Origin of the sequence: Halocola ammonii (genome assembly GCF_049334165.1) — a bacterium.
In the GTDB taxonomy this organism is placed as follows: Bacteria; Bacteroidota; Bacteroidia; order Flavobacteriales_D; family Sanyastnellaceae; genus JBEGHD01.
Window position 1 is genome coordinate 230,522 of record NZ_JBEGHD010000002.1, and the last position, 57,401, is coordinate 287,922.

A 57,401-nucleotide genomic window follows, 5' to 3' on the forward strand; every position below is an offset into this window, starting at 1 on the left:
ATGTTCCCTTCAACCTTGTAGATGTTGTCGATCTCTTCTTTTGTTTTGTAGATCTCCAAAGCTTTTTGATAGTAATCGAGACTCGACTTCAATTCGCCTCTCCTAAATTTTAGTCTGGCGATGGCTGAGTAAACTTGAGGTAAGTAGTGATGGTTTTTATGCTCTCTAAAGTACTTGACTGCGGGGAGCAGTTCTTCGTAAGCTCTTTGAAATTGACCAGTGAGGATGTAATTCTCACCACTCATATAATTAGCAACTGCCGTCAACATCGGATCGTTTTCGGCCAGGGGTTTTAGCTTTTCTACTTCTACCAAAGACTGGTAGGGCAAAGATTCATGGTAAAGTCGTTGAGCCTCTTTTAAAATTGTGTGGTATCCCGGATGTGCGAGCGAATCTACTTTTTGCCCGAATGAAGAAGAAATGAATACCAGCTGCATCGAGATAATTGTAAGAATTACGAATGAGGCAGGAAGTTTTTTTGTCAAAGGTGAAATCATGAATGACCAGGCTATTGAGTTTATTATTGGAGTTGTCCCCTCTTGTCAAATTTACAAACCCTACTAAAAGAAGTGCTCCGAGAGCGGTTTGATTGTGGGGTGTCACCCATTTGTCACCCTTTTTTATGCGTACTTTTGGATCTCGATCGAAAAAAGAGCGCCAGAATATCTGGGTAGGAAAACCAACCTCATTTGGCGACTTTTGCCCGCATGGATTGGGTTTACCTCGTCATGTTTCTCTTTGGAATGGGTGCTTTCATTTTGAGCACGGTGAGCGGTGGAGGAGGAGCGCTCGTTTTGGTGCCTTCCCTGAGTTTTTACTTCAAAACAGATGTTGTGGCACCGCTCATCCACCTAGCAAATTTTATCGGTCGGCCTTCACGGAGTTTACTTTTTTGGCAACACATCCGGTGGGATGTTGTGAAAGCTTATCTTCCTTCAGCACTTATTGGTGGATTTCTCGGAGCCTGGCTTTTTGCATCCATGAAAATGGAATGGCTACAGATAATCATTGCCTTATTTTTGATCAGCACGGCTTTTCAGTTCCGGTGGGGTAAGAAAAAGCCTTCATTTGAAATGAGGCGATGTTACTTCGCTCCATTGGGATTTTCCGTTTGCTTCTTGAGTTCTATTGTTGGAGCTACCGGACCGGTTCTCAATCCGTTTTACTTAAACTTTGGAGTAACAAAAGAATCTTTGATTGCTACAAAATCGGTGAATTCCTTCTTCGTGGCGATTGTTCAGATTTCGACTTACGCCTATTTCGATGCGATTTTCGGAGTGTTTTGGGGCTATGGGATAGCCCTTGGATTGGGTGCAACAGCAGGAAACCTGATCGGGAAGCGCTTGCTCAGAAAAGTTTCCGACAAGCGCTTCCGACAGTTTGTTATAATTATGATGGTGATCAGCGGTGTGGTAATGCTAGTAAAGCAATTGAGTTAGCGCGGCTTGAAAAAAACAATTTGCTATGGGCAACGAGCAACTTGAGAAAATTCAAAATCCCAAAAAACAAATTCCAAAGGGGGGACAACGGTCGAGCAACCTGAATCTCATTTAACTAATCCCAAAGCTGCAAGTAATTTCCACCTACGCTAAGGCTTTCTACTCCGCAAAAGCTTCGTATAACACAGTCGGTGGTCACGAAGAATTCGTAATCCGCAATTGTTCATTCGTAATTCACACTACTTACTGAGCAGTTCCTTCACTTTGGAGGCGACTACTTTTCCATCTGCCTTTCCGGCAAATTGCTTTGAAGCCACACCCATCACTTTGCCCATGTCGGCAGGAGATTGAGCTCCGGTTTGCTCGATGATCTTTTGGATTTCTTTTTCCAACTCCTCGTCTGACATCTGTTCTGGGAGGTAAGTTTCAATCACATCTGCCTGGTCCATTTCTTCTTTCATCAACTCCTCGCGACCTTGCTCTTTGTAGATCGCGGCCGATTCCATTCTTTGCTTGTGGAGTTTGCTCAAAATCTTGATACCGGTTTCATCATCAACTTCTCCGGAGCTTCCTTCTTTAGTGGCTTCCATGAGTAGTTTCGATTTGATGTCGCGCAATGCAGAAAGACGCTCGCGGTCCTTGGCTTTCATTGCTTCTTTGATGTCGTTGTTGATTTTATCTGTCAGTGACATAGTGTTCTGATTTTTGTCCAAAGCTACCAAATTGACTCAAAATTCGATGACTAAAGATTGAAAAGAACTGTAAACAAAAAACCCCGGAAACTAATCCGGGGCATTCTGTTTTCACCTTAAAGAGAAATCCGATTAAGCATTTCTCCCCAGTACCAAAACCTATGTTATGAATTTAATCTAGCGGGCAGTTGGTTCCAAAAAAGCCAATAAAAGTGAGAAGGTCTGAGGTGCTCACTTCGCTGTCGTTGTCTAGATCAAAATCTCCGCAATTTGATTGGCAGCCATATTCCGAAATGAAGATCAAAAGATCCTGGGTGTCTCGAACTAAATCGTTGTTGTAATCTCCAACACAACCCAATGATTCACCTGTTTCAATAATTTCCAGTGAGAACTGACCGCGCTGGAAGTTGGCACCATCAACGCGCAGCAAATAAGTTTCTCCCGGTATTAATCCCGAATAATTACCAATTTCGTCCTGGTTGACCTGGCTTGAGTTGCTGCAGGCAATGAATTCTTCTGAGGTACAGCCCTGATAGAAAAGCGCCTGTCTCAACCTGAAGAAGTTGGTGTAGTTGTTCAGGAGAAGTGTTTGAATTTCAACTTCACCGGTTTCGGGAGCTACAAAAGAATACCAGACTGATTGCCCTGGGTTTATGGCGCAAGGGGTGGTGAAGTCTCCATTGTTTGTTGCGCACAAATTGTCATCAACAATCAACTGATCTAAAGCTACTGGGATGGCATCTTCGCATTCATCATTTACCTTGCAACAAGGTGCTGTAAAGGCTTCTTCAAAGGTTTCGAAACAATCGCCTTCCGTGAAGTAAGTGATCGCATCAACCGTTCCTCCGTTCGCCAGTTGGTAGTTGAGAACCACCGATTGCGGACTTTCTTCGATGTCAAAAAACTCGTTGTTAATCACGAGGTAGCCAATTCCTGGAGCGTTCTTGTGATGTACAATGAGCTCCTGACTGTACCAATCGTTTTCATCACAAGCAGAAGCTTCTCCCTGAACAATCTCCTCTATTTCGCAAGCTGCTTCGTAGAGAGTGATGGAAACCTCTCCCAGGTCTCCAGATGAGCCAACCCGAAAGTAAACGTCCTGACCGTAATTTACTTCTAAAGGCTGTACAGTGAAGAATTCGCTCGAACTCTCATCTCCTTCATCTACACATGCCACCTGATTGAAGTTTGAGCAGCTACCTGTAAAGACGGTGAGATTGACATCGGCCACCGTGTACTGGGCAATGGCAATAGTTATTGCTTTTACTGGCATGGTAAATTTGTACCAAACACTCGCCTCGTCATCGCCTGAGCAGCTGCCGGTAGGTTCCGATACGGCAGTGGCACAAGTGAGATCAGTGACTAACGAAGTGCTTGATTCGAAGACTAACTCAGTTGGGGCTGAGCAAAAATCATTAGGAAGAGAGCAAGGGTTGTTGAACTCGTATGCTCCACGATCGGCTTCTCCATTTTGCGAACGCTGATCTTTCTTCAGGTCCTTGTTGCCAAGTACAGCATCTTGATCTACGAAGTCAATTGAAGCGCTATTTCCCTGAAGTTGATAATTACCATTATTAAAATCAACGAACTGAGGATTGGCATCAATGTTTCCCGTTCCGTTCCAGCCACCTTCCACAGTGCAAAATAGCATGTCTGAGTCGCCCGCTCCTCCCATGTGTTCATCGTTATTCCAAAGAATTGAGTTGGTGACAAGAATATCAGACTCGTGAAAGAGAGCTGTATTGTTGTGGTTTACGATTGTTAGGTTGGTTAGCGTAATGGTTGAAGATTCGGTTAAATAAACAGCATCGGCTTTTTCTGTTCCAAGATTTTCATCGAACAGGGAATTGCTTACTGTTAACTCGCTCTCTCCCGTGTGGATGGCGCCCCCTTCGGCTGCTGTATTGGATTTAAAAATACAGCGGTCTATCCATGCTTCGGGTTTGAGGTTGGCCACTGGTAAGGCATAGATGGCACCTCCCTGATCGGATGCCTCGTTTTGTTCAAAGTTGCAGTCCACAATCTTCAAGTCTCCATTGCCAGCCAGATAGATCGCAGCTCCATTCTCGGCCTGGTTGCCGTAAAACTCGCAGTTGGAGATGTAGCCTTCGCCAAAGGTAGCTGTGAGTCCACCTCCGCGCTTTTCGAAGTTTGAAGAGCCGTTGGCATTTCCGGCAATAACTCTAAATCCATCAAGCCTTGTATCATTATGCGAACCTCCCTGAAATTCAACCACGTGATAAGAGTTGTCTGAAATATTGAATGGAAGTCCGATTGCGCCTGAGAGAGTGGTTGTATTGTTTTCGAAGTCTCTTGCTACAATCGATGTCTCGGTTCCATCAAAACCTCCATAAACTTCTACGCCAGGCTGAATGACGAAAGACAGATTTCGGTTTGGATTAAATGGTGTGTCATCGGGTAGGTAAGTTCCTTCGGCTACCCACACTTCGCTATAGTGGCAGGCGTTGTTGAGAGCCTGGAAGAGGCTAGTGTAGGCGTCTTCCCAGCTTTTTCCGTCATTGTTTCCAGTGGCGTCCATATCCACATAAATTCGTGAAGGAGTGTCTCCCTGAACCTCGTAGCACCCAAGATCCATAATGTCGTTTACCGTTCTTGGGTTGCCGGCCAGGTCTTCTTCGTTTAGCTCAATTCCAAAGCTGTAGTTCACCCCGGGAGAGCAAACTGTGAGCTGATAGTTTCCAGCGTTTTCATTTACAAATTCGGCTGGTGTGTCAAGGTTTCCAAAACCGGAACCCGTATGATCTTGCTGAAGAATGCAGTGAATAGCCGTACAACTTACATTAAGCGCCTTGTGAGGGCCGGAGGTGTTGCCGTCAAAAATAGAGTTGAATACATCCGAGTTTCTGACTATGCTCGTGTTACAGGTATTGTCCACGAAAGTGCAGTTCACTACATCACTATTAATAATCCCAGTTACATTGTTTCCGTTTTGATTGTCGAACTCATTATCATCAAATAGACATCCAAAGAAATTACACGAATTGGCCATCCGCCAGGCAAAGCAAGAAGTTACTCTACAATTTTGTATAGTCGAGTTTCTGAAAAATGCGTTAAAAGGATTTGCTGCCGAGCAGTTGATAAAATCTGTTCCTGTAATTGTGACGTTGGGCAGACTATTTTGAATAGATTCTGCCGTAACATTATTGAATTCACAATTGCTAACTAGTACTGTAGAGGAGTTAGTTCCTGCACAGCCAACAAAAAGCGAAATTTCGTCATAAGTTAAATTGAAGAAATTACAGTTTTCGAAGGTGATGTCTGCCTCTGTGTTTTCAGTGATCCACATAAATGCATCATCACAGAAGCCGGCATAGTCATTCATGTTGTTGAAAGTGATGCCATCAATAGTGATCGTATTGTTGAAAGCAATTCTCACAGCCAGGCTACCCCCGTCAAAAACTGTAGGATGGTCCTCAGGTGATCTTTGGCTTAAGAAAGTTTCATTCCCTGAAAAGCCTCCGTAGTAGGTGAGGTTTTCATAAGTATTATAAAATGCGACACCGTAGACTCCTTCTGCAATCCAAATTTGATCATTGTCTTCCAGGACAGCCGAAGGAGGTAGATCCTGATATGCCTCCTCCCAGCTCGAGCCATCGGGGTTATTTGCATCAGAATCTGCATCCACGTAAATGATATCTCCCCGTACATTTGTGAAGAGGAACAGGGAGAGCGTAAAGAGTAGTAGAGATTTTTTCATGGTGAAAAGTATTTTTTGGTGAAAAAGAATGTTGATCCAAATCTCCAATAAACTACTCTTCAGTGCGTCATCCTTATGGGTGATATTGGCGCCAAAAACAGCGCTAAACGGGCAAAATACATCTTATGGGTGACAAGGAGGTAGGAAGGATTTAGCGCTTATGATTCGTCTGGCTAGCTCGTGATAAGGTTGAGAGAACTTGCTTTCAAAGTAGCTTCCGTCCGGTTTTTTACATCCAACTTGTCGTAGATTCTGTGGATGTGTGTTTTGACTGTATTCACGGAAACAAACATCTCGTCAGCAATTTGTTTGTTGGACTTTCCCGTGGCGATCATTGAAAGTACTTCCAGTTCTCGCTGAGTAAGTGGGTTTACAAGGTGCTCGTTTACCTCTTCTGCTGAAAGGTCCATTGCCATTTGTGGTAACGGCACATCAGCCAGGTTGGCGAGCTTTTGCTGGAGCAAATCCATTTCACCGGCTTTCTTTCTCAGCTCGGCCTGGTGCTTCTCTCGTCTTCTTTTCGATCGCACGTTTAAGAGAACGATTAGTAGAATTAGAATCACTACGACTCCAGAGATTGCAATGACAATGGCGAACAAGCGACTGCGGTCTGCTTCACTTTTGGTTAACGCTTTTTCCTTTTCCAGTACTCCGGATCGAATTTTTTCCTGTTCGTACTTATAGGCCAATTCGGTAAGAGCACGATGCTCCTTTTGGTTCGTGGCCGTATCACTCCAGGCTTTGAAGTCTTTTAGCGCGTAGTAAGCCTCTTTATAATTTCCCGACTGCTCTCCGCACATTGCCCTCGTATCTGCCCTGAGCTTTCGAATAGCGCTTGTTGCCAGAGCCCCTTCGCCACAGGGTTTGTTAAGGTAGATTGAGGCGGAGTCACAATTTCCCATGCTCGCGTTGATGTGTCCGAGAGAGCTGTAGAGTTGGCACAATCGCCTTGGGTCGTTTGTCTGCAGGAGCAGTTCCTCACTTTGTTTTCCGAGTTTTAATGCACGATCCATGTTACCTTCCAAAGAATTGACCAGGCAAAGGTTGAGCAGTGCGAGTCCTTCTGTAAGTGGATCATTTAGCTCTTTGGCAAGTTGAGAACTTAAGTTGCTGTACTTCTTCACACTATCCGGTTCATCAATTTCGTAGTAGAGCGCACTGAGGTTGAGGTATGTGTTCATCACTCCTTCCTGATCTCCGGCAACTTGCTTGCTCTGCAGACTTTCACGATACGATTCTATGGCCATGCTGTAGAACCCCATTCTTCTATAAACTACCGCCAGGTTGTTCTGAACCTTGCTGATACCGAGCTTGTCTCCTGCTTCTTCATATTGCGGCAAAGCCTGAAGAAAATAGTGCATACTGGAATCGTACTTTCTGACATACTGGTAGTCGGCTCCCAGATTTAAAAACATGTTGCCTCTTCGTTGAGGGTTTTTATCGAGAAGTCGCACTGCTTTCAGGTAGTAGGGTTTTCCTTTTTCCGGTTGGCCGGAATAGCCGTGACTCAGCGCCACAGATTTCAGGGCGTCTGCGTGAAGCTCTGCCTGGCCATTTGATTCAGCAATTTGCAGAGCTGCCTCGGAGTAGACCAGAGAATGCTGGGGATCGGACAATAGAAACTGCTTGCTGGCTTCAATCAGGCAACCAACCCTGGAAGAATCTGCCTTGAGAGAATTACACTTAGTCAACAACGTGTCGTTTTGCCCAACCGCTGAGTGAGTCAGGAACAAAACAAGCAGGGAAGACAACAGACAGCCAGAATTAATTTTGAACAGCATAAAAGGTTAAGGTGAGTGTTGATCATAAAACTATCAAAAAACCCATTAGGTCTTGTGAATCAGTTGACAATCGTAACAAAAAAGAAACCCCGAACTCGCAGAGTTCAGGGTTCCATAACAACAGTTTAAGTAGTAAGAAGGGGGATAAAAACTAATCTACATTGTCGTGCAAAAAGGAGTTATTCTCCCTTATTTGAGTTTTTTTTTCTCCATTCTCGTCCGTCTCTTCCGAGATCGTGTAGCGCGAAACGTTCGACTCTGAAGAGTGCTTCACATTGTCGAGCTTTACGTTTCTTCTTTTGTAGGCAGGCTCGCTCTCCAAATCAGACAATCCTGAAGGAGTTTTCAATTTATGCGTGAACTCTCTGATTCGCTGTTCGCGAGATTTGTTCTTCGCCTGAAACTCTTCTCGAGAAGGACGGTCCTCAACATGCCTGTTCGATTCGGTTGAGGTTGACTTTGGCTCGTCTTCCTCATCTACATCAGTGATGTTGATTTTGCTCTTTGACTCTTTGTCGTCATGAGAGGAGTGAAACTTAAAGGTTACCTCTTCGTCCATGTTGTTCAATGAGTCATCGTTGAGGTCGTAAATCTTCTTTCCAGACTTTTCTTCTGCGTCTTCAGAAGCACGCTCATTCCGTTGTGAACTTGCTTCTTCTTGATCAGACACTGAATAATCTGTGGACTCATTCACCTCCGGTTCATCATCGTGAAATAGTTGAGATTGCTCTTCTTTTCTCGGCTCTTCTTTCTTTGGCTCTTCAGTTGATTTTCTTTGAATGATGAACGGCTCAGACTCATCGACCTCGTCCGGCTTTTCCTCCTCATTTTTAATTTGAGTAGGCTGGGTTGGGTTAGAGATTTTGCCGGTAATTTCTCTCGGCTCGTCCTTGTCCAGGTTGAATCTGCGAATCTTGTTTTCATCTTCTTCGTCTGTCGGGATTCCCGAGTCAATTTCCGAAGACTTAAAACCTGTAGCAATTACAGTGACGCAAAGTGAGTCTTCCAGAGATTCGTCTGCTCCGTAGCCCCAGATTACTTCAGCAGACATTCCTGCTTGTTCCTGAATGTAATCAGTGATTTCGGTGATTTCATCCATCAGCACTTCTTCAGATCCATAAGTGATGTTGAGGAGAACAAACTTGGCACCTTCAATCACATTGTCATTGAGAAGTGGCGATTCGAGTGCAGTGGTTACAGCTTTCATAGCTCTGCCGTCACCGTTGGCGTGACCGCTACCCATGATTGCTACTCCGCTTTCGCGCATCACCGTGTTTACGTCATTCATATCCACGTTCACCTCTCCGGTGAGTGTGATCACTTCGGCAATTCCTTTGGCTGCAGTACAGAGCACTTCATCGGCATGGGCAAATGCTTTTTTGAGAGACAGGTTACCGTAAAGTTCGCGCAGCTTGTCATTTTTTATGACGAGCAGGGTGTCCACAGCATCGCGCATTTCACGAAGACCTTCATCGGCTTGTGTTGATCTCTTCTTGCCTTCGAAAGCAAAAGGCACAGTGACAATTCCCACAGTTAGAATGCCCATTTCTTTGGCTGCTCTGGCAATAATTGGAGCGGCTCCGGTTCCAGTGCCTCCACCCATTCCTGCAGTTATGAAAGCCATGGTCGTGTTTTTCTCGAGAATCTCTTTTACATCATCGAGATTTTCGACAGCGGCATTGCGCCCAACCTGTGGCAGAGAACCTGCTCCGCGTCCTTCTGTTAGCGTGGCACCGAGTTGAATTTTGGTAGGAACAGAACTCTTGTCGAGTGCCTGAGCATCGGTGTTGCAGACAACGAAGTCTACGCCCTGAATGCCTTGTTCATACATGTAGTTCACCGCGTTGCTTCCGCCTCCACCAACGCCAATCACTTTAATGATAGATGACTGATCCTTGGGAAGGTCGAATCTCATGAAGCCTGACTGATTGTTTTCTTCCATAACCTTACTTTTTATGCTGTGAATGAGTGCTTTCTCTGTATTTGTTGTTGTCTAATGGATCGACACTAAGAAATTGATAAAATCTTTTTGTTCGCTGGCTTTCACCAAAAAGCGTCCACGATCCATTGTTTATATTTCAAATTATTCTTCTTCGTTTTCAAACCAATCACGAATCTTGTGCAGGAATGATGCTGCTCCTTTATTCGCTTTGTCTTTCTCTGGCTTGGTGTCGATAAGCTCAGCCGGTGGCGTGTGCTCGTAGCCTTTGATCACAAGACCAACACCCGTTGCGAATGTCGGGCTCAGCATGTCTTCGAGGTCTGTGTTGGCGAGGTGTTCGTTAGGGTAGCCAATGCGAGTGTCCATGCCCGTCACGTATTCAAAGAGCTGTTGGATGTGGCGAAGTTTTGATCCGCCACCAGTCACAACGATTCCACCGATCAATTGCTTCTCAAAACCGGAGTTGCGAATTTCGTAGTAGATGTGCTCAATGATTTCCGACATTCTCGCTTCGATGATACTCGAGAGGTTTTTGAGCGAAATTTCTTTTGGCTCTCGCCCTCGCAATCCTGGAATGCATACTACCTCGTTGTCTTTGTTTTCCGATTTTACGGCTGAACCAAACTTGAGCTTGAGCAATTCTGCCTGGCTCTTCATAATGGTGCAGCCATTTTTGATGTCGTCAGTGATGGCGTTACCTCCAAAAGGAATCACTGCTGTGTGGCGGATTATTCCATCCTGGAAAATGGCGATGTCGGTAGTTCCACCACCAATGTCCACCAGTGCTACACCCGCTTCTTTTTCTTCAGCACTGAGCACGGCTTCGGAAGAGGCAAGTGGTTCGAGGATCAACTGCTCAACCTTGAGGCCGGCTTTTGAAACGCATTTGAAAATATTTTTTGCAGCTGCAATCTGTCCGGTAATGATGTGGAAGTTCGCTTCGAGGCGAATACCAGACATTCCTATTGGGTCTTTAATTCCCTGTTCGTTGTCGACAGTAAATTCCTGTGGCAAAACGTGAATAATTTCTTCACCTGGCAACATCACGAGCTTGTACATGTCATCGATGAGCGCGTCCACATCGTGCTGTCCGATTTCATCATCAAGACTGTTACGAGTGCGGATGCCGCGGTGCTGCAAACTTTTGATGTGCTGCCCGGCAATGCCTACGTTCACCACATTGATTTCAACATTGGCAGTCTTTTCAGCTTGCTCAATTGCAGATTCAATGGAAGCCACGGTCTTCTCGATATTGGAAACAACTCCACGCGTCACTCCAACAGAGTCACTCTTCCCCATTCCGAGAATTTCGATTTTGCCATGTTCGGTTTTGCGGCCTACAAGGCAAGCAATTTTTGTGGTACCGATGTCGAGGCCAACTACGATGTCTGATGATTCCATATTCATTCGTTTTTATTGCTCAGTTTCGATCAGTAGTACTTTTGACAGACTACCTGGTCGCGATATTTTAGATTGATCGTTTTGTATTTATTTAGGTCCACGGCATGCACAGTTTCCTTGTAAAATGCCATGAGCTTTTTCAGTTTCTTGTCAATATTCTGGCTGTCGCCAAAAATGATTCGATGATTTCCAACACGAGGCAATAGCTCAATTTCCCTGTCGCTGTTCACGTAGATTGACTCGATTTGGGCCTTCCAAAAAGGGTCAGCTTCAAGTGCTTTCACCACATCAAAAAGATCGTCCATCAAATACTTCGAAGCTTTGATCTCGTCTTTTTGAATTTCTCTCACCGAAATGTTTGCAGCCGATTCCATAATGTTGCCATAGAGCACTGGAACCCTGGCAGTGTATTTCTTAGAGAGCGGCATGGCTCTACCTTCGTTGTCGAGGTAAAAGCTGCTTCCGTCTTTGTTGAGCAGTCGGGCGATAGGCGTGCGCTGAAAAACTTCAACTGTTAGTCGTCCATCCACCGACTTCACTACGTTTACTTCTTTCACTGCAGGAATCTTTTTCACCTCCTGCCGAATGCGAGTCACGTTCAGGTCGCTCACCGGAGTTCCCACGATGCTGTCTCCAAGGTTGTAAATGGCTGTTTTTACTGCATCGTCATCGATGAAATAAAAATCGTTTTCACGCTCGATGTCCACTTCAAATTTCCAGCAAGTAGTAGCCGCGCGCTCCTTGTCAGCAAAGCTCAAGAGCGTGATGAGGCCTCCAAGCACCAAAACCCAAATCGATATGTGAAGCGCTTTTTTCATTTTTCTATCCGGCAACTTTGTCGTTTTCTTCCAAGAGCATGTTTTTGATCGGTAGCACGAGGCGATCTATGTCCCCGGCTCCCAGTGTTAACAGCACTTCGGGCGCACGTTGCTTTAATTCATCCAATAACTCAATTTTTTGAACGCACTTTTTTGGTGTGTTTTGAATTTTATCCATAAGCCATTGTGAATCCACGCCTTCGATGGGCTCTTCCCTGGCAGGGTAGATGTCCAAAAGGATGATTTCATCCAGCTTTTCGAGTGCTCTGGCAAAGCCATCGGCAAAGTCTCTGGTGCGGCTGAAGAGGTGTGGCTGAAACACGCCAGTGATGCGCTTTTCAGGGTGCATTTCTCTCACCGAACCAATACAGGCTTCGAGCTCTCTGGGGTGATGTGCGTAGTCGTCTATGAAAACGAGATTGTCAGTTTTGATCTGATACTCGAATCTTCTTCTGGCGCCTTTGAAAGTGGCAATGGCTTCTTTTATTTTTTCTTCGTCAATTCCTTCGTAGTGGGCTACAGCAATTGCCGCCACTGCATTTTCTACGTTGTGTCTTCCGGGCAAACCGACTTCCAGATTTGTCCATTCTATTGATGGTCCAGAGAGGTCAAAGCGATAATTGCCGTTGGTTACTCGAATGTTTTTGGCAGAGTAGTCGGCATCCTGAATAATTGAGTAGTTGTCGATGGAAACGTTTTTCAGTTCTGGCTGAGGAAGTGCTTTTTTGAGGAAGAGCTTTCCGCCACTGACGATTTTCTTGGCAAAATCGAAGAAAGAGTCCACCATGGATTTTTCTTCTCCGTAAATATCGAGGTGGTCGGCATCCATGGAGGTAATCACTGCTACGTTTGGCGAAAGCGTGAGAAACGAACGATCGTACTCATCGGCTTCGACAATGATTTTAGTCGGATTTTCCGAATAGATTAGATTGCTGTTGTAGTTCGCAGCGATCCCTCCGAGGAATGCACCACACCCATGTCCAGATGAATGAAAAATATGTGCTAGCATCGAGGTGACGGTGGTTTTACCGTGTGTTCCACCTACAGCTATCGTGTAATTTTTTTCGGTGATGAGTCCCAGTACCGTAGATCGTTTTTTCAACTCAAATCCATTGTCTCGTAAGTAATTGAGCTGAATGTTCTTTTGAGGAATGGCAGGAGTGTAGACAATCATTGTTTTGCCCATGTCTGCGTTAGTCACCCATTCCGGAATGGCGCTGGTGCTGTCTTCAAAGTTTACCTCAATTCCTTCTGAAATGAGTTCAGAAACCAGTGGACTTTCTGTGCGATCGTAACCGGCAACACGAGCACCGCGAAGGTGAAAATAGCGGGCCAGGGCGCTCATGCCGATGCCGCCAATTCCGAGAAAGTAGAATATGTCCACTTCTTTCAGTTTCACTTTTCGATCAGTTTTAAAATTTCGTCAGCTATGCGATCAGCGGCATTTGCTTTTCCGTGTTTCAAAATGTTTTCGCTCAGCACTTTTTTGCGCGAGTCGTCTCCTGCAATTTTTAGGATTTCATCTCCGAGAGTGTTTGGAGCGTCAATGTCTTTAACCATCTCAGCAGCGTCAGTGTCGACCAGGGCTTTTGCGTTTTTTGTTTGGTGGTCTTCTGCCACGTTGGGCGAAGGCACCAGAATTGTCGGTTTTCCCACCAGGCTCAATTCGGAAATGCTGATGGCTCCGGCACGAGAAACGATGGTGTCAGCTGCGGCATAGGCCAAATCCATTTCTGTTATAAAAGCCATGGGTTTGACCACCTTTTCCAGTCCGTGTTCGGCAACTGCCTTTTCAGCTCTTTCGATAAATAGTTTTCCTGTTTGCCACAGCACCTGAACGCCTGATTCAGCGAGCTTTTTTAGGCTGTTTTCAATTCCCAAATTGATCGATCTCGCTCCGAGGCTTCCGCCAATTACCAGTACAATGGGCTTACTGTTATCAAAACCAAAATGCTGAACGGCTTTACCACCCTTGCCTTTCAGGTCCACTACTTTCTGACGAACGGGATTTCCGGTGATGACAATTTTTGACTTCGGAAACCAGCGTTCCATGCCTTCGTAGGCCACGCAGATTTTATCCACCTTGCCTGCCAGCAGTTTGTTGGTGATTCCCGGGAAAGAGTTTTGCTCCTGAATGAGCGATTTTACTTTTCTGCCTGCAGCCACTCTCAAAAGCGGTCCGCTGGCGTAGCCTCCAACTCCGATGGCGACATCAGGTTTGAATTTCTTGACGATCTTTCTGGCTTTTAGCAAGCTCGAAATCACCTTGAAAGGAAAGCTCAGGTTTTTGGCTGTCAGCCTTCTTTGAAGTCCGCTAATCCATAAGCCTTCAATTTCGTAGCCGGCCTGAGGTACTTTTTCCATTTCCATGCGACCCTGGGCACCGACAAAAAGGATCTCACAACCAGGTACTTTTTCTTTTAAAGTGTCGGCAATGGCAATGGCCGGAAAAATATGGCCACCGGTTCCTCCACCGCTAATGATGAATCTAGGCGACTGCATATTCCTCCTCCTCGGTTTTATCGGTGTTTTTCTTCACCGGATTCTTCTGTTTGTTGCCTGTGCTTTTTTCGTCAAACTCTTCGGGGTTGTAAACCATTCTGCTTGCGCTCAAAACCATGCCTATGGCCAGGCAGGTGAAAACGATCGAGGTTCCTCCCATACTGACTAGCGGTAGTGGCTGCCCGGTAGTGGGGAAGAGGTTCACTGCTACGGCCATGTTGATCATCGCCTGGATGACGAGCATCAGACTGAGCCCGAGTACCATCAATCCTCCAAAATGTTTTGGGCAGCGTGTGGCTGTTTTTATCGATCTAAACAACAAGATGAGGTAGAGCAAAATGAGGCCGAGTCCGCCAAAAACAGATCCGTACTCCTCGATAACGAAAGCGAAAATCATGTCTGAGTAGGGGTGAGGCAAAAAGTTTCTCGAAGAGCCCGATCCCGGTCCGTTGGGGAAAACTCCGCCTTCGTGAATTGCCACTTGTGCGTATTCCACCTGATAGTTTCCTTCGGCATCCTTATCCATGAAACTCTCAATCCGATTCACCCAGGTTCCAAAACGATCGAAAACATCCGGAGCGGTTTTACCGATGAGGTAAATTACTCCAATCCCTGCGATGGCCAGTCCGATAATGGCAAAAATGTATTTCCCTGGAACACCTCCAATAAACATCATCAGCAGACAGATAGCTCCCAGCATTGCTGCAGTTGAAAAGTCGGCAGGGAGAATAAGTCCGCAGATAATTACTACTGGAGCAAGAACGGGAATTACACCATCTTTAAAACTGTGAAGCAGTGTTCGCTTTACAGTAAGCATCCTGGCTACATAGAGAATTAGAGCGATCTTGGCGAAGTCGGAAGTTTGGAAAGTCATGTTCAACAACGGCAGTTCAATCCAGCGCTTCGCATTGTTGATGTCTGCTCCGAAGAGCAGCGTAAAGAGCAAGAGCAGGCCAGCGATCCAGATCATAAAGATCGACAGCTTGTTGAAATATTTCACATTGACTTTGTGAACCAGAAACATGACGCTCAGCCCGGCAGCGATCATCAACGAGTGCTTGAAGAGAAACTTAAAAGTGTTTCCTCCAGCCTGTACTGCCAGGGTGCTAATGGAGCTGTACACCGCCAGGATCGAAAACAATGACAAGATTATTGTCACTGCCCAAATCACGCGGTCTCCTTTTATGGCTTTTTTGAGGTCAGTCATCTGATTCCTTTCTTCTTTTACAGTCTTCTCACCGCAGATTTAAATTTGCGTCCGCGGTCTTCATAATTTTCAAAAAGGTCGAAGCTAGCGCAAGCTGGTGAAAGCAAAACGGTGTCGCCATCGTAGCCCAGTTCGTAGGCTGCTTTCACTGCGTCCTCTGCAGACTGCACGTCCACAATGGTGTCGATGCGGCCATCGAATGCTTTGTGTAGTTTTTCGTTGTCTTTTCCGAGGCAGATCAACGCCTTTACTTTTTCGTCAACCAGCTCGTAAAGCTCGGTGTAGTCGTTTCCTTTGTCCACACCCCCGGCAATCCAGATTACCTTGTCTTCAAGGCTCTCGAGGGCATACCAGGTTGAGTTGATGTTTGTGGCTTTAGAGTCGTTGATAAACTTAATGCCGTGCACTTTGGCGACATACTCTAGTCTGTGTTCCACATTTTCGAAATGTGTGAGACTGTCGCGCACTACTTCCTTTCGGAGGTCGAGAATTCTACCGGCTACTCCTGCGGCCATCGAATTGATGAGATTGTGCTTTCCCTGTAGAGCTAAATCGTGAATAGACATGGTTAATGTTTCTTTTATGTTGATGATCAAATTGTTGTTTTCTACTCTTGCGCCCTGCCATTCGGCATCGGCTGTTTTTCTATTTAGTCCGAAGCTGTATTTCTGAGCTTCGATTTTGTGCTTTTTAAGTCCTTCGGCAATCACCGGGTCGTCTTCCCAGTAGATGAAAGCGTCTTGAGGTCGCTGGTTTCGGGTAATGCGAAACTTGCTGTCTCTGTAGCGCTCCATGCTGTTGCCATAGCGATCCAGGTGGTCGGGAGTGATGTTCAGCAGAATGGCGATGTCGGCCCTGAAGTCGATCATTCCATCAAGTTGAAAGCTGCTGAGCTCGAGCACGTAGTAGTCGAAGTTTTCTTCTTCTACCTGTAGCGCGAAACTCTTGCCCACGTTTCCGGCCAGTCCCACGTTCAATCCGCCTTTCTTCAGCATGAAGTAGACGAGGTGAGTGGTGGTGGTTTTGCCGTTGCTGCCCGTGATGCAGATCAGTTTTGCATCTGTGTAGCGAGCGGCAAATTCGATTTCCGAAATCACCGGAATTCCTTTTTCTCTCAGGCTCACAATCAGTGGAGCTTCATCGGGAATCCCGGGGCTCTTTACTACTTCTGTAGCTTCGAAAATCTCTTCTTCGCTATGGGTGCCTTCTTCCCACCGGATCTCATTATTTGAAAGAACTTCTTTGTATTTCTCCTTGATGGTTCCGCGATCGCTCACGAAAACATCAAATCCTTTTTTCTTTGCCAGTACCGCTGCTCCCACACCGCTTTCTCCCGCTCCCAAAATCACCAGCTTTTCCATTTTCTGCTATCTGATTTTGAGCGTTACAATGGTTAGCACAGCGAGCATTACTCCCACAATCCAAAAGCGCGAAACGATTTTAGATTCGTGGTATCCCAGTTTCTGGTAGTGGTGGTGCAGCGGAGCCATCTGAAAGATTCTTCTCCCTTCACCAAATCTTTTCTTGGTGTATTTGAAGTAGCTCACCTGGAGCATCACACTCACATTTTCAATCAGGAATATTCCGCAGAGGATGGGAATCAAAAGCTCCTTGCGAATGGCTATGGCAAACACTGCGATGATTCCACCGAGCGCGAGACTACCAGTATCTCCCATAAAAACCTGGGCTGGAAATGAATTGTACCACAAAAAGCCGATGCACGCTCCGACAAAAGCACTGATGAAAATCACCAGCTCGCCCGAACTCGGGATGTACATGATGTTGAGGTAATCGGCAAAAATGTAGTTACCCGAAACGTAGGCCAGTATCGCCAGTGTCACTCCGATGATGGCCGAAGTTCCAGTTGCCAGTCCGTCCAGGCCATCGGTCATGTTGGCTCCGTTGCTCACCGCGGTCACGATGAAAATCACAAACGGAATGAAAATAAGCCACGCGTAATCTTTTGCTCCTTCGCCCATCCAGCTGATCAACCAGGCGTAATCGAACTCGTTGTTTTTTACAAAAGGAATGGTCGTTTTGGTGCTGTTTTCAATCGTTACCCAATTCTCGCTTTCGGTAGGTGAATCATCCTGATTGGCTGTCACCTCTGAGAAAGAGGTTGCAGGTGTGTCAGCAATTTTTTGCTTCATTGTTACATCCGGACTGAAGTAGAGCATCGACCCGATGATGATTCCAACTCCTACCTGACCGATCACCTTGAACTTGCCAGCAAGCCCTGCCTTATTCTTTTTGAATACCTTGATGTAGTCGTCAATGAAGCCGATGCTACCGAGCCAAACTGTGGCCACTAGCATGGTTTGCACGTAGATGTTTGTGAGATCAGCAAAAAGTAGAGCTGGAATGAAAATGCTCGCCAGGATGATGATTCCACCCATGGTTGGTGTTCCGGCTTTTTGTGTTTGACCTTCGAGTCCGAGATCGCGAACCGATTCGCCAACTTGCTTGTAGCGAAGCCAGTTGATCAGCCTTTTGCCAAACAAAAGAGAAATGATCAGCGAAGTGATGATGGCTGCAGCCGCCCTGAAGGAAATGTACTGAAACAGTCCTGCTCCGGGGAAGTCATAGGCATTGTCGAGATATTCAAAAAGGTGATACAGCATTACTTCTCCAGGGTTTTGAGGGTTTCGTTCACTATTTTGAGGTCGTCAAAATCTTTTTTCACTCCGTTGATTTCCTGATACTTTTCGTGTCCTTTTCCGGCAATCAGAATGATGTCGCCATTTGTTGCCATTGTGCATGCCAACTTGATTGCTTCTCTGCGATCAGTTAGCGAGAGTGTCTTTTTCATCTGCACCGGATCCAGACCGGTTTTCATGTCGTCAATAATTGCCTGTGGATCTTCCGTTCTCGGGTTGTCCGAAGTGAGGATCACCTGATCTGAGTAGTGGGCGGCAAGTTCTGCCATCACCGGGCGTTTGGCTGTGTCGCGATCTCCGCCACATCCCACAATCGTGATCACTTTTTCGTTTCCGGTGCGAATGTTTTGAATGGTTTTCAGCACATTCTTTAGTGCATCGGGTGTGTGTGCGTAGTCGACAATAGCCGTTACGTTGTTTGGCGTTTTGACGTACTGGAATCTTCCGTCCACAGCTTTGAGCGTGCTGATTTTTGTGAGCACTTCCATTTGATCGGCTTCCAGCTCCATAGCCACTCCGTAAACTGCCAGCAGGTTGTAGGCGTTGAAATCACCAATCAATCTGCTGTAAAGGTCTTTGCCTCCAAGTGTCATGTGGAGTCCGCTAAACTGATTTTCGATCAGCTTTGCGCGGTAGTCGGCCATCGATTTTAGTCCGAAAGTTCTTTTGAGTGCTTTGGTGTTTTGCAGCATCACTTCGCCTCGCGAGTCGTCCACGTTTACCAGCGCGAAAGCATCTTCCGGCAGGTTGTCGAAAAGAAGTTTTTTTGCTCTGATATACTCTTTGAAAGTCTTGTGGTAATCGAGGTGCTCGTGTGTGATGTTGGTGAAAACTCCGCCACTGAATTTCGCTCCTGTCACACGGTGTTGCACCAATGCGTGCGAACTCACTTCCATGAAGCAGTATTCGCAACCTGCTTCCGTCATTTCGGCCAGTAGCTGATTGAAACTGATCGCATCAGGAGTAGTGTGCGTTGCAGGAATTTCTTTGTCGTTGATCCAGTTGCTTACCGTGGAAATCAAACCGCAGCTGTAGCCCAACTCTCTGAAAAGATTGAAGAGTAGAGTGGTGGTCGTTGTTTTCCCGTTGGTTCCGGTGATTCCAACCAGCTTGAGGTTTTCCGAAGGGTGATCGTAAAAGTTAGCTGCGATGTAGCCCAGAGACTCACGCGAATCTTTCACCTTTACGAAAGTCACTTGTTCGGGAAGTTCTGCAGGTAGCTCTTCGCAAACTACAGCCACTGCACCTTGCTCGACAGCTTTCTGGATAAATTGGTGACCATCGGCTTTTTCTCCGCGAATTGCCACAAACAAACCACCTTTTTCTACAGCTCTTGAGTCGAACGTGATAGCGCTCACCTCGCGGTCAGTAGATCCGGTAACATCTGTGATGCGTGCTTTGTACAGTATGTCCTTTAGCACTTTCATGAGAGTTCGATGGTTATTGTTTTATAATTTGAAGCTCTTGCGCCTGGAATGATCGATTGCTTTTTGACCGTTCCACTGCCTATTACCTTTACTTCGAGTCCTTTCGATTCGAGCAGAAACAAAGCGTCCTGCAAGCCCATGCCTTTCACATTTGGCACGAGGTTTTGCGGAATTGTCCTGTCGGTGATTTCAACCTTGTCTTCTTTGGTCGAGGTGGTCACCCAATCGGATTTTGCTTTTACTTCTGTAGGGATTTCCAGCGTTGCAAAGACACTGGCCAGCTCTTTCTGGCTACCACTTTTTGAAACCGGAATTCTGCTGTAGTCGGTCGAATCCGGCATTTCCTCGGCCAGGTCGAAGCGCGTTGCGTAAATTTTGTCTGCGAGATCTTTGAAGACCGGAGCGGAAATCGAGCTTCCGTAGTAGATCCCCAAATTAGGTTCGCTCACCATCACGATGCACGAATAGCGAGGATTGTCAGTTGGGAAGTACCCTACAAAAGAAGCGCGGTAGCGAGTGTCGAGATACTGGCCACCAGCATTGATTTTTGCAGTTCCTGTTTTTCCGGCAACGGTATAGCGATTGTTGTTGAAAGCGTTTTCAGCAGTTCCGCTTTCCACCACTCCTTCCAGCATTTTCTGGCATTTTTCTACCGTCTCATCTGAGCAAATCGATTCCTGAAGAACTACGGGCTTTACTTCTTTGATCTTACCTCCACTTTCGCGCATGGCCTGCACAAACAGCGGCTTCACCAATTTTCCATCGTTGGCAATGGCGTTGTAGTAAGCCAGTGTTTGCAGTGGTGTTTGCTGAAGTTCATAACCGATGGACATCTGCGTGAGACTGATTCCCGACCAGTTGCCTTCCCCGGCTTTGCTGTAAATTTTTGGAGTGGTTTCTCCTTTAATGCTAATACCGAGTGGGTTGTGAACGCCCATCCTGAAAAGCTTGTCCAGAAATTTCTGTTGATTAGCTCCGTATGCTTTTGAGATCAACTTGGCCGTTCCCACGTTTGAAGAAAGTTCGAAAGCTTCTTCAACAGTGATTTTGCCGTTTCCGCCTTTGTCGTAATTCGAGTCTTTCATCGGGATTCCGTGGAAGTAGGTAATTCCTTTTCCGGTTTCCACGCTGTCGGTGAGTTCGATGAGTCCATCGTCAAGCGCTGCCATGAGCGACATGAGCTTAAAGGTTGATCCCGGCTCGTTGCTCTGGGCGATGGCCAGGTTGAAAACTTCGTTGTAAGCTCCGGTTTCATCGTCTTTGGTGAGGTTCGAGATGGCTTTGATGTAGCCAGTTTCTACTTCCATCAAAACAACCGTTCCCCATTTTGCATCGTGTTTTTTGAGCTGTCGTTCGAGGGCGTGTGTAGCAACATCCTGCAGGTGAACATCGATAGAGGAGATGATGTCCATTCCCTCTTTGGGTTCCACGATGTAGTCGTCAGACATCGGTCTCCAGATTCCTCCCGCAATTTTTTCTTCAAGACGCTGGCCTTTCACTCCAGAGAGTTCGCGGTCGTAGGCGAGTTCAATTCCCACACTCCCTGCATCGCGGTTGATTCCGATTGTTCTTGAAGCGAGCTTGCCAAAAGGCTTTGTGCGCACTTCTTCTTTTTCGATGATGAAACCACTTTCGAAACGTCCCTGACGGATGAATGGAAAGTTGCGAAGCTCATTGAGTTTGTGGTAGTCGAGGTTTCGCTTGATCAGCTTGTAGCGATGACCTTCGGTGTAAGCCTGCTCGAAAAAGCGTTTGTACTCGCGTTTTGATTTGTCGCCAAAAACTTGCGAAAACCGCAGAGCCATCGAGTCGAGGTTGGCTTTGAAAAACTCTTCGTCAATGGCTTCAGATTGAGTGTCCCAGTAAACATCGTATTCGGGAACCGATGTGGCGAGCAGGCTGCCGTCCGCAGAAAAAATCTGACCGCGAGACGGGTTGATGTCCTTAACCACGTAGGTGAAGTTTTTGGCTTTCTTCTCCCACTTTTCGTCCTTGATGAATTGAATGCTAAAGATCTTGCCCATGATGGCTAGACCCAGCACACACAGCAGGCTGTAGATGATCCAGGATCGGGTTGCTATGTCTTTTTCGTTTTTCAATTCAGTTTTTTTTCACTCGTGTTTGTCAGTTTTTCAATCTTCGAAATAGCTCTCGTCTACTTCGATTACTTCCGGGGGCGAGGTGCTTTCTTTCAGTCCCATAGAAGCGATGTCTTTTGCCACCTGGCTCTGCTGCTTTTTAGTTTCAAGCATGCTCTTGGTGGTGTTGTATTCTGAGCGGAGTTCTTCGAGTTCGCTCCGCGTTTTTTCAATTTTTCTTTCAGTGTTCTCAAACCAATAGCCCCACGAAATGGTGAGGATGAAAATGAAAGTGAGAAACAGCACGAAAGGCATATGGCGAGTCACTTCCTCGCGGGTCAAAAACTCTCCGCTGAGCAAGTTGGTGATGCTCCTGGCAAAGCGGTTTTTCTTCCGCTTTTTGGGTTGTTCGCTTTCTGGTTTTTTAAACTTGTTGCTCATGGCAATCGCTCTGCTATTCTCAATTTGGCGCTTCGTGAGCGCGGGTTTCTTTCTATTTCTTCATCGCTCGGCACGATGGGCTTTGAGTGAAGTGGCTTCAATGGCCTGATCAGGTTTCCGTAGAAATCCTTTTCAACTTTCCCTTCGATGTTTCCCGTTTTCATGAGGTGTTTCACTGGCCGGTCTTCCAGCGAGTGGTAGCTCATAATCACCAGTCTTCCTCCAGGCTTTAGCATGTCGGTTGTCTGACTGAGAAACTGCTCCAGCGCTTCCATCTCTTTGTTGACCTCAATTCGCAGCGCCTGAAAAACCTGTGCGTAAAAGCGGTTTTCCTTTCCTCTCCTGGCAAACTTTGAAATCGCTTTTTGCAGCTGCCCTGTGGTTGCTATCTCCTGATCGGATCTCACATTCGTGATGTGTGTTGCCAGCTGGTGAGCGTTTTTCAATTCACCGTACTCTCTGAAAATTCTTCTCAGGTCTTCGAGCTCGTAGCTGTTCACAATCTCCTTTGCAGTCAATCTGTCGAGCCTGTTCATCCGCATGTCCAGTTCGGCATCTCCGCGAGTGGAAAAACCCCTCTCGGTGGCGTCCACCTGGTGAGATGAAATGCCGAGGTCTGCGAGAATTCCGTCTACCGGAAGCAGTCGCATCGCTTTCAGGTGGTTTTTCATAAACCTGAAATTCTGCGGTACGAAGGTGAGCCGCGGGTCGTCAATCACGTTTTCCGCTGCATCGCTGTCCTGGTCGAAAGCAATCAACTTTCCCTCTTCACCCAATTTGTTTAAGATCGCTTTGGAGTGCCCGCCTCCTCCGTAGGTGGCATCCACGTAAACCCCGTTCGGCTGGATATCCAATCCCTCGATGCATTCCTCGATCATCACCGGGATGTGGTATTCCTCATTTTTCATGGAGGTGGGGTTATTTATTCGACCCTTCCGGGCCGCCTTGGTTCTCAATATCTCTGCGCACTTCTTCTGCCAGTTCTCCAAAGTCGAAGTCCTCATCGAGGATCTCCGCTTCGTAGCTGGCCTTGCTCCAGATGTCGATCTTTTCGCCCTGGCCAGTCACTTTCAATTCCTTGCTCTTTCCGGTTTCGATTCCCGCGTACTCTAGCAGAGTGGATGGAATCAAAATTCGCCCGGCACTATCGAGCTCGAGCAGAGTAGCGCCTTTCATGAACTTTCGCTGAAAAAGCTGGTGCTTCCGGTTGTATCGGCTCAAGCGGCTCATCTCGTCATTCACCTTATCCCATTCGGGCTTCGGGTAAAGCACCAGGCACTTCTGGAAAATGTCGCGGTTGATCACAAGGCCATGATGAAGCACCTCCTCCAAAGCTTTTCTAAGCTTGGCGGGGAACATCATGCGGCCCTTTGCGTCCACCTTAACATCGTATTCTCCTAGAAGATTCAGCATATTCTGTTCACGAATTGAAGGTAAAAGTAGAAATTATTTACCACAATTTGACACGATCTACCACTTTTTACCACTTTGTTGAAAACTTGTAACGAGTGGTTGAAATCGTTATTGCTGACGGGAGCTTGAGAAAGATTTTGAAACTGGCTGAAAAGTAGTCTGCTAAAGGATTTTTGTGGAGATAGGGAAAATGATTTCTGAACATAGCTTCGTGGAGAGTGTCATTGAAAGAGGTGGGAGAAAGTGGGGAGGAAGGTGTAATTTGAGGTCGGTTTTTGATTCCCGACCGAGGGACCTATTTTTATTTACTTTTGAAGAAAATTACGATTAACAGGCATGGAGCATCAATTGAAAGAATCGGGGAAGTACAAGTACATCGATCGCGGTGAAGGCGAGCCGATTGTGATTTTACACGGGCTTTTTGGAGCGCTAAGCAATTTTGACGGAGTGTTGGATCATTTTTCCAAAACTCACCGCGTCATCATTCCGATGTTGCCCATTTACGATTTGCCACTGCTGAAGACCAATGTGAAGAAGCTTGCAGATTTTCTCCGCGACTTTTTGAAACACATGAAATTCGACAAGGTGAACCTGTTAGGAAACTCTCTCGGTGGTCACATCGCTTTGGTCTTTGCCAAGAATTTTCCAGATAGAGTGAATTCCATGACTCTGACAGGAAGCAGCGGGCTTTACGAAAATGCATTCGGTGCTTCTTTTCCCAGAAGAGAGGACAAAGAGTTTATCCGCAAAAAAGTGGCTGTTACTTTTTACGATCCGGCTTTGGCAACTGACGAATTGGTTGACGAGTGTTACGAGGTGGTGAACGACAGAAACCGACTGATTCGGATTTTGGCCATTGCCAAAAGTGCCATTCGCCACAACATGGCCAAAGACCTGCCGGAAATGACCATGCCGGTTTGCCTGATTTGGGGAAAAGACGACACCATCACGCCTCCGGATGTAGCCAGAGAATTTCACGAAAAGCTGCCGGACTCCGATCTCTACTGGATCGATAAATGTGGCCACGCGCCAATGATGGAGCGCCCTGAGGAGTTTAATAAGCTTCTGGATGCCTGGCTGAAAGAGCGCAACATTTAGTGCTTTTCTTTAATGTCCGATGTTTACGTTACGCCTGCCTACCGGCAGGCAGGCTCGTTTTGAAAACAGTCATTTACCATAGTAAAATCTTTGGTTTTCAAAGCTTCGCAAGCCTCAAACTCGAACACTTAAGTTCAAGCACTTGACTTTATAGATTATAGAAAGGCATTAATTAAGTACACACATCAAAGCCTCTTTCTTTTATGGAAATCAAGACAGCTGAGTTTGTCATTAGCAACACGGATCCGAAGTTGTGTCCCGAGCCAAAGTACCCAGAGTATGCATTTATTGGGCGATCCAATGTGGGCAAGTCCTCGCTGATCAACATGCTGACCAACAACAACAAGTTGGCTAAGACTTCTCAAACGCCTGGGAAAACGCAGCTCATCAACCACTTTGTGATCAACGAGAATTTCGATCCGTGGTTTTTAGTTGACTTGCCGGGTTATGGTTATGCCAAGGCTCCCAAGAAAGAGAAGAATCGCTGGCAGGGATTTATCACGACTTACCTCAAAAAGCGCGAAAACCTGATGTGCGTGATGGTGTTGCTCGACAGCCGCCACGAGGCTCAGAAGAAAGATCTGGAGTTCATGGAGTGGCTGGGTGAAAACTCAATCCCTTTTGTAATGGTGTTCACCAAAGCCGACAAACTTTCGAGCGCTCAGCTCAACAAGAATTTGCTGGCCTACAAAAAAGAGATGCTAAAGTACTGGGAGTTCCTGCCCGATGTTTTTACAACAAGCGCCACGGCCCACAAGGGAAAGGATGCGATTTTGAAGTACATCGAAAAAATCAACGTTGGGTTTAGTCGCTAAGATCTTTTAACTTCGGAATTCAAGCTTAATGTAGTTTCATTAAAACTGAGCACTATGAATTACCGGAAAGTTGCTTTCATTCTATTGTTGCCATTTCTGTTGGAACCACTTGTAGGTTGTCACGAAGATGATGAAACGGATTATACAAATCACTTTTATCGGGAATTAACTCACTGCGGACTGACTGTGTACGGTATTGATAACCGAGAGGCGTCACCTGAAGTGGCAAATGCTGTAAACATTGATTACGAATTTGTTGAGGAGGCTTTTGGTTTGAGTTTGTGGGTGCGCAGAGAAGAATCAACAGACTTCTGCTCTTCGCTGTTTCCAGGCAACTTCAGTTTTTTGTCTAAAGCCTATGCACTCGGGCCTTTGCACAGGAATATGTTCCACTACACTTTAATGGATCAGATTGAAAAAATAGAAGTGAAGTCAGTGGATGCGTTTGGTAGCGATTTGCCTGCCGGTTCTGATGTAACTCATTTATTCGCATTTCGGGAGGGTTTTAATTACTACTCAGAAAGCGAATATGTAGAACTTCTTCCTTCAGAATTTTCTGTAGAAGGCGATGGTGGTCGCACACTCAAAATCCAGCTGTATTTAATGGAGCCCCAGGGTTATTCCAATAACTTTCAATTTGATATTGCAATCCATTTGACTGACGGACGTGTTATTGAAACTCGGTCAGAAGAATTTTATGTAGAATGAAAAGTCCACGATGGAAGCTTGTCAAGGTATACGCTCTACAAGGATGCATTGCAATCAAATCCGAGTTGAGAATTGATTTTTGGCTTCACAGGTCAATTTAGTTTGTCAGCCAAGCACCAATTCATCCCAGTTTTGAGTTTTTACCTTCGTTAGCAACTTTAATCAATTGTTTATGAAAATAAAACTGACTTTAGCTATTCTGGTACTTCCACTAATGATGGAGGTTTTGATCGGATGCGATAATGGTTACGACAGCCCTGTTCGTGAAATAGAAGTATCGCACTGCTCCTTGGAGTTGTCTGAACTCGATAACTCTGGGGCTGCTCCTCAATTGAACTACGATGATTCGATCACCAGAGAGGCGTTTGCTATTCGAGCGAGAATTATTCGTCAGGAATATTCGTGCAGGATAGAGGAAGGCTCGAACTTTCATTTCATTTCTTCAGCGATGGCAATTTATCCTTATCAGGATTACGATTACCAGTTTGTGCCACTTGAGGAGATCACTTCAATCAGAGTGCAAAGCGTGAATCAGTTTGGACCAGATCTGCCGGCAGGCTCGGATATTACGGATCTTTTCAGAGTGAGATCAAGCCAGGAGTTCCGTTATTTCACTGTGGAGGAATACAGGAGTCGAATGGCCATTGAAACATTTGGCTATGAAAATAGAAATCTGGAATTCGACATGTTTTTGATGGAGGCGACTGACTCGCATGAAGAGCAACAGTTTAAAGTGATTATTGAACTCTCGGATGGCCGCACACTAGAAGCCACAACTGAACCAATCTATTTAGTATGAAAAAAATATTTGCACCTATCTTCACTTTTGCGCTTTTGCTGACTTCTTCTTCTGTTTTTAGTCAGTCTGACTCACTCTACACTTTTGAGTTTCAACTTAGGTCTTCTGTTGGCGCTAATGTTGCGCTTACCCCTGTCAAAAAAGGGTTTGAAACCGATAATCTGATCGGCTTTCAGGATAACTCATTGTATTGGCAAATCGTTTCGGGAACAATTTACTTCAATGAAAACTGGGGGTTGGACGCGAGTGTGTTCGCCTACACTTCGGATAACACTTATCGCCTACAGGACAAGTTCACTGCGGCTGTCAATGAAGTATATAAAGATGACTACTACATTTTGTACAATTCTGCTGCTCGTGATCAAAGTCTCGAATATCAGGAATTTGCCGCTGTACGAGGCTTTCAGGCGGGGTTGAGTTACAGAGTTGAAAAGAATGAAAGGCTCATAATTCAGCCGAGACTGCTGTTTGGTGTCATGGTTTTCGATAATACCAATGCTCTGGTGCACTTGAAAGAAAGAGGAACAAACACTCTCAAGAAAGTGGAATACATCTACTCCAGGCCCAGTAGCAACTCTTTTTCCGCCTCCTTAGGGTCGATGATTGGCTACAATTTCCACAAGGGTTGGATACTTTTTGCTGAGGTGTACTATTCTTACACCTATGCAGGGCTCGAATACACCAGGGAAACGACCGACCTCTACACAGAAGAGGTAGAGTTAAAAGTGTATGACCATCCCAATCACCTCAGCAGTTTGAAGTTTGGTGTTGGTCTGGCTGTTGATTTAAAGTACTAAAATCTAGTTCTGCCCCGGAGCTTTCAGGTCCATTTTCTCGGCAAAGTAGTCGCAGAAGTCGCGCATCATCAAAGCCATTTTTTCTTCATTTGTGGCGCGCTCAAAAGTGTCGGCCATGGTGAGTAGCGTTTGATGGAAAAACTTCTTCATCTCGTCCACTGTCATTTCTTTGTTCCAAAGATCTATGCGCAACGTGTTCTGAGATTCTTCGTCCCACACCGACATCATCACCGCCTTGCACTCGTCTTTAGCATTGTTGTCTGTGGCTTCCCAGGTGATTTTTTCCGGAACCTTGTTCTCGTCCAGCTCTACCTGAAAATTTATTTCCGATATATTCTTACTCATGGTTCTATTTATTTTCTGGGGTTGTATTCGTTCAAAAATATTTGAGGATCCTCGATTTGTAGCATTTGTCTTAACGTGACCTCGTCTTTGCGGTTCATGTAGTCGCGCACCATTTGCCAGCCCATCCAGATGCCCACCATTGGTGGTGAATCGTGAGGAAGAGTGGCAGTGAACGGACCATCGGAGAACCACTTCTGTACTTCAAAAGGCTTGTCCTCGAAGAGCGTTTCCTGATTGGCAAGTTGCTCCCAAACTTTGAATTCGTTAGCCTCCACCCATTTTATTTGAGTAGAGGTGTAGTTCATTTTCAGAGAGTCTTCGACAGCTGGCGCAAAGGCATCCACGAGGTACATGATTTTGCCGTAGTAAATCATCTGCTCGATGAGGTTCATCTCGTCCGTCTCTTCAAAATATAGGTTGTTTGCAAGATCCTTTATAGCATTTATGGCCAGATAGTCCGGGCGCATTTTAGCCTTTCGATATTCCGGAAACGGCAGTTGTGAAATTACTTCATTGTCTTTGCCCAAAAACCACTCGAGGCCAATTGCCAAAGTGGAGTCGGCCGAAATCACACCGAAATTGAATCCCGAGTGGTGAAAAACCACAGTGGGTACAATCGAATCGGGGAAATAGTATGCATAGTGTTTGAAGGCCTTTTCGAGCTGTTTGTCGTACTGATCTATCTGCTTTTCTGTATGCACTCTTTGAATCGCCTCATAAGTGTTGTGCATAAATTCATCATTCGTAAAACCTTCTAGCGATTTAAAGGTAGAAAGACTATCCGCTGGTCCTACTCTGAGCACAAACTCACAGTAGAGCGGATAGAACTCGGGATACTTTTGGCTCAGCCTTTGATATTCCGAGTTGGCGTTTTCAAAATCTGCGGTAAACAAATCGCTATCGAAACGTTTACTCTTATACTCAATATCCACGTCAGAAGTATCGACTTCAAGGCGATTATCGCTGCAGGAGTGCAGTAGTAGTACTAACAGCGGAATATGGATAAAAAAGAGTTTTTTCATGATGTTAATCCCAAAGATTTGACCAGTTTGCAAATGATTCTGCAGGCTAAAAAAGTAAATGGCAAAAGTATGAAAAACATTATCTCACTTTCGGCTCTATTCATCTTCCTGACTGCTACGGCTTTCGGGCAGAGCGATGATTATCAGAAGTTTAAATTCGGCATAAAACTAAGCCCGAATATTTCGTGGATGAAGCCCAAGAACAACGACATTTCTTCTGAAGGTAGTCTGCTAAAAGCGGGCTTTGGGTTGATTGCCGATATTCATTTCACCGAGAACTATGCAATCGGAACTGGTGTGAATGTTAGCGCCAATGGAGGCGAGCTCAGCTTTTACGATGTTTGGTCAGAAGGGAATACCAAGTATGTTGTTCGAAGAAACAGAACGTACAACCTACAAAATATTGAGGTTCCACTCACATTAAAAATGAGAACCAACGAAATTGGATACATCACTTACTGGGGTCAGTTTGGTGTTGGTCTCGGAGCTCACATTTCGGGTCGTGCGGACGATGAAATGGGCTTTTTGTATGAGTTAGATCCTGAGACTTCAAACGAGAACGATGACTTTTATGTGACCAGCAGAAGAGATGGTCGCACAGAAGAAGACATCAATATTATGGATGAAGATGATCTTCGTCTATTTAGACTTTCATTTATCGTAGGAGCAGGAATTGAGTACAACCTCGGAGGTACCACTTCCATTGTTGCCGGGCTTACTTTCAATAATGGTCTCCTGAATATTTTAAAAGGTGATTTTGTGGTGGAATCCGATCAGGGGAACCCAGTTTTTGACGGTGTAGACTCCAACACTGGGCAGTTGAAGAATGCTAACATGACTGACCTGGATGCGATCAATAACTACTTTGAGTTGAACCTCGGGATTATGTTTTAATTCCTAAAAGATTTTGAAAAGAAGACCGGCTCCAAACAGGGCCGGCTTTTTTTTGTTTATTAGCCGCATCTCCTAACAGAGACCTCATGAAGAAAAGAGAAGTTATAGATCACATTGTAGATTGGTTGAAAAATTATCTCCAGCAGTCTGGAGCCAAGGGCTTCATAGTGGGTGTTTCAGGTGGAATCGATTCTGCACTCACTTCCACTCTCTGCGCTCTCACCGGTGCCGAGACCAAATGTGTTGAAATGCCCATCCACCAACATCAGGATCAGGTAAGCAGAGCCTTTGAGCACATCGGCTGGCTGAAAGGTCGATTCGAAAATGTGAAATCGGTGAACGTAGAACTGACGGATGTTTTTGATCGATTTGTAGATGCCATGCCGGAGGTTGAAAATGAATCAGATCGCGAGATGAGCCTGGTGAATTCCAGAGCCCGACTTCGAATGACAGCTCTCTACTATTTCGCAGGGCTCGAAGGAAAGCTCGTTGCCGGCACCGGAAACAAGGTCGAGGATTTTGGTGTTGGATTTTACACGAAATATGGCGATGGCGGTGTGGACCTGAGTCCGATTGCCGATTTGACCAAAACAGAAGTTTACGGACTAGCTGAAGAACTCGGAATAATTGAAGAGATTCTTTCTGCAAAACCAACAGACGGTCTGTGGGGCGATGACAGAACCGATGAAGATCAAATCGGAGCGTCTTATCCCGAGCTCGAGTGGGCAATGAAATTTCAGGAAGAGGGCAGGGATCCATCAAAGCTTGACGGAAGAGAAAAAGAAGTGTATGAAATTTACGATCGCTTGCACAAGGCCAATTTGCACAAGATGAACCCAATTCCTGTGTGTGAAGTTCCTAAGGAGCTGAAATAAATTGCTTCTGTTTTAAAGCTTCGGATTGTTTTTGTGCCTTTCCGAATCTCTTTTGGTTTTCTTCTCGAGATTTTTTTGAAGTGCTTCAGTTAGGTCCACGCCTGTCTGATTTGCCAGGCAAATGACCACCCAGAGCACATCCGCCAGTTCGTCTGCCAACTCACCTTCGTCACCTTTCTTGCTGCTCTGATCTCCGTATTTTCTTGAAATTATTCTGGCGACTTCGCCTACTTCTTCAGTAAGCTGAGCCATGTTGGTGAGTTCGCTGAAGTAGCGCACACCATATTCGTTGATCCAGTCGTCAACAGCTTTTTGTGCTTCAGAGATTGTCATGATATTTTTTTGGTGAATTTAAGGTTTAGTTAAAGTTGGCCGTTTCTACCTAACTTCTTGTCTCGACTCCGCTCGACAACCGTCCATCGCGCGAGAGCAGCTTCTCGAGCGGAGTCGAGAGAAACTATAGGCAGGTATCAACCTATTCCTTATTCTTCGTATCAATCCAAATTGTCACCGGGCCATCGTTGAGCAGTTGCACTTTCATGTCGGCTCCAAACTCACCGCTTTGTACGGGCTTTCCGAGATCTTTCGCCATTTGCAACTTCACCTTTTCATAGAGTGGAATGGCAACATCGGGCTTGGCCGCGTGGATGAATGAAGGTCGGGTTCCCTTTTTGTACTTGGCGTGCAGCGTGAACTGGCTCACTACGAGAATGTCACCGCCAACGTCTTTGATGTCGCGGTTCATCTTACCCTCGTCATCGTTGAAAATGCGGAGGCTGCAGATTTTTCTGCTCAGCCATTCGATGTCCTCGTTAGTGTCTTCGTCTTCGATGCCAACCAATACTACCAGTCCGTGGTCAATTTCACCGCTGGTTTCACCATCGATCACTACCGAAGCCGGCCCCGATCTTTGAATTACTGCTCTCATTTAGAATTGGACTTTGGTTCCAAACAAAGAAAGGGAATTCGGGAGGAGAAGACAAGCTGGGTTGTGGAGACTCACTTCACTCTTCGAAGTCTGCTTTCCCTTCTAGTTCTGACTTAAATATCTAAAGCCCCTCGGTGGGGCTTTAGTTTTATTCCTTAAGGAAGATGTGAAATACGTTTCAACTTTCTAGGTGCTGGAGTTTTCTCCCTTTTGCATCGGGCATGTTCTCATCCCAAAAATTGTATAGAGCGGGCAAAAACTTACCAGGCTCGTTAGCACAAATACTCCTGACAAAACTAAAAGCACAACACCTAATGTTCCGGTTAAGGTACCAGTAAAATAAAGTGTTGCAATGATTGCAGCGATTATAACTCTGATAACCCGGTCTGCTGTTCCCATATTCTTTTTCATGATCGTAAATTTTACTTTGATAAATACTGAATCAATAGAACGATGCCAGTGACCAGCGCAATGCAGGTTAAACAGACGAGCAGGAATTTTACTGCCTTGTTCTTCATGATTCTTTTTGTCAAAGCTATGTATGGGCTATTACTTGTGCAGTGACCATAGTCACCACTGCACTACTTCTATGCTGTTGGTGTGCTGTTTGATTTTGCTTTCGCTTTCCAGTTTTTTCATCACCCTACTAATTACTTCACGTGCAGTTCCCAACTCATTGGCAATCTGGCGATGAGATACTTTCAAAGGATTCTTGTTTGTTAAATCTACCTTTTCCTTCAGGTAGTCATATAAACGCTTGTCCATTTTGTCAAACAGCAGACTGCTTATGGTATCGAGCAATTCGCTGTAGCGCAAATTATACTGTTGAAAGAAAAGAGTGTTGATGTCGGGGAATTGCTTAGTCCAGCTGGAAACCTTATCGACAGGTAGCAACAGGGCGGTAGTGTCTTCTTCTGCCAGAGCAAACACCTTGCTCGGTTCGTTTTTTAAGCTAGCAGCAAATGACATGATGCAGCCCTCGTTAGGCCGGATGTAATACAACAGTAGCTCTTTGTCCTCGTGGCGTGTAAAGACTTTGATCAGCCCATCTAACACGATGGGAATGACTTTTACATATTGACCATCTCTTAGTATCTCAAAGTCTTTTGGGATTTCTTTGGTCTCTGCGGTTGCGATTATTTCCGAAACCAATTCGGGGTTTAAGTGGGCAAGTGCCTGTGATATTTTTGTCTCTTTTGTCATTCTCATTTCGTTTTAGTAGACGGGATGACTCCAAAAGTACGTTTAGCTTATTTTCAAGCTGCAAGTGCCTTTGTTTAAAGTAATTCTGTGTGAAAGATAAAAGTTCTATCTGAACGCTCCTGGACCACTAATTTTTTTTCGCATGTAACGACCTGATACAGATCATAGTTTGCCTTTCCCAATGGTTCTAATTTTGGTACAAAACAACGGATCATGAAGAATTTAGTAATACTTGGAGCAGGTACATCCGGCACTATGATGGCAAATCATCTGGTTTCAAAACTTGATGAAAAAGATTGGACCATCACGATTGTAGATCAGTATAAAACACACTACTATCAGCCTGGTTTTTTGTTTTTACCCTTTGATATTTACACGACAAGTCAGGTAAAGAAGAAGGGCGAAAAATTCATTCCGAAGGGTGTTCAATACGTACAAGAGAAAATTGAACTTATCGTGCCTGAAGAAAATAAGGTAACTCTCGAGGGTGGAAAGAATCTCGACTACGATATTTTGATTGTCGCAACGGGAACCAAGATTGCTCCTGATGAAATCGAAGGCATGGATGGTCCGGAGTGGCGTAAAAGCATTTTCGATTTCTACACCTATGAAGGTGCAAAGGCCCTGAGGGATAAACTGCGAGAATGGGAAGGCGGTAAAATGGTAGTTCATATTTCCGAGATGCCCATCAAATGTCCGGTAGCTCCACTGGAGTTTGCCTTTTTAGCCGACTCTTTTTTTAAACACAAAGGCATGCGCGACAAGGTAGACATCACTTTTGTGACCCCACTTGATGGCGCCTTCACGAAGCCGAAAGCTACCAAGGCGCTTCACTATTTACTGGAAGAAAAGAATATCAAAGAAGTCACTAATTTCAATATTGAACGTGTGGATTATGAGAATAACAAAATCATAGACTACGCAGATACTGAAGTTGAATACGATTTGCTCGTTACCGTGCCAACCAACATGGGAGATGCCCTGATTGAGCGCTCTGGAATGGGAGATGATCTAAACTATATCCCAACACACAAAGCAACGCTGCAGACTAAAGAGCACGAGAATATTTTCGCAATAGGCGATGCCACAAATTTGCCAGCGTCTAAGGCGGGGTCTGTGGCTCATTTTGAAGCCGAAATATTGACCGAGAATATTCTTCGCTACATAAATGGTGAACCTCTAAAAGAGGAATTTGATGGCCATGCGAACTGCTTTATCGAAACAGGAAATGGCAAAGCCCTTTTGATTGATTTCAATTACACTCAGGAACCGGTTGAAGGTACATTCCCCTTCCCTGGAGTCGGTCCCCTGAGCCTGCTGAAAGAGAGTAGGATTAACCACATGGGCAAGATGGCTTTCAGATGGATTTACTGGAATATGCTCATAAAAGGCAAGCACATACCATTTGTTTCTGCCACCATGTCTGAGAAAGGAAAGGATTTAGAAAAAGTAAAATAAACCGAACATAAAATTCAAGTCATGAAAAAAGTAATAGCAAATAAGGAAATTGAAGTAAATGAAGAGGGATACCTCACAGACTTTAGTCAATGGGATAAGGAAGTAGCAGAAGGCATCGCACAAGAATGCGAAATTCCTTTAACCGATAGGCACTGGGAAGTGATAGACTTCATCCACGACAAATACCAAAAAGAAGAACCCTTGTCTATTCGTGGAATTAAGAAAAGTGGAGTAATCGATGTGAAGGAGTTTTACAATCTCTTCCCTGGAGGACCGCTCAAAAAGGCTACGCTAATTGCCGGAATTCCGAAACCAAAGAGTTGTATTTAAACCCAAAAAACTAAAGAGATGAGTACTACAGTAAAAAAAATGCTTTTCATATTATCTAAGGGAACCATAGAGAATGCGTATGCTGCCTTTGTAATGGCCAATGGCGCTCGAATGGAAGGCATTGAGTCTGAAATATTTTTCACGTTCTTCGGGCTAGAGGCCATTCAAAAGAAAAAACTGGAGCACTTGCGTGTAGCCACAGTTGGTAACCCAGCTATGCACATGCCTACCATGTTGGGTGGATTGCCGGGTGTGGAAGCATTGGCAACCCGAATGATGAAGTCAGAAATGGAGAAGTTGGATATGCCGCCTATTGGGGAGTTTCTGGAGATTCTCTCAGATTCCGGCTGTAAACTTTGGGGCTGTAAGTTGGCCGTGGATATGTTCCATCTAAAAAGAGAAGATCTTATCGATGACCTTGATGGTATTTTAACCATTGGCGATTTCTATAGCAGAGCAGACCAGGAAGGCTGTCAACTACTCTTTATCTAAGCTCGCAGAATTATCTGTAGCTAAGGTGGTATGTCTTGCCTCCGTGAAGTGCCAATGCGAAACGACTGGAAGCGTTTTAGCGTAACTTTCCTTTTGCTTAGGTCACTACCAGAGGCGGGACTAGCTATTTCTCAACTTTTTTGAGAAGAACTTCGTCAAAGTTTTCCCTCGTCACTCCGACTTCTTTTAAGGCTTCCCAAAGTGGTTTCCTTCCTCTGAACATGGTGAAGAGTGTCTCTTTACCGTAGTTGGCAATGATGTACTCGCACAGCAGCGCTCCGGTCATGTAAGGAATCGAGGTGTGCTCATTGGCGTAGTTTTTCGCAAAAGCTTGAGTTTGGTCCAAAAAGCTGAAGTCCTCCTGTTCGGACAAGTAATCTCTCAGGTTTTGTTTGTGCCACTGATAGTCGTAACCGCTGCTGCCAGCCAGGTAGGTTGCGATGCCCTCATTGAGCAAAGTGTGAACTGGCGGGAAAAGTGTGTTGACGTAAATGTGAGTGATTTCGTGAGTGTAGCGCTCGGAGTTGTTTCCCGAAAAAACGTGGTTTCCAAACTCTACCAGACCTCCAGTCTCTGCGAAATACATTCCGGGTGTGTAATCGAAGCCTTTGATTCGTAACAACTCAATTGGGTCGACACACGAATAGTAAGTCAGCTCGATGGAATCCGTTTCAAAGAATGAATTGAGAGAATCGATGTCGGTCAACTGCGCCTCTATCTCACTTTCACTGGCTTCTTTCTGTGGGGAAATGTAGTAGGTGATCGGGTAGCGTTCAAGCATTTTCCAGTTTCTGATGTTGTAGTTGAGCGACCTGCTGAAAACAACCTTGTCATCCGAGACTGTTGCCAGCAAAGAGTAGATCGATTTCAAGTGAGACTTTTCCTGAAAACTGTCGTGTCCGACAAACGCGATTTTCAGCATGAATTGATTGTCTTCATTGAGTTTTAATATCTTCAGTAAGTCGGCATTATAGTATCCGGCAAACTCGTCTTCGTATTCGATTCCGTGTAAATCGATAAATGGGAACTGGTATTTTTCAAAATCACTTTTTACCCAATACTTATTTTCGAAAAGTGCCGAATCTTTTGAGGCTAGAAACTTGTCCAGCGTTTTAATAATCTGACGATTCACCTGACTTGTGGTGTCTACGTGTTTCGAAAGGTGGAGGCTGCTCTGAATGTTGAGAGGTTCAGTCTCCGATTGAGCGCTAGCTAAGAATGGAAACAGAAGCAAAACAAAAAGTTTTCGAAATTTCATAGTAAAACTGGTTGAAGGTTCTGACCTGAAAAGTATGAGATTCTGCATCCAGGGAGATTTTCCTAAGGATAAAGATTGTTAAGGCAGCGCAGGAATAATTCAGTAGGGCACAAAAAAAGGCCTGTCGGAACTGACAGACCTTTCTCCTTGAATATGTTAGAAGCAGTAGATTAATCTACTGTTACGTTAGTCGCATTCAGGCCTTTAGGGCTTTCCTCAACTTCATAGCTAACTTTGTCGCCTTCGCTGATGTTGTCGGTCAATCCATTCTGATGTACAAAAACATCTTTGCTACCATCATCAGGTGTAATGAATCCAAACCCTTTGGCATTGTTAAAAAACTTTACTGTTCCGTTACTCATAACTGTATATTTAATTATGCGTCAAAGTTAGTATTAAATCCGGCATCTGGCTGAAAAAGAATTATTTATGATGATTGCGCTGTTTGGTCGTTCGCATTTTGAATTGGCGATGGCTGAGGTATAGCGACTTGCGAAGCAAAAGGGCGCTTATTATTTTTTGCAAAATCTTTCCGACAAACTCTAAAAGGAAGATTTAAGCAAGTCCTGGAGCTGAGTGTTGTAGAAAAACTTATTGAATAAGGAAGGCTCTCGTTAATTCACTTGGCGGAACTTGATCCCAAGAGACCTCTCATAATTTCTAAGTGTCTGCACTTCCTGATCAGTAACGAAACAGCGAGAGATTCCTTCCTTACCTGCTCTGGCTGTTCGTCCGCTGCGGTGAGTGTAGTATTCGTCATTTTCGGGAAGTTGGAAGTGAGCGACAAAGCTCAGATCCGAAATATCGATGCCGCGAGCTGCCACATCAGTTGCTACCAGCACGCGCAGTGTTTCATTCTTAAACGCTCGCATCACCTTGTCGCGTTCTTTCTGAAGCAGGTCACCGTGGATGGCATCTGTGGCGATGTTATTATCGATCAGTTCTTCCGCAAGCCTTTTCGTGGCCGACTTTGTTTTGCAAAAGATAACCCCGCGGTTTTCGCCCTCGGAATTCAGGAATTGTTGCAGCGCTTGAAGTTTGTCATCTTCGTCAACGCATACCTCGTATTGGTGAGTGATGTTTTTGTTGACCACATCCTTTTGGCTCACCTCAATTCTTTTGGCATCGGGAGAGAGGTGTCTCTTTATAATTTGCTGAATGCCTTGAGGGATAGTCGCTGAAAACAACCACTTGCTTTTAACGGCAGGCAGAAAGCTCAAAATCTCATTCAGTTCGTCTTTGAACCCCATGCTCAGCATTTCGTCTGCTTCATCAAGCACCACGGTTTTCACCTTGCGAAGGTCTACAGCTTTACGATTCACCAAATCTATCAATCGGCCAGGCGTAGCCACCACGATCTGTGTTGGTCTTTGCAGGGCCACCATTTGGCGATCGATGTACTCTCCGCCATACACGGCTTCAGCGAAAATCTTGTCGGAGTACTTGGTGAATTTAAACAGCTGCTTGGCAACTTGCTTCGCCAACTCCCGAGTAGGACAGAGGATGAGTCCCTGAACCGAATCGTTTTCCGCATCCATTTGCTCGAGAAGAGGAAGGCCGTAAGCCGCTGTTTTTCCCGTGCCAGTTTGAGCCTGAGCCACGATGTCGGTCGGCCCCGACATCAACACCGGAATCACTTTCGACTGAATGTCGGTTGGCTCAACGATGTTCATTTCTGTGAGCCCTTTAACAAAGCCCGGGCTGATGCCCAATTTTTTGAAGTCTTTCAAGATAGATGCGCTTTAAAATCGAGCGCAAGGTACGGGAAAGAATTAGGGGGAGAGGCTCGTTGTCGTAAGAGTCGGATTGTAGCTTTATCGAAAAACTTGCTCATAAAGCTTTTCGATTGTTCTCACCTCTTTATCCGAGAGCTCCGCAAACTCTTTGCTTTTTGCTCTTTTTGACATAAGCCCATCATTCTGCTCCAGAAATCTCAACAACAAAGCAACTAGCCTGTCAGGCATCTCAAATTTTTCGTCCATAGCTTGCTTGAATTCGTCATATTGAGTAAGGTAGGACAGTTCTGATGGGATAATACTTTCAATAGTATCCAGCACACAGTCGTATAAGAATTCTGCCTGGGCTGTGTAATCACAATATCGGTAATAATCGATTGTATCATTGAGCACGCTTACATTGTGATCATCAGTCTCAATCCAATCAATAAAGTCTAAGAGCGAGTGGGAATAATTTTCCAACACTTTTCGGTAATCATCAATATGATCCAAAATTGATGCGGAAACCGGAAAGATCAATCCTTGCTGAGAAAATTGCTTTTTGGCGAGAATATGATGAATGAGATATCGATGAATTCTGCCATTTCCATCTTCGAATGGATGTATGAAGACAAAACCAAAAGCAATAATTGTGGCAGCTATGACAGCATCTATCTCACTATTAATGAGTTTCATATTGGTCTCAAGTAGGCCAGGGATGAGTTTTGACAAGTCTTGCCATTTTGCTGAAATGTGTTCAGGAACAGGTTCGCCCGTTATTCGATCATGCTCACCTACAAACCCACCTTTTTTGCGAAAGCCCATTTCTACAAACCTGGAGTTCTCAATGACTATTTGTTGTAGCCTGATTAGTTCGTCTTCGGTTAGTTCTCTGGTCCCTGCCTGGCCGATGGCTTTTCCCCACCGGGCTGCGCGCTTACTTTTGGGGCTTTCTCCTTCAATGGAAAATGATGCCCTCGAATCTTTCAGTAACAAAAAGGCTGATGCTCTTTGGAGAATGTCTTTTCTGGTTCCTTTTAAATAGTCATTCGTTCGCGTAGACAGGTTAGCTTCGATATAATTCTTAAGCTTATCTGTCTTTTTAATCAGAGGGCAAAAATCACGAGTTCCAGGAAGATTATTGATGATAAGGTGTCGGGGGGATTTTTCGCCTTCAACTGCAAATTGTTGATTCGCGTCAACGAGTGCTACATAGCTTTTTTTGGTCAGGTCTTTTTTTCCTTTTAAATGCTTGTTGGTGAGCCATTCTATGATAAACCAGATTCGCCTGCTGTATTGTCCGGTCGGTTCGATGCTAGCTAATCGGGTCAACTGTTCGGTGGAGTAATGGCGGCACAAGAATTTAAAAAGTAATAGATTTATTCCCTCGTATTTAAGGGCGAAAACCAAATGCTTAAAAAGTGCTTCTATTTCGTCTAGCTTTTGATTATCCTCTGGCGAGTAGCTTTTAGGGAGAATTAGCCATTCTCTGGTTGTGTAGTTTTTGTTTTGGTCACAGACCAACGCCATTGGAATAGCCATTGGCATTTGAAGGTTGAGCTTATTAATGATTGCAGCATACCCAACAACTTTTCCTTTTTCCGGAACTGATCTTCCATGAAAAACCAGTGTTCTATGTGAAAAATGGGCGCTATTATCCATGCTCGAGAATTATGAGTGCAATATACGTAAAAAAGGGGTGGGCATGAATGAATATGAGCGCACAGAGTTGTGTACGTTAAAAATGAGCGCGGAATGAATATTCTTCTACGAGCAGATTCATATCCTATGTGAAGTTTGAAACAAAGAAATATCAATGATTCGTTATTTAGAATGATCTAGAACTTGCTTTCAAGTTTAGACTGCAAATCCCTCCATTTCGGACCGCAGCATTGTAAATAGCTGCGGAGCCAGCGACTAGAAAAGATACTGCGAATGGAGAGCTTTTAAAATGCATACCCAACTGCAACCCCACCTGAAGGATGGATCATGTCGGTGCGCCACTCTTCAATAATTGGAGTGAAAGCCAGTCTGAAAATCCATCGTCCGTCTGGTTTTTGATAGCGATATCCAATTCTAGCTGTAGCCATAGGATTCCATTCTTTTGAATCAGATTCCCGGATGGTTGGAGAGGTGACAGGTTCATTTATGAGAAGAAATCCACCTCCGATTTCCGCGTGGTGGTTGCCGAAGGAAATAATTTCATTCAGAAGAACGGGTGCCCAAAAATTTCCGCGGATGTCAATACTGGAAGGATAAACGGCTGCTCCCAACTGAGCAGAAGTCTTAATACGTTGACCGTTTAAAATGATTTTTTCGAAAGAAGCGGAGTAGAATAAACCGTGACCAAAAAGTTCAGCTTGCACGCTGTTCGTGTTGTCAAATGCTTTGGGCTTTGTCGGCTCTGTCTGGGAACTGACTGCCAAACAGAAAATTCCGAAAAGTACCGTGAGAAGAATAGCTTTCATTGATAAATATTTTAGTCGTGGTGCCTGGTGAACGCAAAAGAAGGCGGTAGTATTTCACTCATCCCTCAGAGTTTTAGTTAGTTTAAGGAAAGTGGCTTAACTCAGCTTTACTTTGGAATTGATTCTTTTCAGAAACCAAATCGGGATTGCAAATCCCTCTAATTTATTCCGCAGGATTGCAAGTCGCTGCGGAGCAGAAGTGAAGAACTGTTGAGGATCGGAGTTGGATGCTTCATTTGATTAGAAGCATTTTCACTTTCGTTATCCTATTTAATTCTTATCTGGCCTTCGAAGCCATAGAAGTCCTCAGATCCCGTACTTCCTACGGAATGACCTGTTGAGATTACTCCTGGGGAAAATTCTGCCCACTGAGTGAATAAAGACATCTCACGCCAGCATTCATCCTTTTCAAAGAATGTTAATTTATATATGTACTTCTTAAGTCCATAATCCACAACTCTGGCTATCGAGATTTTAATTGCATGATTCTCATCAATTTCGATTAGTGAGGATTCTTTTCTTATTCTTTCTGAATGCCTAAAATCAATAGCTGTAGATTCTTTACCATTTTTGATCGTATTAATCTGAATAGTCAGTTCGAGCGATGAGCTGAAAGTGTCTACTGCATTTAAGTCTGTTTGCTTGTTTTCGATGCACTTTCCTTTCCAGTTTGATTCAGCGATATTTTGTGCATTTACATCAACAGATAAGAGAATGGCCGCTATGGCGATTATCTGAAAGATTGATTTTATGACCATCTTTTTTAGGGTTTGGCAGGCGTTTCGTAGTATTTGCAAACAACCAATGTTGCCTCGTTTTAATCTTCAAGTATACCAATTCCCAAACGAGTTTTTCTGATTTGTTCGTGAAACCTGAAACAAATAAACACTACTCAAGGTCCGCTTTTAAAGAATTAATCCTTACTTCCAATCCGGGATTTCAAATCCCTTCACCTCTTACCGCAGAATGCAAATCATCTCGCAGTGAACGGAAAGAGAACATGCTGCGGATTTTGGTTTCCCCATTGATTAGCTGTTGCTCTACAGCTGTCCGTTGGTGATGGGAATCTCACCGGTCTCCATAAATACCTTGAAGTTCTTGATGTCTTCTTTCACCATTTCTTCAAAAGCCGGGTTGAAAAGTTGAGCTAACTTTCCTCCGATTTTTCCTCCCGGTGCATGGTATGAAATGAACGCGGTCACTTCTGTTGCGTTTTTTCCGGCATCGGTAAAATGAACGTTGCCGATATTTTCGATGGTCGATCCGGGAAGTGAATGCCAGCCGATGCGGACGTTTTTGTCATCGTCTACAATCTCGCTTTTCCAGGAGACTGCTCCCACTCCCCTGGGCAGACGGGCTTTCCATTCAGATGTTTTCTTGTCCACTTGCTTTACACTATCCAGGTGCTTCATGAAAAGTGGTAGGTTCTCGAGGTTGCGCCAAAATTCGTAAACCTCCTTGCGCGGCCTATTGACTGTCACCGAAGTGCGGATACTGGCGATATACGGTTTGAAAAACTCACTTTGTTCTATGGCTTTGGAAATTGGGCAATGCCCCGTGGCTCCGCGAAACAGAAGATAACTTCCTGCAAGTCCCTTCCAAAATCCGCCTTTGGCAGCGGTGGCAAAGAGCAGAATGCCCGATGCCACCAGTGAAGTAACCTGATCTGCCGGATCAATATTTCTTTCCAGTTCCGGGAATTCGAATTTCTGTATTTCTTCTTTCATGGCAATAGTTTTTTTGGTCTGAAGATGATTTTGTTTCTCCTCTGCCGAAGCAGGTGAGTTCCTTTAATATACAAGTCTCGGCAGATGAAAAAGTTTAGTTCCGCAAGGGGAAGTGTTCTGAACTTGAAAGATAAAGGATTGAACTAAACCTTTTTTCAATCCTGGATTTCAAATCGATGCAGATCGTTTAAAAATCAAAATCCTTAATTCTCCACTTTCTTAGAAATCGACAGAGCTTTCTTCAGGCTCTTGAGAGTCAGTTTAACCTGAATGATAGTTAACAGATAAATGAAGCCAAGTAATAGAGAAACACCTAGAGTAATTTCCAACCTGTTTTCGCCTAAAAATATCCAGTAGTACAAGTTAAGAATGAAAGTCAAAAGGAGAAGTACGAGAATTGAACTCGTAAAAACTCCTAAATAGATCTGCAATCTTTTCCAGTTTTCCTTAGAGACAAAAACGATCACTTTCGGAAGGAACATTTCTAAAGGCAATCGAATTCGAGTGAATTCAATCATATCCTCTGACTCCTTAGCCAGGAAGTATTTATTTTCTCTTGGAATGTAAGTGTAAGAGCGGATAAAGTCTGGAGGGGTATGTCTTTTTAATGAATAGTTCCTGATCGCTCGTTCGATCTCCCCTTCATTTCGATTGCTGATTTCAATTGTTTTGATGCGTAACATTCATCTAGGGTTGAACTTTTTTTTAAGAAGGAACTGTTGCTTAGGCGTTTTAGCGGTCACTCTCCAGAAAACTAAGTGAGTCGATTCGGAAATTATTATTCGTGTCGAATAGGTACAGGGAATCGTTGTTTTCCATTATCATCAGTGAATACTCGTAAATCTGATCACTGTCAATATCCTGATCGAACCCGATGTATTCTGAATTCAGGTCGAAGTAAGTGATCTTTTCGAAAACACCATTTTCATCGTAGTCAAACGCTTTTGCAACGAGGTGATCATCCGCATAATACTCCGCTCGTTCATAGTTGTAGTCGAAGTTTTCGTCATAGTAGACAGTGTTCAACTTGTTCGTTTCTTTATTTCTCATGCTAAGCACTGTTCCGTCTAAGTTCCATGAGTGCTTATAATTCTTGTCGAAACTCTGTCTTTCGTGAATCCAGTATTGCCTGATGAAAAGTCCAGTCATGATGAGAGAGTACGCACCGAGGAGCGAGATTAAAAGAGTTGTTCGTTTTGGTTTTTTCATTTTTGGTTGAATTAAATTGAAGGTGACTTCAAATTATGGCCTTACCCATAAATCATCAACGCTGGATCTCCGAGCGAGGTGTAAAAAACAGGTTTGTACCAATCTACATTGGTGTCCGTAACAATTTTGTTCTCTTCCTTTTGATAGTCCAGATAGTAGGGGATCTCTTTGTTCTGCTCGGGGTTATAGTTTAAAAAGCTCAACCTGATTCTCTTTGCGTTCTGAATCTTTAAAAATGTACGAGCCTCGAAAATGATGCTCGGCTGGTAAATCTCCAGTTTTTCACCATCCCTAAAGTTTAGTGTCAGGAGGTTGGAGCCAGGAGAAAACTGAGCAGACTCAAACTCGTGGAAATTGTCGTAAGGTTCACCAAACCAGTCACCATAAATTCTAAAAGCGCCACCTCTCAGCAGGTTTTCATTTCTGGATATCAGTTCTGCGAGTTCTTTAGGATCTCTTCTTTTAGTCTCGCTGCCTGGTTCTTGCTTAAGATTGTCCAGGTCGGGTGAAGCACGAATAACGGTCATGACCTCAATGGGGCCTGTTATTTGAGTCCTTTTAAAAATTTTTACTCCTATCCACCCAGATATAACGGCCAGTACGCAACAAATGGCAATCCCTATCCAGTTTGGAAATGAGGCGTAAAAGGCGATAGCAATTATTGAGGACACTAGAAATGGCGTTAATCCAAGGAAGATTCCCGAAATGACGTAGTACAGTTTGCGCATAAGGTCAAGTTAAAGCTTGGTAAGGTTACTATGCATCGAGCTTTTTTAGTTTTCTGTAACTAACCATAGCTACCAGGATGATTGAAGTCCACAATGAAATACTCTGTATCACGTGCAAATTGCCATATATTTCTAGAAAATTAGACTCTGCCGATAAGCTCTCAGGATAACCGTAATCAGCAGGCCGAGAGAAATCCCAAAGGAAACTTCTGCCAAATCTGGCAAGAGCGAAAATGGCAATAGTTACTAAAAACACAACTGGAGAAATACGATCACTAATTTGACGGGCTTTCTTCAGCAAAAAGCTTGTCGTCAGTAAGTAAAAAACTATGATCATCAAAGGCATCGTGAAATTCATCAAGCCATAAGAGACGCCAAGAGCAAGATGACCTATTAAGGCGATCTGAGTTATGGAGTAAATAACCGAATCGCAAGCTTGTATTAAGACAAACCCATATACAATCCACAGTACCGTAGTTATTGTTTTTTCTTTCATAGTCTGGTTAGAAGTTGATGCCCCAAGCTGGCGCGTATTCTCAACGCGTGCCTCATTGCAAATCCAAATCTAACAAAATGCGTTTAGACAAAGCTTCTGTCTTTCCTAGCACTAAGGATTTTCTCCTTCAAACCGAAATAAACTAAAGGAGCAATAAAAAATCCCAAAACGAATGGAAAAGCCCCGTATCGGAAATTGAAAAACATATCGAAGCCAATGAAAGCGGTAGTAAGGATCAACCCAAGTGCAAATGAGGCGAGAGTGAATGTCACAACCCTTCTGATTTTCACCATCTGGTACAAGTAGGCATAGAGAAATGCCCACAGCAAAGGGTAGACTACATAAATTGAAAGAAGCACAATTATGGCAAGGTTATTTTTCGCAACCTGTCCCATAATTTCAGAGATAGAGCTTGACCAGCCATATTCAATCAAGTAAAGAATGGAGGCCGTAAAGTTTACGGAAAGGACTAAAACTACATGTACAAGAAAATAATCAGTGATTCCTTCTAGTATGCGCTTAACTTGGCCCATAGAGTCAAAGATAACAAACAAAACTCATGGCTTCTGCATTGGTCAAAACGGTAACTAAGCCAGTTCAATTTCTCTCCAAATTTACCCTTCGCCAAACCGGGCAATATTCCTACTTTTGTGGCACCGTAAAACAGGACAAATAAATTTCTATGTCACAAGCAACCACGCAAGAATTGGCCACTTTGGAACAAGCTCAGGAAATGGGCCTTTTGCCCGAAGAGTTCGATAAAATCAAAGAAGTTTTGGGACGCACTCCCACTTTCACCGAAATGTGCATCTACTCCGTGATGTGGAGCGAACACTGCTCCTACAAAAACTCCATCAAATGGTTGAAGACACTTCCCAAGGAAGGTCCTCACATGCTCGTGGAGGCCGGAGAAGAAAATGCCGGTTTGGTAGATATTGGCGATGGACTTGCCTGTGCATTTAAAATTGAAAGTCACAACCACCCTTCGGCTATCGAGCCTTACCAGGGAGCGGCAACGGGTGTTGGCGGAATCAACCGCGACATCTTTACCATGGGCGCCCGCCCGGTAGCGCAGTTGAACTCGCTCCGTTTTGGAAGCCTCGACAACGACCGCACGAAATGGCTGCTCGAAGGAGTCACCAAAGGAATTGGCGATTACGGAAACGCCTTTGGAATTCCGGTAGTTGGCGGTGAGGTGTTCTTCAACGACTGCTACGAAACTAATCCACTGGTGAACGCCATGAGCGCGGGAATCATGGAAACCGACAAAATGATTTCGGCCACAGCAAGTGGTGTTGGCAACCCGGTTTACATCGTTGGTTCAGCCACCGGAAAAGACGGAATCCAGGGAGCGAGCTTTGCTTCCAAAGACATTACCGAAGACTCTGCCAGCGACCTTCCAAGCGTTCAGGTAGGAGACCCTTTTCAGGAAAAACTACTTTTGGAAGCTACTCTCGAGCTTGCCGAAACGGACGCTGTTGTTGGGATGCAAGACATGGGAGCTGCGGGAATCACCTGCTCCAGCTCTGAGATGAGCGCTGCCGGAGAAGTGGGGATGGACATTTTCCTCGATCGCGTGCCGCTCCGTCAGGACGACATGAAGCCTTTCGAAATTCTCCTCAGCGAGTCGCAGGAGAGAATGCTCGTGGTGGTGAAAAAAGGAAAAGAAGACGTTGTAAAGCGAATCTTCGACAAGTGGGATCTCAACGCAGAAGAAATTGGAGTGGTGACAGACTCTGGCCAGGTCCGCTACTTTATGGGTGAAGAACTCGTAGCCGACATTCCTGCCGAGTCGCTTGTGCTAGGCGGAGGAGCTCCTGTTTACGAAAGGGAATATACCGAGCCGGCTTATTACAAAGAAGGTCAGAAATTCAGCATCGACCAGGTGGAAGAGCCAGACGATCTTGTTGTGGTAGCCAGAAAAATGCTCGCTAATCCTAACCTAGCTTCAAAGCGCTGGATTTGGGAACAATACGACAGCATGGTGGGAACAGCCACTATGACTACCAACTCGCCATCTGACGCGGGAATCGTGAATCTGAAAGGAACCAACAAAGCACTTGCTCTCACGGTGGATTGCAATGCGCGCTACGTGAACTGCGATCCTGAAAAAGGAACTGCAATTGCCGTTGCCGAAGCTGCAAGAAACATCGTTTGCAGTGGCGGTGAGCCATCTGCCATCACCAACTGCCTCAACTTTGGGAATCCTTACAATCCGGAAGTGTACTGGCAGTTTGTAGGAGCCATCAAAGGGATGAGCGCAGCCTGCAAAAAATTCCAAACTCCTGTGACGGGCGGTAACGTGAGTTTCTACAACCAGTCGCAAGGCAAAGACGGAAAGCCAAAACCGGTTTTCCCAACTCCGACCATCGGAATGCTCGGGCTGCTTCAGGACAAGTCACTGCACACAACACTCGATTTTAAATACAAAGGCGATTTGATTTTCCTTTTGGGCGAAGCCAGAGACGACATCAACGCCTCTGAGTACTTGTCTAGCATCCACGGAATTGAAAACACTCCCGCACCATATTTCGACCTCGATGAAGAATTTACACTTCAGCAGTGTGTGAAAGATCTGATTAAAAACAACTACATCAACGCAGCGCACGATGTATCTGATGGTGGACTTTTCACCACGTTGGTGGAAATGGGACTTCCTCGAGGTCTTGGTTTCGACATCGTTACTGACTCGGAGCTGAGAGAAGACGCTTTCCTCTTTGGCGAGTCACAGAGCCGAATTGTAGTGACTGTGGTGGAAGATTACGAAGACAACTTTATTGACATGGTGACCGAAGCCGGTGTGACGATGACACTTCTCGGACACGTGACAAAAGGCAAAATGTGGGTCGATGAGGAGCACTACGGCTACATTGACGATGCACGTAAGATTTATGATAATGCCATTGGCGAAAAAATGGCTAAGTAGTTACAAATCAAATTGCCTTTCTCGTGTCTCGACTCCGCTCGACAACCGGCATTCGCGCGTTGGCCGATTCTCGAGCGCGGTTTATGAGCCAGGTCAAAAGAGAGTCGATAGATGTGTGAAAAAGGATAGGTTAAAAACCAACGGGATTAAATCCGTAGTCCGTAAAAATTTTGACTAATATTTTTGAAGCAATGTCGTTAAGAGAATGCTGGAGCAATGCTTTTGCAAGCCGGATTCTCTGGGTAACCTCGATGAAAAATGAAAATTATCCGTTTTATCTTCAGTAAGGTTTTTTTGAAAAACCTGCTTTTCGCCATTGTTTTTGTGGCTGTTGTGGTTTTAGGAGCCAATCTCTATCTGAACTCCTACACCGACCACGGTGAGTCGGTTGAGGTTCCCGACTTGCGAGGAATGAAAATCGAAGACATCGAAGGTGCACTTGCCAACACCACGCTCAATTACGAAATCATCGACTCCGTTTACAACGAAGGTGCACGAGGAACAGTACTCGAGCAGTTGCCGCCTCCATCGGCACAGGTGAAAGAAGACCGAAGCATTTACCTTACGGTGAACGCCATGCGCCAGCCAATGAAGGAGTTGAAGGTGAAAATTGGAGAGTCTTTTCGCATTGCACAAACCAAGTTGAACATCGATGGCATTGAGTACACCACGGAGTATAAGCCAGGAGTTTGCAACAACTGCGTACTCGGAATGAAGTACGAGGGGAAAGAGGTGGAAACTGGGACGAAGATTCGAAGAGGTGACAAAATCACACTGGTACTTGGAGAACGCGGAAATCAAAAAGTTTCTGTGCCTCGGTTGTTTGGCCTTTCTCTCGACAGTGCCGAAAAAGTGTTAGCGGACAATTCGCTCACTCTCGGTTTTCCATTCTTCGATCAGGACATTGAAACGAAAGAAGATTCGCTCAACGCAAAAATCTACGATCAGCATCCCGAAGGATCGGGCGATGAAGAACTGCGAATCGGCAGTCCGGTTGACGTTTGGCTTACCACGAAATCGCTCGATTCGGATTCACTATCGAGCCAGGGACAGATGGGGATGCCTGACGATGAAGCAAATACTACAACACCATGACTAGACTTATTCTCTCATTCACACTCGTTTTATCACTATCCACATTTGATCTATTTGCCCAGGGTGAAGTTGAGTCACCGCTAACCAGCAATCCGCAGGTTATTCAAAGGCATTTGCAGGAAAGAGAATTTGAACCACGCCAGGCAAGATCTGGAGCAAGCTTTCAGCTTCCGTTTGTAGACGACTTTTCGCGTTATTCGCTCTCGACCAACGATCCTGATATTCCAGAAACTTACCAGCGCTGGGAAGACAACAGCGCTTTCATCAACAACGATTTTCCGATAGAGCCACCCACAGTTGGTGTAGCTACTCTCGATGGGCTCGACTCCACTGGTTACCCTTACGATTTTGCTAATGAGTTTGCTTACGGCCCAGCCGATACGCTCACTTCCTGCCCGATTAATCTCGAACCTTACGCTGCTTCCGACAGTGTTTACCTGTCTTTCTTTTACCAGCCGGCAGGTTTAGGAAATGCGCCAGACCCTCAAGACTCACTTGTTCTCGAGTTTCTTTCGCCCGATGGAAGTGGCGGAGGATCGTGGAATCCGGTTTGGTCAGTGTCAGGACCTGAGGACAATCAGTCGGCTCCTTTCGAACGCGTTTTCATTCACATAAATCAAGCGTTGAATCTGAGTGATGGGTTTCAGTTTCGCTTTAGAAACTACGCCACGATTAGTGGAGCTGTCGACCAGTGGCACATTGATTACGTGGTAGTAGATCAGGGAGCAACTCCGGGAAATGCCGAACTCGTGGACGTGGCTTTTGTCTACGATGAGTTTACTCTTTTGGACGGCTACTCAGCAATGCCCTGGCCGCATTTTATTCAAAACCCTGAAGCTTACATGGCCAACTCTCGCCAGGTGTTTATGGCCAACCTCGAAAATGAGAACAACAACGTGAGCTATGGCTTTCGAGTGGGCTATCAGGGCAGTTTCACTGATGTTCCCAATAGCAACGTGATTACGGCTTTTGAGGCAAACTCCATTCTCCCGGTAGATGTGGAGATCAAGGAAGATCCATACAACTTTGTCTATGATGACACGGTGAACGACACTTGTGCTTATTTCGATGTGGAGTTTTACCTGAACGAGTCGAACGATGCGAACCGAAACAACGACACAATCCGGTTTGTGCAGGACTTCACCAACTACTACGCCTACGATGACGGAACTGCCGAAGGTGCTTACGGAGTGACTTCTGCAGGAGGGAAGGTTGCCATGCAATTCGAGGTGCAGTCACCGGACACCTTGCTCGGTTTGTTTATTCATTTTATCCCTTTCCGTCTCGATAACTCAGACAGGACATTTCTCCTAAGAGCCTGGGGCGATGGAGGTGGAGTTCCTGGAGAGGAATTAGGAGAAAACTTCGGTTTCAACAGCCCTCAGTATTTCAACCTCGGTCATAATATTTTCGATTATTTCGAGTACGATGATCCGATTCCCGTGGATGGAACGATCTACGTGGGTTGGGTACAAGACGCAGCTGAGTCATACAACATTGGTAACGACAGAAATACAGCCCAAAACGTAGAGCGACTTTTCTACACGCTGGGCGCACAGGGCGACTGGCAGCAATCCACAGCTTCGGGGACGATTATGCTTCGTCCTGTTTTTAAATCTGGAAAATCCGAAGTTTGGAATAGTGTAGAAGAGCTTTCAGAAGAGCAAGTGGCGGTTTATCCGAACCCAACAACCGGCCTGTTGAATCTGGCGCTTGAAGGCGATCGACAAGTGGAAGTTTCGGTGGTCGACATCACCGGAAAGCAATGGATCAGAAAGACTGTTTCATCCGCCACAACGCAATTGAACCTGACGGAACTACCGGCAGGAATGTACATCGTTCGAATGGTAGATCAGGATAGCGGTAAAGCGATTTTCAAGAAAATCATCAAACAGTAAGAACGATTTGGAAGAGAGATTTGATTCTGAAGAGGAGCATGATAATGAGCTTTTCGAACACCACAAGATTGTTGCAGACCCCGGTCAGCAAGCGATGCGTATCGATAGATTTCTGAACGATCGAATTGCGAATACTTCCAGAAACAAGCTTCAGGACGCGGCCAAATCTGGCTACATCAAGGTGAACGGTGAAGTAGTGAAGCCGAATTACAAAGTGAAACCGGAAGATGTGATCACTGTGGAATTACCTTATCCTGTTCGAGAAATCGAGTTGCTTCCCGAGGATATTCCTCTCAACATTGTTTATGAAGACGATACAGTGATTGTCCTTAATAAGTCTGACGACATGGTGGTGCATCCGGGTTATGGAAACTTCACGGGTACGTTGGTAAACGGGCTGATCCATCATTTTGAGAATCTTCCGGAAAACGAACAACACGGAGTCAACCGACCTGGACTCGTCCATCGGCTCGACAAAAATACCAGCGGACTGATGGTGATGGCCAAGACCGAGGAGGCACTCACTAATCTTTCGAAACAGTTTTTCGATCGTAAAACCGAGAGAAAATATTGGGCGCTCGTTTGGGGCGATGTCACCGAGCCGGGAACCATAGAAGGGCACATTGGCCGTTCGCTTCAAAACAGAAAAGTGATGACTGTTTTTGAAGAGGGCGAGTACGGGAAACACGCTGTCACACACTACAAGCCAATTGAAAGCTTTGGCTATGTCACTTTGGTAGAATGCAAGCTTGAAACCGGTCGCACACACCAAATCAGGGCGCACATGAAACACATCGGTCACCCGCTTTTCAACGATGCCACTTATGGAGGTGACAAGATTTTGAAGGGAACAACTTTTTCAAAGTACAGGCAGTTTATCCAAAACTGCTTTGGATTGCTCACTGGTCAGGCATTGCACGCCAAGACAATTGGATTCACTCATCCAAAAACAGGAGAGTGGATGGCTTTTGACTCTGAGCTTCCCGAAGGATTTGAAAAAGTGCTTGAAAAATGGAGGGTTTACGTTTCCAGTAGAAAGGATTAGTCTGGAACAGGCAGTCCATCTAGCTCAAGTTCTGCGTTTTCCCACTCTTTCATCAGGTCCTCGACTTTCTTTTTGAGTTGGGCGTACTCATCAAGTTTTGCTTGCGACTCCTCCGGATTGCTAAAGTCTACGTTGAGCAGTTCTTTGTCGAGCTCGGCAATTCGCTCCTCGCACTTTTCAATTTCACGCTCGCACTTAGTCACTGTGTTTTGAAGCTTGCGCTTCTTCTTTTGCAGATCTTTTCGCTCTTCGTAGCTAAACTGTTGCTGTGTTTCTTTGGGTTTTTTCGCCTCGGCTTTCTGCTGTTTTTTCTTTTCTCTGTCCACCTCAAACTCGGCAATCGATTCCGCTTTTTTATCTTTGAGGAAGTCAAAGATATCTCCGAGATACTGGCGCAATCCGTCTTTCTTCACTTCGTAGATGGCGGTAGTCAGTTCATGAAGAAAATCCCTGTCGTGAGATACCACGAGTAAAGTTCCATCAAATCTGATGAGCGCGTTTTTTAGCACTTCTTTCGATTTCAGGTCCAGGTGGTTGGTAGGCTCATCGAGGATGAGAAAGTTCTTTGGTTCGAGCATCAATTTGCAAAGTGCCAGACGCGCTTTCTCACCACCTGAAAGAACACTGACTTTTTTGTCGGCATCTTCTCCGGAAAAGAGGAACGCTCCCAGCATTGCGCGTATTTGCTTGCGGATTTCTCCTTCGGCAATGTCGTCTATAGTTTCGAAAACTGTCTTTTTTTCATCGAGCTGTTCGGACTGGTTTTGCGCGTAGTAACCGACTTTCACGTTGTGGCCTAGCTCGATCGATCCAGAGTCTGGATCGAGCTCGCCTTTGATGATTCGACTGAGCGTTGTTTTACCAGCTCCGTTTTTACCCACCAGGGCCACTTTCTCCTGGCGCCCGATCGAGAGGTCTACGTTTTGGAAAACTGTTTTGCCATCAAAAGATTTCTTCAGGTCTTCCGCTTTCAAAACAACTTTCCCAGAGCGAGGAGCAGGAGGGAAGGAGATGTTCATTTGCGTGTTGTCGAATTCATCGAGCTCAATGCGATCGAGTTTGTCGAGCTTTTTGATTAACGATTGAGCAAAGGCGGCCTTGTTGGCTTTTGCCCGAAATTTATCGATCAACTTCTGCGTGTCTTCGATGTACTTCTGCTGGTTCTTGTACGCTTCGCGCTGCTGCTCGAGTTCCTCAGTTCTCTGCTTGATATACTTCGTGTACGAGAACTTGTAGTCGTAGACTTTTCCGTTTGAGATTTCGATCGTACGGTTGGTGACCTTGTCGAGAAACATCCGGTCGTGTGAAATCATCAGAAGGGCGCCATCGTAGTTAGCGAGAAACCCCTCCAGCCATTCGATAGATTCAATGTCGAGGTGGTTTGTCGGCTCATCGAGAAGAAGAATGTCCGGGGCGATAAGGAGAATTTTTGCCAGCTCCACACGCATTTTCCAGCCACCACTGAATTCATTCATTTGCCGATCCATGTCGGTCGATTCAAAACCGAGGCCGGTGAGGATCTTTTCGATGTTTTCTTCCACCTTCGAGCTTCCCATGATCGTGAGCCGGTCGTTAGCTTCGTTGAGGTCTACAATCAATTGAGCGTAAGAATCGGACTGATAGTCTTCGCGATCGTTCAGTGCCTGAGTGAGCTTTTCTATCTCAGTTTCCAACTTTTCAATCTCTGCGAAGGCGAGCTTTGCCTCTTCAAGGACAGTATTACCCTCGTTGTGTTTCATCTCTTGGGGTAAATAGCCCAGAGTAGTTCCTTTAGGCTTGCTCACTGAGCCGGAGGTCGGTTCCTGAATTCCGTAAATGGTTTTGAGCATGGTGGACTTACCGGCACCGTTTTTCCCCACCAGACCGATGCGGTCTTTCTTTCCGATAAAAAATGAGATGTCGCGAAACAGGTGTTCCGGTCCAAAACTGATGCTCAAATTATTTACTGTAATCATGCTGCAAAAATAGCGGGAGTTATGGAATAAAAAACGCCCGCGGCAAATTTGCCGCGGGCGCTCAATGTATTTTTATGAAAGCTTAATTCAAATCAATCGTAACGAAGAAATCCGTCATTCTATACGAGCTCCTAATAATGCCACAGGTCGTGCTCCATGATGAATAGCTCCTGCTTGATCTCCTTGGCTTCAACGAGCGCATCGATACCTTTTGCATAGCTAAGAATACTTCTGTCGTACACGTTGGCTTCTTTGATGATGTAACTACCAAACATACGTTTTTGGAAGAAATCTTCGTAAGTCAAGCGCTGTGCATCGTTATCTCTGTTGAAAGTGGAGTGATTGGCAAAAACGTAACGACATTGTGGGAAGTACAACCAGAAAAGAGTTTTATAACCCCTTTTGGTTCCATCATCATTGTACTCCTCTTTCATTGGAGCAATACCGATAATTCTCACGTAACGCTCAGAACGCTGCTTGTCGAAAATCCAGTCTTCTTTGATCTGAAACTGAGTGATAGTTCTTGAAGAAACCGGCTCAGTGGTTGTGATGGTTTTGTCCTCACCTGTTTCCAGGTCTGGAATCACCTTTGTCACTTCCGGGTTGAGCAGTGAATCTACCATTTCCATGGTCATCGGATAACGAAATTCGTCATCGTCATCGGTAGGCCCAAGGCTGTAGGCAGTAATGGAACCTTTGTTCAGTTCATCGACTATCACCTGGAAAAGACTTTTACGATCTTCAATTTCCTCAAGTGGGAAATAGAGAGGGTGATTCATCTTTTCTCTCAAGTCGATAATCTGCCACACGCGTTTCGCCCACATCACATCTGCTTCGCGCAGGTGTGGGTAGGGAATCACACGCTTGGTCGGGTTGTGCTCTTTCACGTAAGCACCATCCAAAACTGTTTGTTGCGGTTGATTCATCTCGTCATCCGTTTGAGCAGCACCAGAAGTGACAAGCCCAAATGAAAGCAGAGTAGCAGAAACGAATGTGATTATAGCTTTCATAATGAATTGATTTTATATGACTTTGAGCGAAATGTTAGCCACTTTACGCACTTCGCCATCAGGCATTTTCACCTTGATGTCTTCGATAAAGAACTTTTGTCCTCGACCAGTACGCTGCATGTTTGCTTTCATTTCTTCCGTTACACGGTTGCTCTTAGAGACTTTTTCAATGATTTGACCGTCACGGATAAATACCATTTTAAATTCAACAACCTTAACGTCAACATCGAAGTCGAAGTTTTGCATTTCTGCAAGTACACCAGGCTGAACAACCATGGTTCCCTTCTCGATGGTGTTGTCATAAGGTGTTTTACGTCCAAATGATGGAACTGGATCAGGAATACGTTTCACACGGAATTCCTTTGTACCCATGTTTTGTTTAGTCCCGTCAGGCATCTCAGCTGTCACACTGATCTTCGCTGTATTCGAATCACCCGGACGCATTGTATAAGTGTTGTCAGGGTTTTTCGTGAGGCGGTGACCAGGGCAAGTAGCTTCGATTGCTTCAGGACCAACTCCAGGAACAGAGATTTCTACAGGGTTTTCAACTCCACGGTAGAAAACGTTCATCTTAGTAGGTGACACAACCAGTGAAGCTTCAGCAACAGTCATTTCAGGCACGTAAAGGTTGAACGTTTCAGTGCCTGTAGGGCCATCGTATGAAATTAGACCCTTAAACTGATGTTTACCTGTAGGCAAACTAGAAGTAGGGATTTTCAGTTCACCTAATCCTTTTTCGTTGATATCCAACTGCATTTCCTGAGAAACATCATCAGTGCTCCAGTCTGTAGAATCCTCACCATCCCACGGTCTCTGCTTTACCCACATTTGAGGAGGGTTAGTCGCGTCATAAGCGGCAAGCAGAACCTGAGCTCTGAATGTGTCGCCTTTGATAATGTAGCTCGACTGAGGAACTACGAAAGGCTCCAGGGTCGTAAACTTGTACGATTTACCTTCAATACCAGCAAGCAAAGCCGAAACAACATCAGCCTGGGCGTTTTGCACATCAACTTGCAGCTTGGTCATGATTGGAATAATCGCTGCCAGTGGACTGTGATAGAAGTTCTTTGTTTGCCATGCAACATCTTTTCCGTCTTCTTTTACCGTTTCATATTTGAAAATGCTATCAAGACTGGTTACGATGGCCTTTTGATCAGCCATGCTCCAGGTTTTTCCTGTCACCTCTTGAAACTTAATTTGCTTTAAATAATCGCGAAAGTTTTCAAGCTTCATCTTAAGCTCTGATGCGGACCAGGCCACGCTGGAATCTTTTGGTTGATTCGGTGATGAACCTACCAGCATCGCAGTGTTTTCCTGATTTTCATCTGGCTTCTTCACGTACTTATCTCCTTCATCATTCACAGCGTCCAAACTCACGGCAGAGCTATCTTCTGTCATGAAGTATTTGTAATCTACTCCACTATGCGATACAGCCATTGTACGTGCCTTGAGTTCAGCGATGTATGAGATTAAGTCATCAGCTCTGTTTCTAACATCTTCAGCAGCTTGATAGAATGGGGCTGCCTTAGCCGGGTTAGCGGCTCTCTTCCCTTCCATGTCGGCCCAGGTAGCACTGTTCTTAGAGTCCAGTGTTTGTTCTGTTTTCCGCAGGCCGTTGTCTACCAGAATGAATGCATCGAGAATTTCTTTTGATACGTTCAGCGCCAAAAGGGCTGTTAGTACCAAATACATCATCCCGATCATCTTCTGTCTTGGGGTTTCTTTACCTCCTGCCATTTTCCTTGATCTTTAAAAGATTAGCAACTTAATTTATTTGTCGGGACAATGCTTAGGCCTGGTTGTTTCCACCGCCCATTGCATTCAACATGTTGTTGTAAACCGTATTCAAAGACTTGAGGTTTCTGGCAAGCTCAGAGATGTTCTCTTTGTATTGCTTAGTATCTTCAACAGAATCCTGAAGGTTTTTAACCAGCTCGTTCATTCCAGAGTACATCTGACGTGACTCTTCGAGCTGCTGAAGTTGCAATTCGTACATTCCGTTGAGCTCAGAAAGATTTTGATTCATCTTTTGGAGGTGATCTCCAGCTGTTGATCCGGCTTCCGCATTTGAAGAAAGACCGGTAAGTGAGCGTGACGCTTCTTCGTAAGAGTGAGTCAGTTCGCCCACTTTTTCCGAAGCTCCGCGAAGTGATTGTGAGTACTCTTCTGTGGCTACAGAAGCGTCAGAGATTTCACTCAATTTTCCAGCTTGAGTGCTCAATGTGCGCATTCCGTCTCCCAGACTTTGCAGTAATTCGGGTTCTATCTTCGCTTGTTCCAGCATCTTGTCGAGCTGGCTAGTGATTGTAAGATCATCATCTTGTGCTTCTACCTGACGTTGACCTTCGTGCTTTTCGCCAGTTGCCAATTCAGGGTAAACAAGTGTCCAATCTACTTCTTCGTGTGGTGGCTCAAAAGCAGAAAAGAAGAAGATGATTGCTTCAGTTCCCAATCCCGCGATTAGGAAAGCACTTGCAAATGGCCAGTGTTGAATTTTGAAAAGGGCTCCGATAATTACAACGGCTGCTCCAATTCCGTACAACTTCGCCATAAAGTTTTTCCATCCTTTACTTCCAGGTTTCATATTTCTC

53 protein-coding genes (1 of these 53 cut by a window edge) are annotated in these 57,401 nt (G+C 45.1%); 15 read left to right on the top strand and 38 right to left on the bottom strand.

The window, feature by feature from the left end:
• Positions 1 to 437, bottom strand: the start of a protein-coding gene (locus ABHV44_RS03220; protein ID WP_459073207.1) for a LuxR C-terminal-related transcriptional regulator. Its footprint begins 1,165 nt before the window's first position; 437 of the gene's 1,602 nt are visible here — the first part of the coding sequence; its start codon is at positions 435 to 437; the stop codon falls past the left edge of the window.
• A 252-nt stretch (positions 438 to 689) separates the two neighbouring features.
• On the opposite strand from ABHV44_RS03220, the gene ABHV44_RS03225 reads away from it, so the two are divergent.
• Positions 690 to 1,439, top strand: coding sequence for a sulfite exporter TauE/SafE family protein (locus ABHV44_RS03225; RefSeq protein ID WP_459073208.1), 750 nt, complete (start codon positions 690 to 692; stop codon positions 1,437 to 1,439).
• A gap of 239 nt (positions 1,440 to 1,678) precedes the next feature.
• Here the strand turns inward: ABHV44_RS03225 and ABHV44_RS03230 are convergent, their stop codons facing one another.
• From ABHV44_RS03230 to mraZ, 16 genes are all read right to left on the bottom strand, one after another.
• Positions 1,679 to 2,131: a GatB/YqeY domain-containing protein gene (locus ABHV44_RS03230; RefSeq protein WP_459073209.1), complete on the bottom strand. Its 453-nt coding sequence runs from the start codon at positions 2,129 to 2,131 to the stop codon at positions 1,679 to 1,681.
• Between the two features lie 172 nt (positions 2,132 to 2,303).
• A complete protein-coding gene (locus ABHV44_RS03235; RefSeq protein WP_459073210.1) occupies positions 2,304 to 5,849 on the bottom strand; it encodes a right-handed parallel beta-helix repeat-containing protein in 3,546 nt (1,181 codons plus the stop codon).
• 173 nt (positions 5,850 to 6,022) lie between these two features.
• Complete coding sequence (locus tag ABHV44_RS03240; protein ID WP_459073211.1) at positions 6,023 to 7,540, bottom strand: LuxR C-terminal-related transcriptional regulator; 1,518 nt, start codon at positions 7,538 to 7,540, stop codon at positions 6,023 to 6,025.
• Positions 7,541 to 7,781: 241 nt separating this feature from the next.
• Positions 7,782 to 9,572, bottom strand: coding sequence for a cell division protein FtsZ (ftsZ, locus tag ABHV44_RS03245; protein ID WP_459073212.1), 1,791 nt, complete (start codon positions 9,570 to 9,572; stop codon positions 7,782 to 7,784).
• 141 nt (positions 9,573 to 9,713) lie between these two features.
• Entirely contained in the window at positions 9,714 to 10,973 is a 1,260-nt protein-coding gene (ftsA, locus tag ABHV44_RS03250) for a cell division protein FtsA (protein ID WP_459073213.1), read from the bottom strand.
• Between the two features lie 29 nt (positions 10,974 to 11,002).
• A complete protein-coding gene (locus ABHV44_RS03255; protein WP_459073214.1) occupies positions 11,003 to 11,791 on the bottom strand; it encodes a cell division protein FtsQ/DivIB in 789 nt (262 codons plus the stop codon).
• A 4-nt stretch (positions 11,792 to 11,795) separates the two neighbouring features.
• Positions 11,796 to 13,190 (bottom strand): UDP-N-acetylmuramate--L-alanine ligase, encoded by a 1,395-nt coding sequence (gene murC / locus ABHV44_RS03260; RefSeq protein WP_459073215.1) that lies wholly within the window; start codon positions 13,188 to 13,190, stop codon positions 11,796 to 11,798.
• The gene (gene murG / locus ABHV44_RS03265; RefSeq protein ID WP_459073216.1) at positions 13,187 to 14,293 is read right to left on the bottom strand and encodes an undecaprenyldiphospho-muramoylpentapeptide beta-N-acetylglucosaminyltransferase; all 1,107 of its coding nucleotides are present in this window, start codon (positions 14,291 to 14,293) and stop codon (positions 13,187 to 13,189) included. The genes murC and murG overlap by 4 nt, the downstream gene beginning before the upstream one ends.
• Complete coding sequence (locus ABHV44_RS03270; protein ID WP_459073217.1) at positions 14,280 to 15,500, bottom strand: FtsW/RodA/SpoVE family cell cycle protein; 1,221 nt, start codon at positions 15,498 to 15,500, stop codon at positions 14,280 to 14,282. Before ABHV44_RS03270 ends, murG begins: the two co-directional genes overlap by 14 nt.
• A gap of 17 nt (positions 15,501 to 15,517) precedes the next feature.
• Positions 15,518 to 16,861: a UDP-N-acetylmuramoyl-L-alanine--D-glutamate ligase gene (murD, locus tag ABHV44_RS03275; protein WP_459073218.1), complete on the bottom strand. Its 1,344-nt coding sequence runs from the start codon at positions 16,859 to 16,861 to the stop codon at positions 15,518 to 15,520.
• A 6-nt stretch (positions 16,862 to 16,867) separates the two neighbouring features.
• On the bottom strand, positions 16,868 to 18,121 hold the full coding sequence (mraY, locus tag ABHV44_RS03280) for a phospho-N-acetylmuramoyl-pentapeptide-transferase (protein ID WP_459073219.1): 1,254 nt from the start codon (positions 18,119 to 18,121) through the stop codon (positions 16,868 to 16,870).
• Entirely contained in the window at positions 18,121 to 19,584 is a 1,464-nt protein-coding gene (locus tag ABHV44_RS03285) for a UDP-N-acetylmuramoyl-L-alanyl-D-glutamate--2,6-diaminopimelate ligase (RefSeq protein ID WP_459073220.1), read from the bottom strand. The genes mraY and ABHV44_RS03285 overlap by 1 nt, the downstream gene beginning before the upstream one ends.
• Positions 19,581 to 21,683, bottom strand: coding sequence for a penicillin-binding protein (locus tag ABHV44_RS03290; protein WP_459073221.1), 2,103 nt, complete (start codon positions 21,681 to 21,683; stop codon positions 19,581 to 19,583). Before ABHV44_RS03290 ends, ABHV44_RS03285 begins: the two co-directional genes overlap by 4 nt.
• A 33-nt stretch (positions 21,684 to 21,716) precedes the next feature.
• Positions 21,717 to 22,103 carry an FtsL-like putative cell division protein gene (locus tag ABHV44_RS03295; protein WP_459073222.1) on the bottom strand — a complete coding sequence of 129 codons (387 nt, stop codon included), beginning with the start codon at positions 22,101 to 22,103 and terminating at the stop codon, positions 21,717 to 21,719.
• Positions 22,100 to 23,011, bottom strand: a complete 912-nt coding sequence (gene rsmH, locus ABHV44_RS03300) for a 16S rRNA (cytosine(1402)-N(4))-methyltransferase RsmH (protein WP_459073223.1) — start codon at positions 23,009 to 23,011, stop codon at positions 22,100 to 22,102. Before rsmH ends, ABHV44_RS03295 begins: the two co-directional genes overlap by 4 nt.
• A gap of 10 nt (positions 23,012 to 23,021) precedes the next feature.
• The gene (gene mraZ / locus ABHV44_RS03305) at positions 23,022 to 23,516 is read right to left on the bottom strand and encodes a division/cell wall cluster transcriptional repressor MraZ (protein ID WP_459073224.1); all 495 of its coding nucleotides are present in this window, start codon (positions 23,514 to 23,516) and stop codon (positions 23,022 to 23,024) included.
• A gap of 336 nt (positions 23,517 to 23,852) precedes the next feature.
• On the opposite strand from mraZ, the gene ABHV44_RS03310 reads away from it, so the two are divergent.
• From ABHV44_RS03310 to ABHV44_RS03330, 5 genes are all read left to right on the top strand, one after another.
• On the top strand, positions 23,853 to 24,614 hold the full coding sequence (locus tag ABHV44_RS03310; RefSeq protein WP_459073225.1) for an alpha/beta fold hydrolase: 762 nt from the start codon (positions 23,853 to 23,855) through the stop codon (positions 24,612 to 24,614).
• A gap of 203 nt (positions 24,615 to 24,817) precedes the next feature.
• Positions 24,818 to 25,429 carry a ribosome biogenesis GTP-binding protein YihA/YsxC gene (yihA, locus tag ABHV44_RS03315; protein ID WP_459073226.1) on the top strand — a complete coding sequence of 204 codons (612 nt, stop codon included), beginning with the start codon at positions 24,818 to 24,820 and terminating at the stop codon, positions 25,427 to 25,429.
• A gap of 54 nt (positions 25,430 to 25,483) precedes the next feature.
• Positions 25,484 to 26,137, top strand: coding sequence for a DUF5034 domain-containing protein (locus tag ABHV44_RS03320; RefSeq protein ID WP_459073227.1), 654 nt, complete (start codon positions 25,484 to 25,486; stop codon positions 26,135 to 26,137).
• 172 nt (positions 26,138 to 26,309) lie between these two features.
• Positions 26,310 to 26,936: a DUF5034 domain-containing protein gene (locus ABHV44_RS03325; RefSeq protein WP_459073228.1), complete on the top strand. Its 627-nt coding sequence runs from the start codon at positions 26,310 to 26,312 to the stop codon at positions 26,934 to 26,936.
• Positions 26,933 to 27,733, top strand: a complete 801-nt coding sequence (locus tag ABHV44_RS03330) for a hypothetical protein (protein ID WP_459073229.1) — start codon at positions 26,933 to 26,935, stop codon at positions 27,731 to 27,733. Before ABHV44_RS03325 ends, ABHV44_RS03330 begins: the two co-directional genes overlap by 4 nt.
• A gap of 3 nt (positions 27,734 to 27,736) precedes the next feature.
• On the opposite strand, the gene gldC is transcribed toward ABHV44_RS03330, so the two are convergent.
• Both gldC and gldB read right to left on the bottom strand, forming a co-directional pair.
• Positions 27,737 to 28,078: a gliding motility protein GldC gene (gldC, locus tag ABHV44_RS03335; protein ID WP_459073230.1), complete on the bottom strand. Its 342-nt coding sequence runs from the start codon at positions 28,076 to 28,078 to the stop codon at positions 27,737 to 27,739.
• Positions 28,079 to 28,086: 8 nt separating this feature from the next.
• Complete coding sequence (gldB, locus tag ABHV44_RS03340) at positions 28,087 to 29,100, bottom strand: gliding motility lipoprotein GldB (RefSeq protein ID WP_459073231.1); 1,014 nt, start codon at positions 29,098 to 29,100, stop codon at positions 28,087 to 28,089.
• A 69-nt stretch (positions 29,101 to 29,169) separates the two neighbouring features.
• Here gldB and ABHV44_RS03345 point away from each other — a divergent pair, with 69 nt between their 5' ends.
• Both ABHV44_RS03345 and nadE read left to right on the top strand, forming a co-directional pair.
• Positions 29,170 to 29,994, top strand: coding sequence for a porin family protein (locus ABHV44_RS03345; RefSeq protein ID WP_459073232.1), 825 nt, complete (start codon positions 29,170 to 29,172; stop codon positions 29,992 to 29,994).
• 86 nt (positions 29,995 to 30,080) lie between these two features.
• On the top strand, positions 30,081 to 30,869 hold the full coding sequence (nadE, locus tag ABHV44_RS03350) for an NAD(+) synthase (RefSeq protein WP_459073233.1): 789 nt from the start codon (positions 30,081 to 30,083) through the stop codon (positions 30,867 to 30,869).
• A 12-nt stretch (positions 30,870 to 30,881) separates the two neighbouring features.
• On the opposite strand, the gene ABHV44_RS03355 is transcribed toward nadE, so the two are convergent.
• From ABHV44_RS03355 to ABHV44_RS03370, 4 genes are all read right to left on the bottom strand, one after another.
• A complete protein-coding gene (locus ABHV44_RS03355) occupies positions 30,882 to 31,202 on the bottom strand; it encodes a nucleotide pyrophosphohydrolase (RefSeq protein ID WP_459073234.1) in 321 nt (106 codons plus the stop codon).
• 142 nt (positions 31,203 to 31,344) lie between these two features.
• On the bottom strand, positions 31,345 to 31,797 hold the full coding sequence (gene dtd / locus ABHV44_RS03360; RefSeq protein WP_459073235.1) for a D-aminoacyl-tRNA deacylase: 453 nt from the start codon (positions 31,795 to 31,797) through the stop codon (positions 31,345 to 31,347).
• A 186-nt stretch (positions 31,798 to 31,983) separates the two neighbouring features.
• Positions 31,984 to 32,208: a YgaP family membrane protein gene (locus tag ABHV44_RS03365; protein ID WP_459073236.1), complete on the bottom strand. Its 225-nt coding sequence runs from the start codon at positions 32,206 to 32,208 to the stop codon at positions 31,984 to 31,986.
• A 159-nt stretch (positions 32,209 to 32,367) separates the two neighbouring features.
• A complete protein-coding gene (locus ABHV44_RS03370; RefSeq protein ID WP_459073237.1) occupies positions 32,368 to 33,000 on the bottom strand; it encodes a Crp/Fnr family transcriptional regulator in 633 nt (210 codons plus the stop codon).
• Positions 33,001 to 33,213: 213 nt separating this feature from the next.
• On the opposite strand from ABHV44_RS03370, the gene sqr reads away from it, so the two are divergent.
• The 3 genes from sqr to ABHV44_RS03385 are packed head-to-tail and all read left to right on the top strand — an operon-like array spanning position 33,214 to position 35,280.
• Positions 33,214 to 34,458, top strand: coding sequence for a type III sulfide quinone reductase, selenoprotein subtype (gene sqr, locus ABHV44_RS03375; protein WP_459073238.1), 1,245 nt, complete (start codon positions 33,214 to 33,216; stop codon positions 34,456 to 34,458).
• Positions 34,459 to 34,479: 21 nt separating this feature from the next.
• A complete protein-coding gene (locus tag ABHV44_RS03380; protein ID WP_459073239.1) occupies positions 34,480 to 34,788 on the top strand; it encodes a TusE/DsrC/DsvC family sulfur relay protein in 309 nt (102 codons plus the stop codon).
• An 18-nt stretch (positions 34,789 to 34,806) separates the two neighbouring features.
• Positions 34,807 to 35,280: a DsrE/DsrF/DrsH-like family protein gene (locus ABHV44_RS03385; RefSeq protein ID WP_459073240.1), complete on the top strand. Its 474-nt coding sequence runs from the start codon at positions 34,807 to 34,809 to the stop codon at positions 35,278 to 35,280.
• A 124-nt stretch (positions 35,281 to 35,404) separates the two neighbouring features.
• On the opposite strand, the gene ABHV44_RS03390 is transcribed toward ABHV44_RS03385, so the two are convergent.
• The 11 genes from ABHV44_RS03390 to ABHV44_RS03440 all read right to left on the bottom strand — a co-directional run bounded on the left by ABHV44_RS03390 (position 35,405) and on the right by ABHV44_RS03440 (position 44,881).
• On the bottom strand, positions 35,405 to 36,538 hold the full coding sequence (locus ABHV44_RS03390) for a hypothetical protein (RefSeq protein ID WP_459073241.1): 1,134 nt from the start codon (positions 36,536 to 36,538) through the stop codon (positions 35,405 to 35,407).
• Positions 36,539 to 36,708: 170 nt separating this feature from the next.
• Entirely contained in the window at positions 36,709 to 36,900 is a 192-nt protein-coding gene (locus ABHV44_RS03395; protein ID WP_459073242.1) for a cold-shock protein, read from the bottom strand.
• A gap of 252 nt (positions 36,901 to 37,152) precedes the next feature.
• Positions 37,153 to 38,268: a DEAD/DEAH box helicase gene (locus ABHV44_RS03400; protein WP_459073243.1), complete on the bottom strand. Its 1,116-nt coding sequence runs from the start codon at positions 38,266 to 38,268 to the stop codon at positions 37,153 to 37,155.
• Positions 38,269 to 38,352: 84 nt separating this feature from the next.
• The gene (locus ABHV44_RS03405) at positions 38,353 to 39,915 is read right to left on the bottom strand and encodes a Fic family protein (RefSeq protein ID WP_459073244.1); all 1,563 of its coding nucleotides are present in this window, start codon (positions 39,913 to 39,915) and stop codon (positions 38,353 to 38,355) included.
• Between the two features lie 284 nt (positions 39,916 to 40,199).
• On the bottom strand, positions 40,200 to 40,721 hold the full coding sequence (locus tag ABHV44_RS03410) for a hypothetical protein (protein WP_459073245.1): 522 nt from the start codon (positions 40,719 to 40,721) through the stop codon (positions 40,200 to 40,202).
• Positions 40,722 to 40,987: 266 nt separating this feature from the next.
• On the bottom strand, positions 40,988 to 41,479 hold the full coding sequence (locus tag ABHV44_RS03415; protein WP_459073246.1) for a hypothetical protein: 492 nt from the start codon (positions 41,477 to 41,479) through the stop codon (positions 40,988 to 40,990).
• A gap of 282 nt (positions 41,480 to 41,761) precedes the next feature.
• Entirely contained in the window at positions 41,762 to 42,448 is a 687-nt protein-coding gene (locus tag ABHV44_RS03420; protein WP_459073247.1) for an SRPBCC family protein, read from the bottom strand.
• Positions 42,449 to 42,651: 203 nt separating this feature from the next.
• Positions 42,652 to 43,131, bottom strand: a complete 480-nt coding sequence (locus ABHV44_RS03425) for a hypothetical protein (protein WP_459073248.1) — start codon at positions 43,129 to 43,131, stop codon at positions 42,652 to 42,654.
• Positions 43,132 to 43,180: 49 nt separating this feature from the next.
• On the bottom strand, positions 43,181 to 43,657 hold the full coding sequence (locus ABHV44_RS03430) for a hypothetical protein (protein WP_459073249.1): 477 nt from the start codon (positions 43,655 to 43,657) through the stop codon (positions 43,181 to 43,183).
• 41 nt (positions 43,658 to 43,698) lie between these two features.
• Entirely contained in the window at positions 43,699 to 44,385 is a 687-nt protein-coding gene (locus tag ABHV44_RS03435; protein WP_459073250.1) for a hypothetical protein, read from the bottom strand.
• Positions 44,386 to 44,413: 28 nt separating this feature from the next.
• Entirely contained in the window at positions 44,414 to 44,881 is a 468-nt protein-coding gene (locus ABHV44_RS03440; protein WP_459073251.1) for a hypothetical protein, read from the bottom strand.
• Between the two features lie 682 nt (positions 44,882 to 45,563).
• Between ABHV44_RS03440 and purL the strand changes: the two genes are divergently transcribed.
• The 4 genes from purL to ABHV44_RS03460 all read left to right on the top strand — a co-directional run bounded on the left by purL (position 45,564) and on the right by ABHV44_RS03460 (position 51,845).
• The gene (gene purL, locus ABHV44_RS03445) at positions 45,564 to 47,807 is read left to right on the top strand and encodes a phosphoribosylformylglycinamidine synthase subunit PurL (protein ID WP_459073252.1); all 2,244 of its coding nucleotides are present in this window, start codon (positions 45,564 to 45,566) and stop codon (positions 47,805 to 47,807) included.
• A gap of 258 nt (positions 47,808 to 48,065) precedes the next feature.
• Positions 48,066 to 48,902 carry a PASTA domain-containing protein gene (locus ABHV44_RS03450; protein WP_459073253.1) on the top strand — a complete coding sequence of 279 codons (837 nt, stop codon included), beginning with the start codon at positions 48,066 to 48,068 and terminating at the stop codon, positions 48,900 to 48,902.
• Positions 48,899 to 50,800, top strand: a complete 1,902-nt coding sequence (locus ABHV44_RS03455; protein ID WP_459073254.1) for a T9SS type A sorting domain-containing protein — start codon at positions 48,899 to 48,901, stop codon at positions 50,798 to 50,800. The genes ABHV44_RS03450 and ABHV44_RS03455 overlap by 4 nt, the downstream gene beginning before the upstream one ends.
• 7 nt (positions 50,801 to 50,807) lie before the next feature.
• Positions 50,808 to 51,845: an RluA family pseudouridine synthase gene (locus ABHV44_RS03460; protein ID WP_459073255.1), complete on the top strand. Its 1,038-nt coding sequence runs from the start codon at positions 50,808 to 50,810 to the stop codon at positions 51,843 to 51,845.
• On the opposite strand, the gene ABHV44_RS03465 is transcribed toward ABHV44_RS03460, so the two are convergent.
• The 4 genes from ABHV44_RS03465 to porL form a co-directional block, all read right to left on the bottom strand.
• On the bottom strand, positions 51,842 to 53,800 hold the full coding sequence (locus tag ABHV44_RS03465; protein WP_459073256.1) for an ABC-F family ATP-binding cassette domain-containing protein: 1,959 nt from the start codon (positions 53,798 to 53,800) through the stop codon (positions 51,842 to 51,844). The two genes, ABHV44_RS03460 and ABHV44_RS03465, sit on opposite strands and share 4 nt — an antisense overlap.
• Positions 53,801 to 53,931: 131 nt before the next feature.
• Positions 53,932 to 54,810 carry a type IX secretion system ring subunit PorN/GldN gene (porN, locus tag ABHV44_RS03470; RefSeq protein WP_459073257.1) on the bottom strand — a complete coding sequence of 293 codons (879 nt, stop codon included), beginning with the start codon at positions 54,808 to 54,810 and terminating at the stop codon, positions 53,932 to 53,934.
• A gap of 12 nt (positions 54,811 to 54,822) precedes the next feature.
• Positions 54,823 to 56,547 carry a type IX secretion system motor protein PorM/GldM gene (gene porM, locus ABHV44_RS03475; protein ID WP_459073258.1) on the bottom strand — a complete coding sequence of 575 codons (1,725 nt, stop codon included), beginning with the start codon at positions 56,545 to 56,547 and terminating at the stop codon, positions 54,823 to 54,825.
• Positions 56,548 to 56,599: 52 nt separating this feature from the next.
• The gene (porL, locus tag ABHV44_RS03480; protein WP_459073259.1) at positions 56,600 to 57,361 is read right to left on the bottom strand and encodes a type IX secretion system motor protein PorL/GldL; all 762 of its coding nucleotides are present in this window, start codon (positions 57,359 to 57,361) and stop codon (positions 56,600 to 56,602) included.
• Positions 57,362 to 57,401 lie beyond the last annotated feature (40 nt).

Excerpts from the sequence above, each read along its gene's own strand:
- porL (WP_459073259.1), bottom strand. The coding sequence starts at position 57,361 with ATGGCGAAGTTGTACGGAATTGGAGCAGCCGTTGTAATTATCGGAGCC.
- ABHV44_RS03425 (WP_459073248.1), bottom strand. The coding sequence starts at position 43,131 with ATGTTACGCATCAAAACAATTGAAATCAGCAATCGAAATGAAGGGGAG.
- purL (WP_459073252.1), top strand. The coding sequence starts at position 45,564 with ATGTCACAAGCAACCACGCAAGAATTGGCCACTTTGGAACAAGCTCAG.
- porM (WP_459073258.1), bottom strand. The coding sequence starts at position 56,547 with ATGGCAGGAGGTAAAGAAACCCCAAGACAGAAGATGATCGGGATGATG.
- ABHV44_RS03255 (WP_459073214.1), bottom strand. The coding sequence starts at position 11,791 with ATGAAAAAAGCGCTTCACATATCGATTTGGGTTTTGGTGCTTGGAGGC.
- ABHV44_RS03270 (WP_459073217.1), bottom strand. The coding sequence starts at position 15,500 with ATGACTGACCTCAAAAAAGCCATAAAAGGAGACCGCGTGATTTGGGCA.
- mraY (WP_459073219.1), bottom strand. The coding sequence starts at position 18,121 with ATGCTGTATCACCTTTTTGAATATCTCGACAATGCCTATGACTTCCCC.
- ABHV44_RS03410 (WP_459073245.1), bottom strand. The coding sequence starts at position 40,721 with ATGAAAGCTATTCTTCTCACGGTACTTTTCGGAATTTTCTGTTTGGCA.
- gldC (WP_459073230.1), bottom strand. The coding sequence starts at position 28,078 with ATGAGTAAGAATATATCGGAAATAAATTTTCAGGTAGAGCTGGACGAG.
- ABHV44_RS03355 (WP_459073234.1), bottom strand. The coding sequence starts at position 31,202 with ATGACAATCTCTGAAGCACAAAAAGCTGTTGACGACTGGATCAACGAA.
- mraZ (WP_459073224.1), bottom strand. The coding sequence starts at position 23,516 with ATGCTGAATCTTCTAGGAGAATACGATGTTAAGGTGGACGCAAAGGGC.
- porN (WP_459073257.1), bottom strand. The coding sequence starts at position 54,810 with ATGAAAGCTATAATCACATTCGTTTCTGCTACTCTGCTTTCATTTGGG.
- ABHV44_RS03450 (WP_459073253.1), top strand. The coding sequence starts at position 48,066 with ATGAAAATTATCCGTTTTATCTTCAGTAAGGTTTTTTTGAAAAACCTG.
- ABHV44_RS03370 (WP_459073237.1), bottom strand. The coding sequence starts at position 33,000 with ATGACAAAAGAGACAAAAATATCACAGGCACTTGCCCACTTAAACCCC.
- sqr (WP_459073238.1), top strand. The coding sequence starts at position 33,214 with ATGAAGAATTTAGTAATACTTGGAGCAGGTACATCCGGCACTATGATG.
- gldB (WP_459073231.1), bottom strand. The coding sequence starts at position 29,100 with ATGAAAAAACTCTTTTTTATCCATATTCCGCTGTTAGTACTACTACTG.
- murD (WP_459073218.1), bottom strand. The coding sequence starts at position 16,861 with ATGGAAAAGCTGGTGATTTTGGGAGCGGGAGAAAGCGGTGTGGGAGCA.
- ABHV44_RS03330 (WP_459073229.1), top strand. The coding sequence starts at position 26,933 with ATGAAAAAAATATTTGCACCTATCTTCACTTTTGCGCTTTTGCTGACT.
- ABHV44_RS03405 (WP_459073244.1), bottom strand. The coding sequence starts at position 39,915 with ATGGATAATAGCGCCCATTTTTCACATAGAACACTGGTTTTTCATGGA.
- murG (WP_459073216.1), bottom strand. The coding sequence starts at position 14,293 with ATGCAGTCGCCTAGATTCATCATTAGCGGTGGAGGAACCGGTGGCCAT.
- ABHV44_RS03390 (WP_459073241.1), bottom strand. The coding sequence starts at position 36,538 with ATGAAATTTCGAAAACTTTTTGTTTTGCTTCTGTTTCCATTCTTAGCT.
- ABHV44_RS03295 (WP_459073222.1), bottom strand. The coding sequence starts at position 22,103 with ATGAGCAACAAGTTTAAAAAACCAGAAAGCGAACAACCCAAAAAGCGG.
- ABHV44_RS03380 (WP_459073239.1), top strand. The coding sequence starts at position 34,480 with ATGAAAAAAGTAATAGCAAATAAGGAAATTGAAGTAAATGAAGAGGGA.
- ABHV44_RS03285 (WP_459073220.1), bottom strand. The coding sequence starts at position 19,584 with ATGAAAGTGCTAAAGGACATACTGTACAAAGCACGCATCACAGATGTT.
- ABHV44_RS03435 (WP_459073250.1), bottom strand. The coding sequence starts at position 44,385 with ATGCGCAAACTGTACTACGTCATTTCGGGAATCTTCCTTGGATTAACG.
- ABHV44_RS03230 (WP_459073209.1), bottom strand. The coding sequence starts at position 2,131 with ATGTCACTGACAGATAAAATCAACAACGACATCAAAGAAGCAATGAAA.
- nadE (WP_459073233.1), top strand. The coding sequence starts at position 30,081 with ATGAAGAAAAGAGAAGTTATAGATCACATTGTAGATTGGTTGAAAAAT.
- ABHV44_RS03440 (WP_459073251.1), bottom strand. The coding sequence starts at position 44,881 with ATGAAAGAAAAAACAATAACTACGGTACTGTGGATTGTATATGGGTTT.
- ABHV44_RS03430 (WP_459073249.1), bottom strand. The coding sequence starts at position 43,657 with ATGAAAAAACCAAAACGAACAACTCTTTTAATCTCGCTCCTCGGTGCG.
- ABHV44_RS03345 (WP_459073232.1), top strand. The coding sequence starts at position 29,170 with ATGAAAAACATTATCTCACTTTCGGCTCTATTCATCTTCCTGACTGCT.
- ABHV44_RS03320 (WP_459073227.1), top strand. The coding sequence starts at position 25,484 with ATGAATTACCGGAAAGTTGCTTTCATTCTATTGTTGCCATTTCTGTTG.
- ABHV44_RS03465 (WP_459073256.1), bottom strand. The coding sequence starts at position 53,800 with ATGATTACAGTAAATAATTTGAGCATCAGTTTTGGACCGGAACACCTG.
- ABHV44_RS03385 (WP_459073240.1), top strand. The coding sequence starts at position 34,807 with ATGAGTACTACAGTAAAAAAAATGCTTTTCATATTATCTAAGGGAACC.
- ABHV44_RS03235 (WP_459073210.1), bottom strand. The coding sequence starts at position 5,849 with ATGAAAAAATCTCTACTACTCTTTACGCTCTCCCTGTTCCTCTTCACA.
- ftsA (WP_459073213.1), bottom strand. The coding sequence starts at position 10,973 with ATGGAATCATCAGACATCGTAGTTGGCCTCGACATCGGTACCACAAAA.
- ABHV44_RS03365 (WP_459073236.1), bottom strand. The coding sequence starts at position 32,208 with ATGAAAAAGAATATGGGAACAGCAGACCGGGTTATCAGAGTTATAATC.
- rsmH (WP_459073223.1), bottom strand. The coding sequence starts at position 23,011 with ATGAAAAATGAGGAATACCACATCCCGGTGATGATCGAGGAATGCATC.
- ftsZ (WP_459073212.1), bottom strand. The coding sequence starts at position 9,572 with ATGGAAGAAAACAATCAGTCAGGCTTCATGAGATTCGACCTTCCCAAG.
- ABHV44_RS03415 (WP_459073246.1), bottom strand. The coding sequence starts at position 41,479 with ATGGTCATAAAATCAATCTTTCAGATAATCGCCATAGCGGCCATTCTC.
- yihA (WP_459073226.1), top strand. The coding sequence starts at position 24,818 with ATGGAAATCAAGACAGCTGAGTTTGTCATTAGCAACACGGATCCGAAG.
- ABHV44_RS03325 (WP_459073228.1), top strand. The coding sequence starts at position 26,310 with ATGAAAATAAAACTGACTTTAGCTATTCTGGTACTTCCACTAATGATG.
- dtd (WP_459073235.1), bottom strand. The coding sequence starts at position 31,797 with ATGAGAGCAGTAATTCAAAGATCGGGGCCGGCTTCGGTAGTGATCGAT.
- ABHV44_RS03310 (WP_459073225.1), top strand. The coding sequence starts at position 23,853 with ATGGAGCATCAATTGAAAGAATCGGGGAAGTACAAGTACATCGATCGC.
- ABHV44_RS03455 (WP_459073254.1), top strand. The coding sequence starts at position 48,899 with ATGACTAGACTTATTCTCTCATTCACACTCGTTTTATCACTATCCACA.
- ABHV44_RS03395 (WP_459073242.1), bottom strand. The coding sequence starts at position 36,900 with ATGAGTAACGGAACAGTAAAGTTTTTTAACAATGCCAAAGGGTTTGGA.
- ABHV44_RS03420 (WP_459073247.1), bottom strand. The coding sequence starts at position 42,448 with ATGAAAGAAGAAATACAGAAATTCGAATTCCCGGAACTGGAAAGAAAT.